Genomic DNA, 57372 nt, shown 5'->3' with positions numbered 1-57372 from the left:
CGAGGCCGGACACCTTCCCGGCCGCGGGTGCGACGACGGTGGCGAACGTCACCTTGGGCGGCAGCGCGGAGCCGTCCTCGGCGGTCGCGGTGGACGGCGTCTCGACGCGCAGGTCGAGGATCGGCGTACCCTGCTGCACGGCGGTCCCGTTCGCGACGAACACCCGGTTGACGGTGCCCTCGGCCGTGGCACGCACCGCGGTCGACGGGACGGACTCGACGGTCCCGGTCGCCTCGACGTCGTTGACGACGTCGCCGGTGGTCACGGCGACCGTCGGGTCCTCGAGCTGCGCGGTCGGCGTGGTCTCCTCGCCGTCGGGCTGGGCCGCGAAGAACGCGAGGCGGACGAGGGCCACCGCGATGGCGGCGAACACGAGGAACTTCAGGCCGGGCCACACCCAGCGTCGCAGGACGGTCACCTCTGGACGGTATTGGCTGACATACCGAGGGAGCATCATCCTGTGGGATGAACCAGGTTGGCCCGTGGGACGGGACCGCCGTCGGCCGACGGACCACGGACGGTGGACGGCCAGGAGGCGCGGTGCACGTTCCTGACGGACGTGCACCGCGCCTCCTGGCCGGCCCTGCGGCGCGCAGCGCGCCGTGCGCGCTACGCCTCGATGACCACCGGGACGATCATCGGGCGCCGACGGTGCTTCGTGTTCACCCAGCGGCCGACGGTGCGCCGGACGACCTGGCTGAAGGCGTGCGCGTCGCGCGTGCCGTTCGCCGCCGCCTCGGCGACGGCCTTGGTGATCTGCGGGCGGACGCTGTCGAAGACCGAGTCGTCCTCGGCGAAACCGCGCGACTGGATCTCCGGCCCGACCACGCACTGGCCCGTGGTGAAGTCGACGGCGCAGAAGACCGAGATGAACCCCTCCTCCGCGAGGACCCGGCGGTCCTTGAGGTCGGCGTCGGTGATCTCGCCCACGGTCGACCCGTCGACGTAGACGTAGCCGATGTCGAGCTGGCCGGCCACCGTGACGGCGCCGTCCTTGAGGTCGACGACGATGCCGTCCTGCCCGAGGATCACGTTGCGCGGCGGGACACCGGTCTGGATCGCCAGGTCGGCGTTCGCGTACAGGTGGCGGTGCTCGCCGTGCACGGGGAGGACGTTCTTCGGGCGGAGGATGTTGTAGCAGTAGAGCAGCTCGCCAGCCGATGCGTGGCCCGAGACGTGCACCTTCGCGTTGCCCTTGTGGACGACCTTCGCGCCGAGCTTCGTCAGCCCGTCGATGACGCGGTAGACGGCGTTCTCGTTGCCCGGGATGAGGCTCGACGCGAGGATGACGGTGTCGCCCTCGCCGATCTCGATCTGGTGCTCGAGGTTCGCCATGCGCGCGAGGACGGCCATCGGTTCGCCCTGCGAGCCGGTCGACATGTAGACGACCTGGTCGTCGGGGACGTTCTTGGCCTTCTTCGTGTCGATCAGCACGTCCTCCGGCACCCGCAGGTACCCGAGCTCGGCGGCGATCGTCATGTTGCGGATCATCGAGCGGCCCATGAACGCGACTTTGCGGTTCGCGGCGGCGGCGGCGTCGAGGACCTGCTGCACGCGGTGCACGTGCGACGAGAAGCTCGCGACGACGACCTTCTTGCGGGCCTTCGAGATGATGCTCTCGAGGACCGGGCCGATGTCGCGCTCCGGGGCGGTGAAGCCCGGGACGTCGGCGTTGGTCGAGTCGGGCAGGAACAGGTCGACGCCCTGCTCGCCGAGGCGCGCGAAGGCACGGAGGTCCGTGATCCGGTCGTCGAGCGGCAGCTGGTCCATCTTGAAGTCACCCGTGTGCAGCACGCGCCCCGCGGGGGTCGTGATCGCGACGGCGAGTGCGTCCGGGATGGAGTGGTTCACGGCGACGAACTCGAGGTGGAACGGGCCGAGCTGCTCGGTCTGGTCCTCGGCCACGACGAGCGTGTACGGCTTGATCCGGTGTTCCTTGAGCTTCGCCTCGACGAGCGCGAGGGTCAGCGTCGAGCCGATCAGCGGGATGTCGCCCTTGAGCTTGAGCAGGTACGGCACCGCGCCGATGTGGTCCTCGTGCCCGTGGGTGAGCACGACGCCGAGGACGTCGTCGAGGCGGTCCCGGATGAGCGAGAAGTCCGGGAGGATGAGGTCGACACCGGGCTGGTGCTCCTCGGGGAACAGCACGCCGGCGTCGACGACGAGGAGCTTGCCCTCGAACTCGTAGACGGTCATGTTGCGACCGATCTCGCCGAGACCCCCGACGGGGATCACGCGGAGGGTTCCGGGTTCGAGCGGCTGCGGTGTGGAGATCTGGGTGGGCATTCGGTCCTGACTGTCGTGCGACGCGCCACCAGCGCGCCGCGGTCTTCCTAACGTGTGGTGCCTGGCACCTTCGGCAGTGCGCCGCCCGCCGCTGCGTTGCGGTCCGGACGGAAGTTCGAGAAGTCGGCGCCGGGGACGTCCCGGACCGCTTCGAGCGAGGTCTCGATGGCGTACGCCTCGCTGTCCTCGGGGCCGACGAGCGGCAACCGCACGCGCGGGCTGCCGATCCGGCCGAGCCCGTGCAGCACGTACTTCGCGGCGACGGTCCCGGGGACGTGGGTCATGATCGCACGGACGAGGGGTTCGACGCGCTTGTGCTCGGCGGTCGCGGTCGCGAGGTCGCCGCGGTTCACGGCGTCGACGATGGTGCGGTACGGCGTGCTCGTGATGTTCGCGGTGACGCCGATGAGCCCCGTCGCACCGATCGACAGGTGCGGGAGGACGTTCGTGTCGTCGCCCGAGAAGTACATGAGGTCGGTGTTGTTGAGCACGCGCGAGACCTCGGCGAAGTCGCCCTTGGCGTCCTTCACGGCGAGGATGTTCGGGTGCTTCGACGCGCGCACGATGGTCTCGTACGTGATCGGGATGCCGGTGCGTCCGGGGATGTCGTACAGGATCACCGGCAGGTCGGTGGCGTCCGCGATCATCCGGAAGTGCGTGAGGACGCCGGCTTGCGTCGGCTTGTTGTAGTACGGCGTGACGATCATGACGCCGTCCGCGCCGGCCCGCTCGCTCTGCTTGTACAGGTGGATCGCGTGCGCGGTCTCGTTCGAGCCACCGCCCGTGATGATCTTCGCGCGGCCCGCGGCGACGGACTTGCCGACCTCGACCAGGCGGAGCTTCTCCGGGTCGGTCAGGGTGCTCGTCTCGCCGGTGGTGCCGGTCACGACGATGCCGTCCGCGCCGGCGGTGATGCAGTCGTCGATGTGCTGCTCGACGCCGGGCCAGTCGACCTCGCCGTCGGCCGTGAACGGCGTCACGAGGGCGACGAGGACCTGACCGAAGGGATTCTCACGCTGGGACACGCCGACCAGCGTACCGGCCCGGTGCGTCCGCTCCGCAGTCCGCCCGGACGGTCCAGGCCGGGAGGCGCGTGGTCACGCCCGGACGGTCCAGGCCGGGAGGCGCGTGGTCACGCCCGGACGGTCCAGGCCGGGAGGCGCGTGGTCACGCCCGGTGCTCGGCTCGCGACCGGGACTGGCGCCGTGCACAACCGGAAGCACGTCGCGCCGCGGGATCGCGTGGCGCGACGTGCTTCCGGTTGTGCGCGAGCACGTCGCGCCGCGACCGCGGCGTGCATCGGGCCCTAGGCGCGGCGCCACTCCCGGAAGCGGTAGCGGGTGCCGTCCACGCGGGACTCCTGCCACGGCCCGTCCTCGACGAGCGTCCACCCGTCGCCGAGGTCGGGCGCCCGGGTGTCGCCCGACACCTCGAGGTCGACGATCGTCTCGGACACCCGGTCGGCGAACGGCACGGCGTCGGCGTACACCGCTCCCCCGCCGATCACCCACACGGGCTCGTCGGTGTCGAGCGCGGTCGCCAGGTCGTGGACGACCTCCGCGCCGGGGGCCGACCAGATCGCGTCCCGGGTGAGCACGACGTTGCGGCGTCCGGGCAGCGGCCGGAACCGCGGCGGCAGCGAGTCCCAGGTGCGGCGCCCCATGACGACGACGCCGTCACCGGTGACCCGCCGGAAGTGCGCGAGGTCCTCGGGCACGTGCCACGGGATGCCGCCGTCGGCACCGATCACGCCGGCGGCCGTGCGTGCCCAGACGAGCCCGACGCCGCGCGCCGGCTCGGTCCACGTCGGGTCGGTCCGCAAGGGGTCGGTCGAGGGGGCCTCCGGCATCAGACCGCGACCGCGGCCGAGATCGCCGGGTGGTGCTCGTACCCGACGACCGTGATGTCCTCGTAGACGTAGTCGTCGATCGAGTCGCGCGGCGCGAGCTCGAGCCGGGGCATCGGGTACGCGGTCCGGGTGAGCTGCTCGCGGACCTGCTCGACGTGGTTGTCGTACACGTGGCAGTCGCCGCCGGTCCAGACGAAGTCGCCGACCTCGAGCCCGGTCTGCGCCGCGACCATGTGGGTCAGCAGCGCGTACGAGGCGATGTTGAACGGGACGCCGAGGAACATGTCCGCGCTCCGCTGGTACAGCTGGCACGAGAGCTTGCCGTCGTTGACGGAGAACTGGAAGAACGCGTGGCACGGGGCGAGCGCCATGTCCGGCACGTCGGCGACGTTCCACGCCGAGACGATGAGCCGTCGGCTGTCCGGGTTCGTGCGGATCTGCTCGATGACCTGGGCGATCTGGTCGACGTGCTCCCCGGACGGCGTCGGCCACGAGCGCCACTGCACGCCGTACACCGGGCCGAGGTCACCGTCCTCACCCGCCCACTCGTTCCAGATCCGGACGCCGTGCTCCTGCAGCCAGCGGGCGTTCCCGTCGCCGCGCAGGAACCAGAGCAGCTCGTACGCGACCGACTTGAAGTGCACCCGCTTCGTGCTGACCAGGGGGAAGCCCTGCGACAGGTCGTACCGCAGCTGCGCGCCGAACAGGCTGCGCGTGCCGGTCCCGGTGCGGTCGCCCTTCGGCGCGCCCTCCTCGAGCACCCGGCGCAACAGGTCCTCGTACGGGGTCGGGACGGTGGGGTCGGGCTGCACGGTCACGCTGTCGGTCACGCCAGCAGCCTAGACGCGCTCCGCCGCCACGGCGAGCCGAGCGCGGGACGCGCGCCGCCGCCACGGCGAGCCGACCACCGGACGCGCACCGGGCCTCCCGTCAGCTGGCTGAGTAACGTCGACGGCATGACGACAGAGCCGCTCTCGATCCTCGTCGCCGGTGCGTCCGGCTTCATCGGGACCCCCCTCGTCCGTGCCCTGCGCGAGGCCGGACACCACGTGACGACGCTCGTGCGACGCGAGCCGCGCACCGCGTCGGAGTTCCGCTGGTCGCCCGGCTCCCGCCCGCTCGACCCGGCCGTCCTCGACGGTGCCGACGTGGTCGTCAACCTGGCGGGCGCGAGCATCGGCAAGCTCCCGTGGACCGAGTCCTACAAGCGACAGATCCTGGACTCCCGCGTGCAGGCGACCGAGACGCTCGTCGCGGCCATGCGGAAGGCACCCACCCCGCCCGCGCTCTTCCTGTCCGGGTCCGCCTCGGGCGTGTACGGCGACCGCCCCGCGGACGTGCTCGACGACGACGCCCCCGCCGGCCGCGGCTTCCTCGCCGACGTCTGCACCGCGTGGGAGGCCGCCGCGACCGCCGCACCCGAGGGCGTCCGCGTCGTGCTGCTCCGCACCGGCGTCGTCGTCGGCCAGGGCGGCGGCGCGCTCGCACCGCTCGTCCCGCTCACGAAGGCCGGCCTCGGCGGCAAGCTCGGCACCGGCGGCCAGTGGTGGCCGTGGATCGGACTCGACGACGAGGTCGGCGCGATCGTGCACCTCGCGACCAGCCCGGACGCCGCCGAGGTCCGCGGCCCGGTCAACCTCGCCGGACCCGAGCCCGCCGTCGCCGACCGCATCACGAAGCGCGTCGCCGAGGACCTGCACCGCCCCTACCTCGTCAGCGTGCCCGCGTTCGCGCTCAAGGCGCTGCTGCGCGAGGCCGCCGACGAGATGCTCCTGTCGAACCAGCGGATGGTGCCGAGGAAGCTCCTCGACACCGGCTACCGGTTCCGGTACGAGCGCGCCGAGGACGCGGTCGACGCCGCGTTCTGACGCAGGTCGCGTCCCGACGCAGGCCGCGTCCCGACGCACGGCGCTGCGGACGGGAGGCGCGGGTCGGCCCCGCTGGTCCGTTCCTGACCGGCGCGGCGCCGGACGGGAGGCGCGGGCCGGGCCCGCCACGGGCCTCCCGTCAGCGCGTGCTCGCCTTGGCGAGCGCGGTCCGCATCGCCGCTCGGGCGCGCTTGCGGTCGCCGGCGGCGTCGTAGACGACGCCGAGGCGGAACCACGCCCGCCAGTCATCCGGGTCCGCCTCGACCGCGTCGCGGTGGGCGGGGAACAGCTCGTCGGCGGCCGCGCGGTCCGGGCGACCGCTCGGCAGGAGCGCGACGACCGCCTGCGGCGTCCCGCCCTCGCGTTCGAGGCGCGCGCCGAGGCGGGTGATCCGGATGCCGAAGCGGAACTCGAGGACGAGCAGGAGCGCGCCGATCACGGCGACGACGACGAGCGCGACCCCGATGCCGATCCCGATCGGCTGCCCGGTGGCGACGAACGCGACCGCGCGCTGCCCGACGAGCACGATGTACAGCGCGAGCAGGACGGCCATGAGCGCGGCGCCCCAGAACGGGGAGCGGACGGCCCGGAGGAACGGACGCTCGGTCACGCGATGCCCAGCACGCTGCCGAGGCCGACCGTGAGCCCGCGGGCTCCGACGGTGGCGGCCAGCGCGGCCCGGATGCCGGCGACGTAGGCGACGTCGTCGTTCGTGTCGTGCCGGATCGTGACGGTCTCGCCCGGCCCGCTCAGCACGACGTCCTGCACGGCCTTCACCCCGGGCAGACGGAGCGAGTGGACCGGCACGCTCGCGACCTGCTGCCCGCGGGCCCGCTGGTCGACGTGCGGGGCCTCGACCGGACCGACGTCGCGGCGGGCCTCGGCGATGAGCTCGGCCGTGCGCACCGCGGTGCCCGAGGGCGAGTCGACCTTGCCGGCGTGGTGCGTCTCGACGATCTCGGCGGAGGGGAACCAGGGCGCGGCGATCGTCGCGAGGTGGGTCGCCAGCACCGACCCGATCGAGAAGTTCGGCACCACGAGGACACCCTGCTCGGGGCGGTCCTCGAGCCCGGAGCGCAGCGTCGCGAGCCGTGCGGCGGACCAGCCGGACGTGCCGACGAGCACGTTCGCACCGCTCGCCAGGGCGTTGTCGACGATCGCGGGGCTCAGCGCGGGGACGGTCACGTCGACCACGAGCGCGGCACCGCCGAACACCGTCGGGGGTGCCTCGTGGGCGCCGTCCCGCGACGAGAGCGACGCGACGAGCGCGAAGCCCTCGAGCGACTCGACGACGGAGGACACCAGGCCTCCGAGACGACCGGTGGCGCCGACGACGGCGACGGGAGTGACCATGGCTCCCATCCTAGGATCGACGCATGACGCTCCAGGTCAGGACCGTGCCCGCGGACGCACCCGAGGTGGACGTGCTGCTCGACGCGTACCTCGACGAGCGCGAGGCGACCTTCCCGAGTGCGCAGGGGACGTACGCACGGAAGCGCACGCCGGCGGTCGAGTTCACGGCACCGCGCGGCACCTTCGTGGTCGCGTACGACGACGGCGTCCCGGTCGGCTGCGGTGGGCTCCGGCGGATCGCGGACGACGGCGACGACGTCCGCTTCGAGGTGAAGCACGTGTACGTCTCCCCCGCTGGTCGCGGACGGGGCGTCGCCACGGCCGTGATGGACGCCCTCGAGGCCGCGGCCCGCGACGCCGGGGCGACGGGCGTCGTGCTCGACACGAACGACTCGCTCGTCGCGGCCGGGGCGATGTACCGCGGTCGTGGCTACCGGCGGACGGAGCCGTTCAACGACAACCCGAACGCGACCGCCTGGTACCGGCTGCCGCTCGCGGACGGGAGCCGTTAGACGGGCTGGTCGACCGGCAGGCCCGTGCGCAGCTCGACCGGCAGGTGCGCGAGGTCGTTCAGCGTGACCACCTCGGCGGGCTTGGCGCTGCGGATGCGGATGATCGTCAGTGCCGTGTGCGCGACGTTCGTGCCCATCCACCGCCACTCGGGTGCCTGGAACGCCTCGCGGACGAACCACCCGATGACGGCGTTGTGGGTGATGAGCAGGTCGTGCCGGTCCTCGCGCGCGGGCGTGAACCACTCCGCGACGGCGTCGCCCATCTGGGCCTGACCGGCGACGATCTCCTCCTCGGTCACGCCGCCGTACCAGCCCTGGTAGGCGTGCGGCATGTCCGGGGTCGGTCCGGACGGGATGCAGTCGAACAGCAGGGTCGACGGCTGCGGCTGGATCGCGGGCAGGCGCTTCGCCAGGAACGACGCGGTCTCGCTCGGGGCGTCGAGCGGCGAGTGGTACACGCCGTCGAAGGGCACGCCGCCCAGGCGGTCGGCGACGAGCATCGACTGCCGCTTCCCGCGCTCGGAGAGCTTGCCGTCGCGGAGGCCGTGCTCGGCGTCCTGGTGTTCACCGTGGCGGACGAGGTACAGGTAGTGCGACACGTCCGTCACCCCTCGACGCCGAGGGCCGCGGCCAGCTCGGACTGCTGCACGGCACCGACCACCGAGGTGATCGTCGGACGGGTGAGCAGGTCGCGCGCCAGCTCGAGGACGTCGACCTGCGTGACCCGGTCGACGCGCTGCAGGGCGGTGCCGAGGTCGGTGAACTCCCCGGTGCCGAGCTCGGATCGGCCGAGCCGGGTCATCCGGGCGTCGGAGTCCTCGAGCGACAGGGTGAGCGCGCCCTCGATCTGGCCCTTGGCGCGGCGCAGTTCGTCCTCGGTGATGCCGTGGTCGACCATGCGGCGGAACTCGGCGTCGATGATCTCGACGACCCCGGCGACGTTGTCCGGCGCGCACCCGGCGTACACGCCGAACGCACCGTTGTCGAGGTAGGCCGGCGCGAACGACGACACGGCGTAGGCGAGGCCGCGACGCTCGCGGACCTCCTGGAACAGCCGCGAGCTCATACCGCCGCCGAGCACGGCGTTGAGCACGCTGAGCACCGGGCGGCGGTCGTCGCGGAGGTCGAGCCCCTGCGAGCCGCGCAGCATGCTGACCTGCTCGGTCGGCCGGTGCGTGACCGTGAGCTCGGAGACCGCGGGGTCGGCCGCCGCGCTCGGGGTCCGGCGGGCGAGCGGTGCGGCGTCCGGGGCGTCGCGGAAGACCTGCTCGACGAGCTCGCGGAAGCGGTCGTGGTCGACGGCACCGGCCGCGGTCACGACGATGCCGTTCGGCGCGTAGTGCTCGCGGTAGTGGGACAGGACCTCGTCGCGTCCGACCGCGCGGATGCTCTCGGGGGTGCCGCCGATCGGGCGACCGAGGGGGTGCCCGCCGAAGGCCGCGGCGAAGAACGCCTCGCCCGCGACGTCGGCGGGGTCGTCGGCCGCCATCGCGAGTTCCTCGAGGATGACGCCGCGCTCGACGTCGAACGCCTCGGCCTCGAGCACGGATCCGGTGACCATGTCACCGATCACCTCGACCGCCATGGGGACGTCGGTGTCCCGGACACGGGCGTAGTAGCAGGTGTACTCCTTCGCCGTCGCCGCGTTGTGCTCGCCGCCCACGGAGTCGAAGGAGATCGCGATGTCGAGCGCACTGCGACGCTCGGTGCCCTTGAAGAGCAGGTGCTCGAGGAAGTGCGTGGAGCCGTACTGCCCCTCGCGCTCGTCGCGGGACCCGACGCCCACCCAGAAGCCGAGGCTCGTCGAGCTGGCCCCCGGGACGGTCTCGGTGAGGACCCGCACACCGGACGGCAGCACGGTTCGACGGACGAATGCACCACCGGACGTCAGGAACGACGTGTCAGGGGCCTCGAGCGGCAACGGCACTGGTTGGTTCATCGCAGGAGAGCCTACTGATCCGCACGAGCGCGCCGCCCAGTTTCCCCAGCCACACGCCGCGTGCCTCGAACTGGGGTACATCCGTGGAGGATAGAAAGACTCGTCTGTCTGTCCTCACTGTGGTACAGTTCTTCTCATCGGGTCGGAAGCCCCCCTAGATTCCGACCCGGTGGCTCGGGACATCAGTCCTGCGCGGCGGAGTCCCCCCACTCCCCCGCGGAGCCGATGAGTCCGAGGAGCAACGCTGTGACGGTCGATTCCCCCCAACCGGCCGTCCAGCGTCTCCCCGGCCCGAGCACGAACCTCGCGTCGCCGGACGGGTCGAGCGTCCCCCCGACTCCCCGCTCCGGCGGCGCGAAGGTCCGCATCCTCGAGACCGCGTCGCGGCTCTTCTACGAGGAGGGCATCCAGTGCGTCGGCGTCGACCGGCTCATCTCGGCCGCGAGCGTCACGAAGGCCACCTTCTACAAGCACTACGGCTCGAAGGACAACCTGATCCTCGCCTACGTGCACGCCCAGCACGAGCGCGTCCGCGCCGGCTTCGAACAGCTCGTCGCCGACGCCGAGACCCCCACCGAGGCCGTCCGCGCCTGGGTCGCCGCCGTCTCCGGCGAGGTGAGCCGGGCCGAGTTCCGCGGGTGCGCGTTCCTCAACGCCGCCGCGGAGTACCACGACCCCCGGCACCCCGTGCGCGAGGTCGTCGCCAGCCACCGTGACTGGTACACGGAGGAACTGTTCGCCCTGCTGCAGCGCGCCGGCCACCCGCTGCCGGGCGACGGCGCCGACGAGCTCATGCTCGCGCGCGACGGGGCGATGTCCGGCGCCTACGCGGGCGACGCGATCGCCGCGACGGCGGCGCTCGGTCGCGTGGTCGACCGCGTCATCGCGGCCTGACCGACCGGTCCACGTCCCGGACGGGAGGCGCGTGGCGGGCCCGCCACGGGCCTCCCGTCCGTCCCGTCCCCGGGACAGGGCGCGGGTGTTGGCTGGTCCCATGGCCAACGACCCCAACTGGAACCTCCCCGAGGTCCCCACGTTCACCCTGACGAGTCCCGACTTCGCCGACGGCGGCGTCCTGCCCGACTGGGCACGCGGCGGCGACGCCGGTGGCGAGGACCGCTCCCCCGCACTCGAGTGGTCCGGGGCACCCGAGGGCACGCAGAGCTACGTGCTCACGGTGTACGACCCCGACGCCCCGACCGGCTCCGGCTTCTGGCACTGGAGCCTGACCGACCTCCCCGCGTCGACCACGTCGCTCGAGCGCGGCGCCGGCACGGACGACGCGCTGCTGCCCGCCGAGGCACTGCGTCGCCGCAACGAGTACGGCACCGACACCTTCCTCGGCGCCGCCCCGCCCGCCGGACACGGACCGCACCGCTACGTCTTCACGGTGAGCGCGCTCGACGTCCCCGTCCTCGAGGCACCCGCCGACGCCACGCCCGCGGTCGTCGGGTTCCTGCTGCGCGAGCACCTGCTCGGGCGCGCGCAGCTCACCGGCACGCAGGAGACCCCCGCCTCCTGACGGCGGGACCGGACCACGAACGACGGACGGCCGCCACTCCCGGCGGGGAGTGGCGGCCGTCCGTGTGTCAGCGCGCTGGGGTTCAGCCCTCGGCCGGAGCCTCGGCGTGCTTCTCGTGACCCTCGCGGCCTTCGGTGTCCACCTCGTCGGCGACGACCGGCGCGAGCGAGAGCTTGCCGCGGTCGTCCACCTTGGTGACCTCGACCAGGATCTTCTGGCCGACGCCGAGGACGTCCTCGACGTTCTCCACACGCTTGCCACCGGCGAGCTTGCGCACCTCGGAGACGTGGAGCAGACCGTCGCGGCCCGGCAGCAGCGACACGAAGGCACCGAAGGTCGCGATCTTGACGACCGTGCCGAGGAACTGGTCCCCGATCTCCGGGTTCGTCGGGTTCGCGATCGCGTTGACCTGGGCACGGGCGGCCTCGGCCGACGGGCCGTCGACGGCGCCGATGTAGACGGTGCCGTCGTCCTCGATGGAGATGTCGGCGCCGGTCTCGTCCTGGATCCCGTTGATCGTCTTGCCCTTCGGGCCGATCAGCTCGCCGATCTTGTCGACGGGGATCTGCACCGAGATCACACGCGGGGCGGTGTCGGCCATCTCGTCCGGTCCGTCGATGGCCTCGTTGAGGACACCGAGGATGGCCGAGCGGGCCTCCTTCGCCTGCTTGAGCGCGGCGTCGAGGACCGACGACGGGATGCCGTCGAGCTTCGTGTCGAGCTGGATCGCCGTGACGAAGTCCGCCGTGCCGGCGACCTTGAAGTCCATGTCGCCCAGTGCGTCCTCGGCACCGAGGATGTCGGTCAGCGCCGCGTAGCGGGTCTGACCGTCGACGGTGTCGGACACGAGGCCCATCGCGATGCCCGCGACCGGGGCCTTGAGCGGCACACCGGCGTTGAGGAGCGACAGGGTCGACGCGCAGACCGAGCCCATCGACGTCGAGCCGTTGGAGCTCAGCGCCTCGGACACCTGGCGGATGGCGTAGGGGAACTCGTCACGCGACGGCAGCACCGGCACGAGGGCGCGCTCGGCGAGGAAGCCGTGCCCGATCTCGCGACGCTTCGGCGACCCCACGCGACCGGTCTCACCGGTCGAGTACGGCGGGAAGTTGTAGTGGTGCAGGTAACGCTTCTTCGTGACGGGCGACAGCGAGTCGATCTGCTGCTCCATCTTGAGCATGTTCAGCGTGGTGACGCCGAGGATCTGCGTCTCGCCGCGCTGGAACACCGCCGAACCGTGGACGCGCGGGATCACGGCGACCTCGGCGTCGAGCGGACGGATGTCGGCGAGGCCGCGACCGTCCATGCGGACCTGCTCGGTCAGGATGCGGCCGCGGACGACCTTCTTCGTGACCGACTTGTAGGCGCCGCTGACCTGGCCGTTGGCGCTCTCGGGGAGCTCGCCGGCCGTCACCTTGGCGGCGATGGCCTCCTTGACGCGGGCCTTGAGGGCGTCGTCCTTGTCCTGACGCTCGATCTTGCCGGCGATCTGGTAGACGTCCTTGAGCTCGTCGAGGGCGATCGCCTCGACGGCGTCGTAGACCTCGGGGGCGTAGGGCGGGAAGACCGGGTAGTCCTGGATCTCCTTGGCCGACTGCGCGGCCATCTTCGCCTGCGCCTCGACGAGGACCTTGAGGAACGGCTTGGCCGCCTCGAGGCCCTGCGCGACGACGGCCTCGTCGGGCTTGGTCGCGCCGGCCTGGATGAGGTCCCAGCTGTGCTCGGTGGCCTCGGCCTCGACCATCATGATCGCGACGTCCTCGTTGCCGGCCTCGTCCGTGACGACACGGCCCGCGACGGTGAGGTCGAAGACGGCCTCGGCGAGCTGCGACGCCTTCGGGAACGCGACCCACTGGCCGTCGATGAGCGCGAGGCGCACACCGGCGATCGGGCCGGAGAACGGCAGACCGGAGATCTGCGTCGACGCCGACGCGGCGTTGATCGCGAGCGCGTCGTAGAACTCGTCCGGCGCGATGCTCAGGACGGTGATGACGATCTGGACCTCGTTGCGGAGACCGTCGACGAACGACGGGCGCAGCGGCCGGTCGATGAGACGGCAGACCAGGATCGCCTCGGTCGAGGGGCGGCCCTCGCGACGGAAGAACGAACCGGGGATCTTGCCGGCGGCGTACGAGCGCTCCTCGACGTCCACCGTCAGCGGGAAGAAGTCGAAGCCCTCACGCGGGTGCTTGCCGGCGCTGGTGGCCGAGAGGAGCATGGTCTCCTCGTCGAGGTACGCGGCGACCGCGCCCTGGGCCTGCTGTGCGAGCCGACCGGTCTCGAACCGGACGGTGCGCGTGCCGAAGCGGCCGTTGTCGATGACAGCCTCGGCGAACTTGATCTCGGGACCCTCCAAAAGGGTGCCTCCTTGACGTGTTCGGCAGACCTGGGCGACGGCACTCGTGGTGCGTGCGCGCCGATGTGTCGGGGCGCATGTCTGGCCAGCAGTAGAAGCACTCGGGACTCCGGACGGCCCGCGAACCACCACCGATGACCAGCTCCGTGCCCGGTCTGCGCGATGTTGTGGTGTCACAGCGTGTGTGACGTCCGGGGATCGGTCCCCGGACGATGAGGACTTTACCAGCCCTCGGGCGCCGGACGGCGAGGCTCGTGGCGAACGGGCGTGTCCCCGGTAACCTGCCGCCATGCGCTCCTCTCCCTCGCGGGCGGTGCTCGTCGCGGTGGCCCTGGTCGCCGGCGCGCTCGTCGCCCCGGTCGTCACCGCCGTCCCCGCCAGCGCCACCACCTACCCGTCGTGGCAGGACGTCGAGGCCGCGAAGGGCAACGAGCAGGCGAAGCAGGCCGAGGTCGCCACGATCCAGGACGCCCTGCACGCGGCACAGGCCGACGCCGCGACCAAGTCGCAGGCCGCGCTCGACGCGTCCGCGGCCGCCGACCGCGCCGAGGCGGACCTGACCGTGGCCACCCAGACCGCCACGAGCCTCCAGGCCCAGGCGACGGAGGCGCAGCAGACGGCCGACCGGGCGAAGACCCGCGCCGGCCAGCTGGCGGCGAGCCTGTACCGGGACGGCAACCAGGGGGCGATGACCAGCCGCATCGCGAGCGCCCACGACCCGGACGAGCTGCTCTACCAGCTCGGCGCACTCGACCAGCTCACCGGCACCTGGACCGACGTCCTCGACGACGCGTCCGTCGCGGCGCACACGGCGTCGTCCCTGCACGAGCAGGCCCTCCGCGCCGAGGACGAGCGGACCGCGCTGGCCGCGGCGGCGGAGCAGAAGTCCGACGCCGCGGCGTCCGCGTCGGACGCCGCGCAGCAGGCGGTCGACAGCACGCAGCAGCACAGCGACGAGCTGTACGCACAGCTCGCGGCGCTCAAGGACACGACCGCGGCGACCGAGCAGCAGTACGCCGTCGGCCAGGCGGTCGCGGCACAGGCCGCCGCACAGGCCCGCGCCGCGCAGGCGGCAGCCCTGGCGGAGCAGGCACGACAGGCGGCGGGGTCGTCGGGATCGTCGGCGTCGTCGGGCGGCGGGAACGCCTACCCGAGCACCGACGGCGTCGCGGTCGACCCGGCGGGCGCCAAGGCGTACGCGCAGAGCCGGCTCGGCAGCTACGGCTGGGGTTCCGATCAGTACTCGTGCCTCGTGTCGCTGTGGACGCAGGAGTCCGGGTGGCGCGCGAACGCCCTCAACGCGTCGAGCGGGGCCTACGGCATCCCGCAGGCACTCCCCGCGAACAAGATGTCGGTGGCCGGGGCCGACTGGCGCACGAACGCGGCGACGCAGGTCGACTGGGGCCTGGCGTACATCCGGGACGCCTACGGGTCGCCGTGCGGCGCGTGGCACCACGAGATGAGCGTCAACCCGCACTGGTACTGACGGGCCCACCGGACCGTCGGTCGGCCGGCCCCTCGGCTCAGTGGCCGAGGCCGCCGAGCAGGGACGCGAAGTCGACCGTCTCCGGGAGGGCGTCGGCCCGCTGCGGCGTCCGCCGGGAGGCGCGGATCGCCCAGGCCAGGTCGACCCCGGCCCGGCGGATGCGCGCGTCGAGCGCGGCCGAGTCGGCGGCGCTCCCCCAGTCGTCGGTCGCGGCGAAGACGCCCGTCGGGACGACCGCCGCACGGAGGTAGGCGAAGACCGGCCGCAGCGCGTGGTCGATCGCGAGCGAGTGCCGCGCGGTCCCGCCCGTGGCCGCCAGGAGCACGGGCACGTCGACGAGCGCGTCCTTGTCGAGCACGTCGAGGAAGCTCTTCGCCAGGCCGCTCACCCCGGCCGTGAAGACCGGCGTGACGAACACGACCGCGTCGGCCTCGAGGACGGTCGCCTGCGCGGCGGCGAGCGCGGGCGCGGCGAACCCGGTGAGCATCGCGTCGACGATCTCGTGCGCGATCGGACGCAGCTCGACGTGGCGGACCTGCACCGCGCCTCCCCGGCCGTCACCCGTCGTCCGGTCGGCCGTCGTCGGGCCGGCCGATGCCTGGTCGGCCGCGACGGCGGCGACCGTGGCCTCGGCGAGGCGGTCGGCGAGCAGGCGCGTGGAGCTGGGCTCGGAGAGCCCGGCGGAGACGACGGCGATGGTGGTCATGGTGCGTCCTGTCTTTCGATGCGTTTGCATGAACATCCTACCGAACCGGGAGGCGGACGCAACCATTCCCGGTGCGGACGAGGAGCACCTCCGTCCGCGCCGGGTGGGAACGAGGAACGCCCCGGTCCTCACGAGGAGGACCGGGGCGTCCGGTCGAGCAGTGTCTGCGAGACGACTAGCGGCGCAGGCCGAGGCGCTCGATGAGCGCACGGTAGCGGCTGATGTCGACGTCGGAGAGGTACCCGAGGAGACGGCGACGCTGACCGACCATGAGCAGCAGACCACGACGCGAGTGGTGGTCGTGCTTGTGCTCCTTGAGGTGCTCGTTCAGGTCGTTGATGCGACGCGTCAGAACGGCGACCTGGACCTCGGGGGATCCGGTGTCGCCCGGGTGGGTCGCGTACTCTTCGATGATCTCCTGCTTGACCTTCGCGTCAAGTGCCATGGTGATCCCCTCTCTGTCCGTTGCGCGGTGCCCGTGCCTGATGCACGAGCGCTCTTTGTCCGCGGCCGTTCGACGGCAACCGGACGAGACTACCAGAGATCGGGCACGCCGACGCCGCCGGTCACACCGTGCGGACGCGGAGCCGGCGGCGGCGCGGCGCCGGCAGCAGGCTCCGGACGAGGCCGACGAGCGTCGCCCCGAGCAGTCCGCCGAGACCGTTCGACAGCACGTCGCGGGGGTCGGCGACGCGGAACGGCAGGAAGGCGGCCTGCGCCAGCTCGATGCCGGTCGACAGGCCGACCGCGACGACGGCGCCGAGGACCCACCAGCGCCGCGGCAGCCAGAGGGCCGCGAGCACGCCGACGGGGACGAACATCGCGATGTTCGCGAGGAACTCGACCCGGTCGTAGGTGAACCACGTGCCGTGCGGCAGCTGCTGCACCCAGGCGATCGCCCGGAGGACCAGCGCGTCCTGGGCGTGCGAGAAGACCCGCGGGGTCAGCGTCATCCGCCAGATCACCCAGCCGTAGCCGACGGTGGTGGCGAGGAGCAGGGCCTTCCGGAACATCCGGCAAGTATCGGGGTGCACGCCTGGCAGGACCCGGCGTCCGGGCTGTGCGGACGCCCGGCGACCCTGAACGGACCGACCGCCGAGCCTGTGACCCGACGTCGTGCAGTGGTCCCCCGGCGCTCGACCTGCCAGCATGGACGCATGCCGCAGCAAGGGGACCACGGCCGGGGCGACACCGGACGTCCGGGCGGGCGCACGCGCGGTGCCCGTCGGGACAGCGGGCGCCGACAGTGGGCGTGGATCGGCGCCGTCGCGCTCCTCGTCGTCGCGGTCGTCACCGCCGTCGTGCTGGTCCGACCGCCCGACCACCACGACGACCGCACGATCACCGCGCGGCGCACCGCGGCGGCCGCCTTCCCGGGTGGGCTCGCACAGCAGCCCGTGCAGGACAACCAGGCAGGCCGGCGCGAGGCCGACGCCCGCGCCGCCGGCGACACGAGCACCGCCGGGCGGCTCGCGGTGATCGCCGACCAGCCCGTCGCGACCTGGCTCACCGACCCCGACGAGACCGCGACGCGCCAGGTCGTGCGCCGGGTCGTCCGGGACGCCCGGCAGCAGGGCCGCACCCCGGTGTTCGTCCTGTACGCGATCCCCGACCGGGACTGCGGGAGCTTCTCGAAGGGCGGGACGGCCGAGCGCGACTACCTGCCGTGGGTCCGGTCGGCGGTGCGGGCGATGGCCGGTTCGCACGCCGTGGTCCTGGTCGAGCCGGACTCGATCGCGCAGATCCACGTGTGCGAGCGGCTCGGCGCCGACCGACTGCACCTGCTGCGCCAGGCCGTCGACGAGCTGACCGGGCGGGGCCTGACGGTGTACCTCGACGGCGGCAACGAGGACCGGGTCCCCGTGGCGACGATGGCCCGCTGGCTGCGACAGGCCGGGGTCGACCGGGTGCAGGGCTTCGCGACGAACGTGTCGAACTTCTACCGCGTCGACCAGGAGCGCGCCTACGCCGACCGGCTGGCCGACGCGATCGGCGGCGACCCGCACTTCGTCGTCGATGTCTCCCGCAACGGACAGGGCTGGCGCGGCACGTGGTGCAACCCCGAGGGCGCGGGGCTCGGGCAGCCGCCGCACGTGACCCGGGGCACGACCCGGCTCGACGCGCTGCTGTGGGTGAAGACCCCGGGGCTGAGCGACGGCACCTGCAACGGCGGCCCGGCGGCCGGGCAGTGGTGGGAGTCCTACGCGCTCGACCTGGTGGCGAACCGCCGCCAGGACTGAGCCGCGCCGCCCGCCGTTCCCCGCACGGGCCACGCGACCGTCGGCGGTCGGTGGTTGCATGACGCCATGACCGCACACGACCGGTTCCGTTCCGTCGTCCCGCCCTACCTGCTGCAGGCCGTGGCCCGGGCGGCCGAACACCCCCGTGCCGCCGCGGCCGCCCGCACCGCCCTCGCCGAGATGTCCGCGGTCAGCGCGCCCAAGCACGAGCACCGCGTCCGACCGCGACAGCTCGCCGCGACGCCCGACCGGTCACCGCAGCGCACGATCGCCGACGCCGCAGGCACGACCACGCTCCCCGGCACCGTCGTCCGGCGCGAGGGCGAGCCCGCCACCGGCGACGCCGCGGTCGACGAGGCGTACGCGGGCCTCGGCGCGACGCACGCGTTCTGGCTCGAGGTGTTCGGCCGCGTGTCGATCGACGGCGCCGGACTCCCCCTCGACGCGACGGTCCACTACGGCCAGGACTACGACAATGCCTACTGGGACGGGCAGCGGATGGTGTTCGGCGACGGGGACGACGAGGTGTTCCGCCGCTTCACGGTCGCGCTCGACGTGATCGGCCACGAACTCGCGCACGGGGTCACGCAGTACACCGCCGACCTGACGTACGAGGGGCAGTCGGGTGCGCTGAACGAGTCGGTGAGCGACGTCTTCGGCTCGCTCGTCGCGCAGTACGCCGCGGGCCAGACCGCCGAGCAGGCGACGTGGCTCATCGGCGAGGGCCTCTTCACGGACGCGGTGCACGGCGTCGCGCTGCGGTCGATGCGTGCGCCGGGGACCGCCTACGACGACCCGGTCCTCGGCAAGGACCCGCAGCCCTCCACGATGGCCGGGTACGTGCAGACCACCGAGGACTCGGGCGGGGTGCACCTGAACTCCGGCATCCCGAACCACGCCTTCTTCCTGGCGGCCACGGCCATCGGCGGGAACGCGTGGGAGGGCGCCGGTGCCGTGTGGTGGGACGCCCTGACCTCCGACGCGACCACGGAGTCGATCGACTTCGCGGGCTTCGCGCGGGTCACGGTCGACGCGGCGGCCCGACGGTTCGGCCGGGGCTCGGCCGAGGCCACCGCGGTCGCCGACGCCTGGCGGACGGTCGGGGTGCTCGGGGCGACGGCAGCCGGCACCACGGACGGCGTCACGGACACGGACGGTGACGTGGGCACGGACGGCGACGCCGTCACGGACGGCAGCGGGGACGGCAGCGGGGACGGCCCGCGCCACGGGGCGTAGCCTCCGGCCATGCAGATCGTCGTCCGCCGCTCGGGTGGGTTCGCCGGCACCTCGCGGGGCTGGCGGATCGACACCGACACGTGCGACGACCCGGAGACCTGGCACGAGTTGGTCGGTGCCCTGCCGCGCGAGGCCCCCGTCCGCCACCGGACACCGCCCGACGACTTCACGTGGACCGTCACGGTCGCGCGGACCACGGTCACGATCCCGGGCAGTCAGCTCGACGGGCCGTGGGCGACCCTGGTCGCGCGGGTGCGCGACCAGGGCGACCCGGACTGATGGCCGCACGCAGCGGCCGTCCACGACGTCGACGACGGCGGGGCGGTGGCGGGCAGGTCCGGCCGGCGCACCGCCCGCCGCGTCAGTCCTCGACGTCGACGACGACCAACCGGCGGGTCGGTCGCGTCATCGCGACGTAGACCGCCGCCGCCGGACGTGCCGCGTCGGCACCGACCCGCTCCGGGTCCACCAGCAGGACCCCGTCGAACTCCAACCCCTTCGCGTCGGCACCGGTGAGCACCGTGACCGACCCCGGACGCGGTGACCCGAGCCCGCGGACGTCGGCCTGCGTCGCCGCGAGCCGCTCCCGCACCGCGGTGACGAGCACCTCCGGGGTGATGACGCCGATCGTGCCCGACCCGATGCGCTCCCGCTCGGCGGCGACGTGGTCGGCCACGGTGTCGAGCAGGTCGGCACGACGCACGGTCACGCGGTCGACCGGGTCGCCGTCGCGCACGGCCTCGTTGCGCGTCACGGTGAGCCCGGCGGCGTCGGCGTACTCCCCGGCGGCCTGCACGATCGAGCGCGGGGTGCGGTAGTTCACCGTGAGCTCGGCGATGCGGTGGTCGATCGGCACGAGCGGTGCGCGACCGCGACGCCGGCGGGCGAGGGCACCGACCACGTCGTCCCAGGTCCGCGCGGCACCCGGCGAGGAACCCTGCGCCATGTCCCCGACGATCGTGAACGACCGGAGCGGGTTGCGCCGGGCGAGCACACGCCACTGCATCGGCGAGAGCTCCTGGGCCTCGTCGACGACGATGTGCCCGTACGTCCACTCACGGTCGGCCGCAGCGCGCTCGGCCGTGGTCCGGCCGTCCCCGCCCTCGGCGAAGGACCCGGCGACCTGCTCGGCGGTGACGATCCCCTCGACGCCCATGTTCTCGATGGCCTGGCGGGCGTTCTCGACGTCGCGGTCCCGGCTCGCCTTGGCCTGCCGCTTGGCCGCGCCGCCGGTCGGGTCGAACGGACCGAGGAGCTCGGCCGCCTCGTCCAGGAGCGGGACGTCCTCGACCGTGAAGCCGGCGCCGCGCGGACGGGCGAGGAGCGCACGCCGCTCGGGCGTCCAGTCCGGGGTCAGCGAGGCGAGCCAGTTCGGCCGGGCGTAGAGGTCCTCGAGGAACTTCTCGGGCGGCAGCGGCAGCCACGCGGTGTTGAGCAGCACCCGGGCGTCGTACGAGCTGCGGATGTCCTCGCGCAGGACCTTCTCGTCGGCCTCGTCGACCGTCGTGCCGCGCTCCCGCAGCTGGTCGGCCAGCAGCCGTGTCATGGCGTCGAGGGCGATCTTGTTGAAGGTCACGCGCGCGACGTTGTGCGGCTTGCCCCGGTCCTGCGCCCGCTTCACCGCGTCGGCGACGAGCTGCGCGGGGACGGCCAGGCGCTCGCCCTCGACGTCGAGCACGACCGACTCGGTGGGCACGACCTGCCGCGAGCGCACCGCACGGCGGAGCAGGGCGGCCATCTGCCCGGAGCCCTTCACGGCGGCGACGTCCCGGGAGTCGTGCACGGTGGCGTGGACGCCCGGGTACAGCGAGCCGAGCGAGGCCATCACGACGCCGGTCTCGCCGAGCGACGGCAGCACCTGCTCGATGTAGGTCAGGAACGCCGAGGACGGCCCGACCATGAGCACGCCGGACCCGCGGAGCCGGTCACGGTGCGTGTAGAGCAGGTAGGCCGCACGGTGCAGCGCGACCGCGGTCTTGCCGGTGCCGGGGCCGCCCTGCACGATGAGGACGCCCTCGAGCGGGGAGCGGATCACACGGTCCTGCTCGCCCTGGATCGTCGCGACGATGTCGGTCATCCGGCCGGTGCGCTCGGCGGTCACGGCCGCGAGGAGCGCCCCCTCGCCCTGCAGGTGGGTGCGCTCGTCGTCGTAGAGCGTCGCGTCGAACACCTCGTCCTCGACGCCGACCACCCGGCGGCCCTCGAGCGTCAGGTGCCGCCGCGCCCGCATCCCCATCGGGTGGGCCGCGGTGGCCTGGTAGAACGCGCTCGCCCCGGGCACGCGCCAGTCGAGCAGGAGCGGCCGGTGCTCGTCGTCGCGGAGGCCGACGCGGCCGATGTAGCGGAAGGCGTCCTCGTCGTCGGCGGGCTCGGACACCTCGAGCCGACCGAACACCAGCCGGTCGCCGACGCGCTCGAGCGTCGCGATGGTGTCCTCGTACAGGCGGGCGTACGCGTCGCGTTCGCTGCGGCTCTGGTGGTTGCCGCCGACCGCCTGGCGGCGGGTCTCGGCGAGTCGCTGCTCGGCCTCGGCCGTCAGGTCGTCGAGACGGGCGAAGAGCCCGTCCACGTAGCCGCGCTCGCGGTCGGTCTCGGTCGGTTCGGACACACGCCACCCTTCGGGAAACAGGGGTGTCCAGTGTAGTCCCGGCGCACCGACACCCAGGACGCAGGTGCGGGCTCGGGACGCAACCGCGGACGGACGGGAGGCGCGGTGCCTGCTGGCACCGCGCCTCCCGTCCGCAGCGGGTCGGTGCGGGACGCACCGACCGTCGGGGCGTCAGCCCCTACATCTCCTCGTGGGTGTCCGGGTCGCCGTCCCACAGGCGGCCGCGCTCGAGCGCGGAGATCGCGTGCACCTCGTCGTCGGTGAGCGCGAAGCCGAACACGTCGAGGTTCTCGCGCTGGCGGTCCGGGTCGCCCGACTTCGGCACCGGCACCGCGCCGAGCTGCACGTGCCAGCGCAGCACGACCTGGCCGGGGGTGACCCCGTGCGCGGACGCCGCGTCCAGCACGGGCTGTTCGGTGAGCAGCTGGGACTGCTTCGCGAGCGGGCTCCAGCTCTCGGTCACGATCCCGTACTGCGCGTGCACCTTGCGGAGCTCGGCCTGCGGGAAGTACGGGTGCAGCTCGACCTGGTTCACCGCCGGCGCGACACCGGTGGCGTCGATGATCCGCTCCAGGTGCGCCGGCGTGAAGTTCGAGACGCCGATCGAGCGGACGGTGCCGCTGTCACGCAGGTCGACGAGCGCCTTCCACGTGTCGACGAACCGGTCCACGGACGGGTTCGGCCAGTGGATGAGGTACAGGTCCACGCGGTCGAGGCCGAGGTTGCCCAGGGTCTCCTCGACCGAGCGGTGCGCCTCGTCGTAGCCGTGGTGCCGGCCGGGCAGCTTCGACGTGACGACGAGGTCCTCGCGGTCCACCTCGGACTCCCGCACGGCACGACCGACGGCGTCCTCGTTGCCGTAGTTCAGCGCGGTGTCGAGCAGCCGGTAGCCGCTCGTGATCGCCGCGCCGACCGCCGCGGCGCCCTCGTCGCCGTTCAGCCCGTACGTGCCGAGCCCGAGCTCCGGGAACCGGTGGCCGTCGTTCAGCTCGATCGTCGGGGCGCCGACGCGCATCAGCGGACCCCGAGCAGGTCGATCACGAAGATCAGGGTCTTGCCGGACAGGAAGTGGCCGCCGCCGGCCGGGCCGTAGGCGAGCTCCGGCGGGACGACGAGCTTGCGGCGTCCGCCGACCTTCATGCCGGGGATGCCCTCCTGCCAGCCGCGCACGAGCGCCGCGAGCGGGAAGTCGATCGGCTCGCCGCGGTTCCACGAGCTGTCGAACTCCTCGCCGGTCTCGTACTCGACGCCGGCGTAGTGCACCTTGACCGTCGAACCCGCGGAGGCCTCGGGGCCGTCGCCCTCGACGATGTCGGTGATCACGAGCTCGGTGGGGGCCGGACCCACGGGGGCGTCGAACTCGGGCTTGCTGTTGAGGTCAGTCATGCGCGCCAGTCAACCAGGTCGTCAGTCTGGGCGATCCCGGGCCGCGCAGGGTCTCGCTCCCCGCGAACGCGCGGACGCGCGAACGCGCGAACGCGCGGACGCGCGAACGCGCGAACGCGCGAACGCGCGGACGCGCGGACGGACGCGCCAGGCACCAGAATGGTTCCACCGTGACACCACCTGACACCGCGCCCCGCCGCCGCCTGCTCGCCGACCTCACCCCGCTCCGCCGCTCCCCCGCGTTCGCGCGGCTCTGGGCGGGCACCGCGATCGCCGGGATCGGCACGCAGATGACCACCGTCGCGGTCGGCCTCGAGGTGTACGAGATCACCCACTCGACCTTCGCGGTGGCGCTCGTCGGGGTGATCGCACTCCTCCCGATGATCGTCGCGGGGCTGTACGGCGGCATGCTCGCCGACGCCTTCGACCGGCGGCTCGTCGCCCTGGTGTCCTCGATCGTCGCCTGGGCCGCGGTGGCCCTCATCGCCACGCACGCCTGGCTCGGGCTGCAGAGCGTCGCACTCCTCTACGTGCTCGCGACCGTGAACGCCGTCGCCGCCACCGTGAGCAACGCCTCCCGGTCGGCCATCGTGCCGCGGCTCGTCGGCACCGACCTGCTCCCCGCGGCGAGCGCCCTCGGCGGCATCGCGTCCGGGTTCCAGGTCACGGTGGGCCCGGCGATCGCGGGCGTGCTCATCGCGAGCGTCGGGTTCGCGCCGACGTACACGATCGACGTCGTCCTGTTCACGTTCGCGTTCCTCGGGGTGTTCACGCTGCCGCGGATGGCGGCCGACCGCGACGCGCTGAAGCCCGGGCTGAGCTCGCTCGTCGAGGGTGCGCGCTTCCTCCGGCGCTCCCGCAACATCACGATGACCTTCGTGCTCGACATCGTCGCGATGACCTTCGGCCAGCCGCGCGTGCTCTTCCCCGCGATCGGCGCGCTCGTCATCGGCGGCGGATCGATCACGGTCGGCACGCTCACCGCCGCGTACGCGATCGGTGCCCTGCTGTCGAGCGTGTTCTCCGGCCCGCTCGGGCACGTGCGCCGCCAGGGCGAGGCCGTCGGCTGGGCGATCACCGCGTACGGCGGGGCGATCGCGGCGTTCGGCGTGGTCATCGCACTCGCGCACGCGCTCGGCGGCCGGTCCGGCGAGGCGTTCGGCGTCGAGATCCTGCCCGGCCTCGGGCTCGCCGCACTGTTCCTCGCGATGGCGGGCGGCGCGGACAACGTCAGCTCGGTGTTCCGGAACACGATCCTGCAGGCCGCCTCGCCGGACGGCATGCGCGGCCGACTCCAGGGCATCTTCATCGTGGTCGTCACCGGCGGTCCGCGCCTCGGTGACCTGTACGCCGGGCTCGTGGTCGCCGCCGGGATCGCGTACCCACCGGTGATCGGCGGCGTGCTCATCATCGGGCTCGTCGCGCTGCTGCTCCGGCTGGTGCCGTCGTTCCGCCGCTACGACGCGCTGCACCCGCACGCGAACTGACGCACTGCGCCTCCGGTCCGCACCGCGGCAGCCGGGAGGCGCGTGGCGGCCCGGCACCGCGCCTCCGGTCCGCACCGCGGCAGCGGGAGGCGCGTGGCGGCCCGGCACCGCGCCTCCCGTCCGTCCCGGGGTCGGGTACCGTTCTCGGCATGCCCGACAGCGCTTCGCGCGACCTGCAGCGGACCGGCCTCCGCGCGGTCGTCCGGCGCACCTACCACTCCGTCATCCGGCACCGGGTGGTGGACGCGGCAGCTTCGCTGACGTTCTTCGCCCTGCTCACCGTGTTCCCGAGCGCCCTCGCCGTGGTGTCCGCGCTGTCGGTCGTCGACCGGCAGGGCGACAGCCTCACCGACGTGGTGCAGGTGCTCGGCTTCATCGTCCGGCCGGAGACCGCGCAGCACCTCGAGGGGCCGCTGCGCCAGCTGCTCTCCCTGGACAACCCGTGGGCCGGCTTCACGATCGGCCTGGTGCTGACGCTGTGGTCGCTGTCCGGGTACGCGACCGCGTTCGGCCGCGCGATGAACACCGCCTACGAGGTCGAGGAGGGCCGGCGGATCTGGAAGTTCCGCGCGATGATGCTCCTCGTCACCCTGCTCGTGATGGTCGGCGGTGCGATCGCGATCGTCATCCTGCTCGTCACCCCGACGATCTCGGCCGCGGTGATCACGCAGCTGGGCTGGCCGTCCTGGGTCGACGACCTCTGGAACGTGGCGAAGTGGCCCGTCCTCGCGGTGGACCTCGTCGTGATGGTGGCGGTGCTGTACTACGCGACGCCGAACGTGAAGACGCCGCAGCTACGGTGGGTCTCGGCGGGTGCCGCGTTCGCGATCGGGACCTGGGCCGTCGCCACGGTCGGCTTCGCCCTCTACGTCGAGACGATCGGCGGCAGCAACAAGGCGTACGGGTGGCTCGGCGGCGCGATCCTGCTGCTCGTCTACCTGTACATCTCGAACTTCGTGCTCGTGGTCGGCGGGGAGCTCGACTCCGAGGTGATCCGGATGCGGCAGCTGCTCGCCGGGATCGAGGCCGACGAGTCGATCCGGCTGCCGCTGCGCGACGTCACGCGGAACTTCGTGCTGGCCCGGTGGCGGGACCAGGACATCGCGACCGCGCACCACGTCCGGCTGGCGGCTGCCGAGCAGGCGGCGGCGGACGAGTCGACCGATGAGGAGCCGGACCCGACGGCCGAGCACCTGCGGGCGCTGTCCCGGCAGGTGCGCGTCGGCGAACCCCCGATGCCCTGACGCGCCCGCGTCAGCCCTGACTACTGCTCGCGCTCCCGCGCCACCCGTGCCGCCTCGGCGTCGAGCATCTCCTCGGTCACGACCGGGATCGCCCCGGTCGCGAGCTCGATGCCGGACAGCCGTGCCGGGGAGAGCACCCGGGTCACCTGGTCCTCGTCCATCAGCCCCGCGGCCGTGACGAGCGTCGCGATCGGCGTCGAGGTCGTCAGCGCCGTGTGCGCGATCGACGCCGCCGCCGCGTACCCGATGTACGGCGTCAGTGCCGTGACGACGCCCACGTTCGTGTCCACCTGGGCGGCGAGCTTCGCCTCGTTCGCCTCGATCCCGGTGACGCAGTTCACCCGGAGCGTCGCGCACCCGCTCGCCATCCACTGCAGAGACTGCAGGATCGAGTGCGCGATGATCGGCTCGAAGGCGTTGAGCTGCAGCTGTCCGCCCTCGGCCGCCATCGTCACCGTGGTGTCGGCACCCGCGACGGCGAACGCGATCTGGTTGACCACCTCGGGGATCACCGGGTTGACCTTGCCGGGCATGATCGACGACCCGGCCTGGCGAGCCGGCAGCGTGATCTCCCCGAGCCCGGCCTGCGGACCGGAGGCGAGCAACCGGAGGTCGTTGCAGATCTTCGAGAGCTTGGCGGCGCTGCGCTTGACGGCGCCGGACAGGGTCATGAACGCACCCGCGTCGCTCGTCGCCTCGATGAGGTCGGGCGCCGTCACGATGTCGAGCCCGCTCGCGACCTGGAGCTGCCGGCGGACCTCGTCGCGGTAGAGCGGGTCGGCGGTGATGCCGGTCCCGATGGCCGTCGCGCCGAGGTTCGTCTCGGCGAGCAGCGGCGTCACCGTGCGGAGCAGGAGGACGTCCTCCTGGATGGTGTGCGAGAAGCCGGTGAACTCCTGCCCGAGGGTCATCGGGACGGCGTCCTGCAGCTGCGTGCGGCCGACCTTGAGGACGTCCTGGAACGCGCGGCCCCGCTCGGCGAAGGCCTCCGACAGCAGCTCGAGCTGCTCGGTCAGCCGGTGCACGCCGAGGATCATCGCGAGCTTGACGCTCGTCGGGTACGTGTCGTTGGTCGACTGGCTGCGGTTGACGTGGTCGATCGGGTGGAGGTACCCGTAGTCGCCCTTCTCGCGGCCGAGCAGCTCGAGGGCGCGGTTCGCGAGCACCTCGTTCGTGTTCATGTTCGTGCTCGTCCCGGCACCGCCCTGCACGACGTCCACGACGAACTGCTCCCGCAGCGCGCCGTCGCGCACCTCCTGCGCGGCACGGTCGATCGCGTCGGCACGTTCGGCGTCGAGCACCCCGATCGCCTTGTTCGCACGGGCGGCGGCCTGCTTGACCGTCGCGAGCGCCACGATCAGGTCCGGGTAGACCGCGATCGGCACCGAGGTGATCGGGAAGTTCTCGAGCGCCCGCAGGGTGTTGATCCCCCAGTAGGCGTCCACGGGGACCTCCAGGGATCCCAGGGAGTCGGTCTCGGTGCGGGTGCGTGCTGCTTCGTTGCCGGTCACCCCACGAGGCTAGCCCGTCCGGTCGGTCCGGTCCGGCAGCGCGCACGGCGCTGCGTGGCGTCGGACCGAACGACGGGCGGGCGGCCGCACCGGGCGCGCGGCACCGCGGGACGTGACGGTCCGACGGGCGGCCGCCGGCCGGTGACCAGCGGACGGTCGGGAGGCCCGTGGCGGCGTCGCCACGGGCCTCCCGACCGTCACGCGGTCGCGTCCCGCGACCGGCGCGTACGGGACTCCGGGATCAGTGGAACTGCGGGACGATCAGGGAGATCCCGTACAGCACGGCGGCGCCGGTGACCGCGAAGCACGCGATCGACAGCGCGCGGAACGCGCGCACGGCGGGCTGCACCGCCCCCGGCTGCGGGAAGCCGGCCGTTGCCGGGCCGATCGTGCCGTCGTCCTTCACGGTGTACTTGCCCGCACGGGTGTCGGCCTCGCTCCACAGGCGCAGCCCGATCGAGTACACGAGGACGACGAAGCACGCGGAGACGACCGCGACCACGGCGACGGTGAGGAAGGCCAACCAGTCGATGCTCATCAGCGGCGTCCTCCGTTGCGTCCGGCCATGCGGCGCAGCGTGCGCTCGCGGCTGAGTTCGGCGCGACGCTCCGCGACCCGGGCGGCACGCTTCTTGCGCTGCATGTCGCGGAGCTCCTTGCGGGTGAACACGGCGTTCGCGGCCACGTCGACCTCGATCGCGGCGGCCTGGTCGTGCGGCTTGCGGAGCGACCAGAGGTACAGGCCGAGGATCACGGCCGCGCCCACGACCGCGTCGATCACCAGGCCGGGGACGCCGAGCAGGGCGATGGCCGAGGCGATCGCACCGACCGCGGCGGCGGCGGGGAGCGTGATGAACCAGGCGATCACGATCTTGCCCGCGGTCGACCACTGGATCTTCGACCCGCGACGGCCGAGACCGGCACCGATGATCGAGCCCGAGGAGACCTGCGTGGTGGAGAGGGCGAAGCCGAGGTGGCTCGACGCCAGGATCGTCGCGGCGGTCGACGCCTCGGCCGCGAAGCCCTGCGTCGCGCGGATCTCGGTGAGGCCCGAGCCGAGCGTGCGGATGATCCGCCAGCCGCCCGTGTACGTGCCGAGGGCGATCGCGAGCGCACAGGCGACGATCACCCAGAACTGGACGCCCGAGTCCGCCGACTGCGAGCCGGAGGCGATCAGGGTCAGCGTGATGACGCCCATGGTCTTCTGCGCGTCGTTCGTGCCGTGCGCGAGCGACACCATCGAGCTCGTGAACACCTGGCCGATCCGGAAGCCGCCGCGCTCGTTCGGGAACACCGGACGGCGGGTGACGCGGTAGGCGATGCGGGTCGCGAGCAGCGAGACGAGCGCCGCGATGACCGGCGACAGGAACGCCGGGATGATCACGACCGTCAGCAGCGCGGCGTAGTTCACCGAGCCGAACCCGGCACCGACGATCGCGGCACCGATGAGCCCGCCGAACAGCGCGTGCGAGGACGACGACGGCAGGCCGCGCAGCCACGTGATCATGTTCCAGACCACCGCGCCGATGAGCCCGGCGAAGATCATCTCGGGGGTGATGGCGACGCCACCGGGCCCCTCGTTGATGAGTCCGTGCGAGATCGACGTCGCCACGGCGGTGCTGAGGAACGCACCGATGAGGTTGAGCACCGCGGCGACCGTGACCGCCACCTTGGGCTTCATGGCGCCCGTGGCGATCGGTGTCGCCATCGCGTTGGCGGTGTCGTGAAAACCGTTTGTGAAGTCGAAGAAGAGGGCCAACGCGATGACCAGGACGACTATGAGTGTGATGTCCACCGCGGACGAGTGTCCCAGGCCTGCCCGCTGAGCACAAACCCTGTCGTTCATCCCGCGTCCACCCGGCCTTCGGGGTCGTTCAGGATCGGAACCACCGGATGGGAGGATGGAGGCCATGGACATCGTCGAGCTCCTCATCCTGCTGGTCGGCTCGCTCGCGGTGACCGGCTTCGCCCGCGCCAAGGGACTACCAGCGCCCCTGCTCGTGACGGCGGTCGCGCTCGCGGTGTCGTTCGTCCCGGGGCTGCCCGAGATCAAGATCGACTCCGAGGTCATCCTCACGGTGGTCCTGCCGCCGCTGCTGTACTCGGCGGCACTCGACGTGTCGTGGCAGAGCTTCCGGCAGTCGATCAAGCAGATCCGACGACTCGGCGTCTTCCTCGTGATCATCACCGCGCTGGCCGTCGGCCTCGCGGCCTACCTGATCATCCCGGACATGGACTGGCCCGCGGCGATCCTGCTCGGTGCCGTCGTCGCCCCGCCGGATGCGGTGTCCGCGGCGTCGATCGGCCGCAAGCTCGGGCTCCCCCGTCGGGTGATGACCGTGCTGTCGGGCGAGAGCCTCATCAACGACGCCGCCTCGCTGACGCTCGTGCGCGTGTTCACCCTCATCGCGGCGGGCACCTCGCTGACGATCTGGCAGGACCTCGGGATCTTCGCGCTCGCGATCGGCGTCGGCTTCGCGGTCGGCATCGTGCTCGGCGTCGCGGTGCACTGGATCCGGATGCGCATCAACGACCCGGTCGTCGAGACGATCATGAGCATCCTGCTGCCGTTCGTCGCCTACGTCCTCGCCGAGCACCTGTCCGGTTCCGGCGTCATCGCGGTCGTCACCGCGGGCCTGTACATCGGCTACAACTCGCCGAAGGAGGGCTACGCGACCCGCCTGCAGGAGCGCCCGCTGTGGACGAGCATGGACGTCATCCTCGAGGGCTTCGTGTTCGCGCTCATCGGCCTGCAGTTGAACACCGTCGTGCAGGACCTCGTCGAGAGCGACCGCAGCCTCGGCCAGACCCTGACCGCCGCGGCCGTCGTGCTCGTCGTCGTGGTCCTGGTCCGGCCGCTGTTCGTCTTCGAGTCGTACGTGCGGAACCGCTTCCACGGGCGGTGGGTCCGGCCCCTGCGCATCCGGCTGTCCCGCGGTCACCCCTCCCTGCGCTGGATCCGCGGCTCGGCGGAGCCGAAGCTCAACTGGCGCGAGCTCACCGTCGTCTCGTGGACCGGCATGCGCGGCGTGGTGACGCTCGCCGCAGCGGTCGCGGTCGTGGCGGACCCGGTCGAGATCAAGGCCCAGGACACGATCTTCATCATCGCGTTCGTCGTGACCGTCGGCACGCTCCTGCTGCAGGGGCTCACGCTCCCCTTCGTCATCCGCGCGCTCAAGGTGCAGGACCCGCGCGAGGGCGAGGAGGACGTCCGCAGCGAGATGCGGCTCAACCAGCGCACGACCGAGGCCGCGATCGCGCTCCTCGAACGCCGCCGCTCGGCCTGGTCGGAGCAGTACGGCCCGCAGGCGGTGGACTCCGTCGTGAACCGGCTCAAGGCGCGCCTCGAGCGGCAGGCCGAGACCTTCCGCCGCGACGCCGAGGAAGAGGAGGACGAAGAACGCAACGCCCCGATGCGCCTCCGCGGTGCGCAGATCCAGGACATCCGGCGCGAGCTGCTCGACCGTCGGCGCGAGATCGTGCTCGAGGAGCGCGAGAAGGGCAACCTCGACGAGGAGGTCATGCGCCGCGTGCTCGTGACGCTCGACGCCGAGGAGCTCGCGATGGACTCGGCACAGGCGTCGCGCAGCCGGTCCTGAACCGTCCCGCGCGGGACGGCGGTCGCGCCCGCTCACGGCACGCGGGGAGCAACCCGGGCGTATCGTGACGCTCCGACCAGGAGAAGGAGCACAGCGCCGAGTGAGCGAGCCGCGGAACGACGTCCCCAGGAACACCGACCTCCCTGACCGAGACGGAGCGCCGCGCACCACCGCGCCGAAGCCCGCACCGAAGTCCCGGCAGACCCGACCGTCCACGCGCGGCGGATCGAAGCCCCGCCGCGGTGCCCCGGTCGCCGGCAGCCGCTCGGTCTCCCGGACGTCCCAGGTCCGGCAGGCGCCCGTCCCCGCACCGCAGAAGGTCAGCCGGTACCGCCGCTGGTACGGCACGCTGCACCCCTCCCTGCAGCTCATCGGCCTGCAGCTCTGGATGCCGCTGTTCTTCATCGTCGGCTTCTGCCTCTGCTACGTCTTCGCGTTCCACGCCCCGCACCCGCACGACGTCCCGGTCGCCCTGGTCGGCAGCGACCCGACGCTCGTCGCCGCGGTCGACAAGGCCCTGCCGGGCGAGTACGTCTTCCACGTCTACGACTCCCTCGCACAGGCGAAGCGCGACGTGCTCGCGGGCACGATGGCCGTCGCGGTCGACCCGTCGGCGAACGAGGTCTTCAAGGCCAGCGCGCACCAGTTCCAGGTCGCGTCGCTCGTGCCCGCGACGCTCTCGAGCGTGATCGAGGCCACCGGTGGCCCGGCCCCCACCGTCACCGAGCTCGCGCCGCTGCCCGCCTACGACGAGTACGGCACCGTCGCGATGTACGTCATGCTCGCGTGGTGCATCGGCGGCTACATGGTCGCGATGTTCATCGGCATCATGGGCGGCCCGCTGCGGCACCGCACCCGGATGGCGGTCATCGTCGTCGGCGGCCTCGTCATCTCGCTCATCACGAACACCCTCGCCGGTCCGGTGGTCGGCGCGATCCACGGGCACTGGATCGAACTCGTCCTCATCGCCTGGGGCTGGATCGTCGCGATCGGCCTCGCGGTCAACGGCCTGAGCTACTTCGTCGGGCGGTTCATCGCCGCCCCCGCGATGATCTGCTTCGTCTTCCTGTCGATGCCGTCGTCCGGTGGCGCCTACCCGAAGTGGTTCATGCCCGAGCCGTTCGCGTGGCTGAACCACGTGGTGGTCGGCTCGAGCATGGTCGACATGATCAAGCACGAGGTCTACGGCGTCGGCCCCGGCTTCGGCCGCGGGTTGCTGACGATGGGCTGCTACGCCGCCGCCGGGCTCGTCCTGATGTTCTTCGGCAAGCAGTGGTGGGAGCGCCGCCGCATCTCGGCGATCGTGAACAACCGCACCACGATGTTCCAGGACGCCCAGAACGCGAACCGCGAGTTCCTCGGCAAGCAGCGCGACGCCGAGCTCGAACGGCACGGCCTCACCTCGACCGAGACGGGCACGCTCAGTGTCCTCCGCGACGACGACTGGGAGGACGAGCGCGTCTCCGGGGACGTCTTCACCGGGGGTCGGGACGGCCTCGAGACGGAGACCACCCCGACCGGACGCATCCCCGTGGTGCGGCAGGCGGACCGCTCCGGTCCGACCCGGACGGGAGGCGCGGGGAACGGTCCGCGCACCCGTCCCGTCCCGCGGGTGGACGGGTCCAGGACGTCGGCCCGGCCCGACGGACCGGCCCGGTCCGGCGCGACGGGGCGCGCGGACGCGACGGCCCGGCCCGACACGGCGGACCGCTCCCGCACCCACGGGCGGCACGCGGAGCGCTGATGGCCCGGGCGACCCGCGGCGCGTCGGGCTCGCGGGCAGGACGCGGAACCGCCCGGCGCCGGGCGTATCCTGGGCCGATGACCTCCCGCACCGCCTGGCACCGCGCCCTCGTCACCGTCGTCGTCGTGTTCCTCGTGGTCGCGGCTGGGCTGTACGCCGCGAGCGTGCTGCTCGCCCCGGCCGACGGGCGCAACGTCGCCGGGCTGTTCGTGGGCTGGGCGATCTTCGCGGTGCTCGCCGCGATCGCCGCGGGCGTGGTCGACTTCTTCGTCCGGCCGCTCGGTGGGCGCAGCGGCGACGCCGACGTGCTCGCCGCGGCCGAGGAGGCCCGCACCGGCAGCACCCGCACGCAGCCCCAGCGCTGAGCTGCCCCCAGGACGCAAGCCCGGCGCTGACCTGACCGACGACGAGCGCCGAGCGACTACCGGGACGGGCGGCCCTCCGCCCGCACCCCCGTGCCGGTGAACCCGGCGACCGTCGCGTCGTCCTCGGCGAAGGTGAACCGCGCGTCCACCGTCCCGCCCGCGAGCACGCCGGGCAGCCAGTAGCGGGCGTCGTCCCACATCGCGTCGTACGGCACGGCGTCGACCGGGATCCAGCGCGGCACCAGCTCGTCGCTGCCCGTCGGGCTCCCCTGCCAGCGGCGACAGACGAACACGTCCGAGACCTGGGACCAGGACGGGCGGTACGGGAACCGGTAGTCCAACGTGCCACGCGCCTCCAGGTCGGCGGGGTCGAGCCGCAGGCCGACCTCCTCGGCGACCTCTCGGACGGCGGCCGCCACCGGCGGCTCCCCCGGCTCGACCTTGCCGCCCGGACCGACGAGGCGCCCCGCGCCGAGGCCGCGTCGCTTCTCGCCGAGCAGCACCTCGGGGCCGTCCGTGCCGTCGCGCAGCAGGTACACGACGACGACCGGTGGGTGCTGGGACTTCGTCTGGTCGCGCGGGGTCACGCGTCCAGTGTGGCCGATCCGCTGACGTAGGCTTGGCGCATGGCAGGCGTGCTGTGGGGGCACCGTGGCTGAGTCCCGCAGGACCGGGCGCAGCCTCGAAGTGCTGCGCGCCGAGGCCGCCGAGGAGATCTCGGTGATCGTCGAGCACCGCAGCCGCGCCGGCGAGGACCCGTGGGAGTTCATGCCCACCCTGCCGTCCGTCGACGAGCAGGTCGTGCTCATCCTCCGTGCCGACGCCGTCGAGCTCGACGCGGCGATCAGCCAGCGCAGCGCGCACTGGTCGGGGCACCCGGCCTCCGGGCAGGGCACCGCCCTCGGCGAGGAGTACCACCGGCTGCGCCGCATCGCCCTGCAACACCCCGAGCTGACCCCGGCGGTGTGGAAGCTCCTCGGGTCGCTGCCCCGCGCCGACTGACCTGCGGTTGGATGGGGGCCATGACCGACACCGTCCTCGCCGTCCTCAACCAGCCCTCGCGCGACGCCGCGCCGCACGACCCCGCGGCCGACGCGTACACGTGGGCGAAGCCGCTCGAGGAGCACCTGCAGGTGCAGGACCTCGGTGCGGTCCGGGGCGACGGCGTGTTCGAGACGATCACGGTCGTCGACGGCCGTCCGCAGGCCCTCGAACCGCACCTGGCGCGGTTCGTCCGGTCCGCGGCGATGCTCGACCTGCCCACACCCGACCTCGACGCCTGGCGCCGGGCGATCGAGGCGGTGTGCGCACGGCTCGACCCCGTGCACGAGGCCTTCGCGAAGACCGTGATGACCCGTGGGGTCGAAGGCAGCGGTCGCCCCACCGGGTGGGTGTACGCCGCGCCGTCCGGCGACCAGAGCGCGGCCCGCACCGAGGGCATCGCGGTCGTGACGCTCGACCGCGGCTACCGGCACGACGTCGAGCGGACCTCGCCGTGGCTGCTGCAGGGCGCGAAGACGCTCTCGTACGCGGTGAACATGGCCGCGCTGCGCGAAGCCGAGCGCCGCGGTGCCGACGACGCCCTGTTCGTCTCGACGGACGGCTACGTGCTCGAGGGCACGCGCGCCAACCTCGTCATGGCGGTCGGCGGGCGCTTCGTGACGCCGCGGACCGACATCGGCATCCTCGCCGGCACGACGCAGGCCGACGTCTTCCGGTTCGCCGAGGGCGAGGGCATCGCGACGTCGTACGAGCTCGTGACGCTCGCCGACCTCGAGGCAGCCGACGCGCTCTGGCTGCTGTCGAGCGTCCGCCAGGCGGCGCCGATCCGCTCGGTGAACGGAGTCGCGCGCGCGGTGGACCTGGACATGACCGAGCGCATCAACGACTTCCTGCTGTCGCGCGAGCAGTAGCCCGCCGGGGCCGGGGAGGGCGGACGGGAGGCGCGGGGCGGGGCCGCCACGCGCCTACCGTCGTCAGCCGGTCACCAGCGCGGGGTGGTGACGCCCGTCCCGTCGGCCCACGCGTAGACGGACGCGCCCTCGATCCAGACGCGCGTCGCACGGCTGGTCGCGGCGAGCGGGTCGCCGTCCCAGAGCACGAGGTCCGCGTCGAAGCCGGGCTCGATGCGGCCGACGCGGTGCCCGAAGCCGAGGAAGTCGGCGGGGTTCGTGGTGAGCGCCTCGAGCGCGGTCTGCCACGGCAGCCCCTCCTTGACCGCGGCGGTGGCCTGGTCGACGAGCATGTTGATCGGCACGACCGGGGCGTCCGTCGTGATCGCCACCCGGACGCCTGCAGCGGCGAGCGTCGCGAGGTTCCGGATGCCGCGGTCGCGGAGCTCGACCTTCGAGCGGCTCGTGAACAGTGGGCCGTAGATCACCGGCACGTCCCGCTCGGCGAGCACGTCGGCGATCTTGTGCGCCTCGGTGCCGTGGTTCACGACGAGTCGGTACCCGAACTCGTCGGCGAGCCGCAGGGCCGTCGCGATGTCGTCGTGCCGGTGCACGTGCTGGTCCCACGCGAGCTCGCCGTCGAGCACGCGGACGAGGGTCTCCTTCGTCAGGTCCCGCGTGAACGGCTCGCCCTTCGCTGCCGCGGCCTCGCGTGCGGCGCGGTAGTCCTGCGCGGCGACGAACGCCTCGCGGATGACCTTCGCGACGCCCAGGCGGGTCGAGGGCGTCTGCCCCTTGTCGCCGTACACGCGCTTCGGGTTCTCGCCGAGGGCGCTCTTGACGCTGACGGCGTCGGAGATGAGCTGCTCGTCGATCGTCCGGCCGCCCCAGGTCTTGATCGCCACGGTCTGCCCGCCGATCGGGTTCCCGGAGCCGGGCTTCACGACGATGCTCGTGATGCCGCCGGACAGTGCGTCGCGGAAGCCCTCGTCGTCGATGTCGACGGCGTCGATCGCCCGGACGGCGGCCGTGTTCGGGTCGGTCATCTCGTTCGTGTCGTTCCCCGCCCAGCCGTTCGCCTCCTCGTGGATGCCGACGTGGCCGTGCGCCTCGACGAAGCCGGGGACGAGCCAGGCGCCGGCGACGTCCACGACGGGCAGGCCGGGCGGCGGGGTGACATCGGGGCCGACCGCGGTGATGCGGCCGTCCTCGACGACGACGGCACCGCCGTCGAAGGCGGGTGCGGAGACGGGGACGACGTGGGCGCCGGTGACGACGAAGGAGGAGGAACGCATGCGTCCACGCTACGGCGGTCGGGGTCCGGGGCCGCGCGGTCGTGCATGCGACATGTGCATTCCTTGGCGGGCGCGTCCGCCCGGTCCTACCGTCGTTGGACGGTGGCCGTCCGGCGCCGCCGGCGTCCCTGCTCGTCCGACCCACGACCGCCCGAGGAGGCCCGTGCCCGACCCCACCAGCACGACCCCCCTGACGACCACGCCGGTGTGGCCGTCGCACCGCACCGAGGAACGCCCGTGGCGGAGCGCCGTGCGGGGCCCGCGCGCCGACCGGCTCCTGCGCTCGGTCCGGGTGTCGCTGCCGCCGCCCGTGGCCGGGGCGGTCTGGTCCCCCGACGACGGCACGGCCGTGCTGCTCGCGCGTGCGGCGCTCGCCCTCCGTGCGCTGGACGACGCGCAGGGCACCGGTCCCCTGCAGCACGTGCTCGCGCGGACCGAGGCGGTCTCCTCGTCGCGGATCGAGCACGAGCACGCCACGACCGAGGACGTCGCCCGTGCCCTCTCCGGCTCGCGGGCGAACGCGGGTGCCACGGCGACCGCACGCGCGGCCGAGGCGATCGTCGGTCTCGTCGAGGCGGCGTCGGGCGGGACCGTCGACGAGCCCGCGCTGCTGCGGGCACACCACCACCTCATGCGCGACGACCCGCTCGACGGGCCGTACGCCGGTCGGTACCGGGACGTGCAGAACTGGATCGGCGGCGGCGCCACCCCGCGGACGGCCCGGTACGTCCCACCGCCGCCGGAGCACGTCCCGGCGCTCATGGCCGACCTGTTCGCGTTCCTCCGGCGCGACGACCTGCACCCCGTCGCCCAGGCCGCGATCGCGCACGCGCAGTTCGAGTCGATCCACCCGTTCACCGACGGCAACGGCCGCATCGGTCGGGCACTGGTCGCCGCGGTCCTGCGCGCCCGCGGGGCCGCGCGGTCGGCCGTCGTCCCGCTCGCCGTCGTGCTCGACGCCGAACGCGACCGGTACTTCGCGCACCTCGAGCGGTACCGGCAGGGAGCGGTCGACGACTGGGTGCGGGACCTGGCGATCGCGGTGGGTGCCGCAGCCGACGAGCCCCTGGTCACCTCCCTGCTGCTCGCCGAGGTGGGGGTCGACCGTGCCGCGGGCGTCTGCCGGTCCGGGGTGCACGCGGTGCTGGGGCGGGCGCTCGAGCAGGACGCCGTGCTCACCGAGGACCACGCCGAGCGGCTCGTCCGCCGCGCCGCTGGTGGGACCGGTCCGGGGGTGGGCCGCGACGTCGGGGCCGTGGTCGACCGGACGACCGACGACCTCTGTCGAGCGGGCGTCCTGCGACCAGTCACCACGCGTCGGCGGAACCGGGCGTGGGTGGCGCCCGCGGTCGTCGCCGAGCTCGACGCGTTCATCGAGCGGATCCGGGACGGGGTCGACGCCCGGGCGCGCGGATGCCCTGCGGCGACGAGCGCTCGGGACGGAGCCGGCACCGCGTCGGTGGGCGGCCGCTCGGACCCGCCGAATAGGGTGGGACGGTGAGCAGCGAGCACGCCCAGGCCACCACCCCGCCGTCCGCCGCCAAGCGGCCCGTGACGCGGACCCACCACGGCATCGACTTCGTCGACGACTACGAGTGGTTGCGCGACAAGGAGTCACCGGACACGATCGCCTACCTCGAGGCCGAGAACGCGTACACCGACGCCGCCACCGAGCACCTCGCCCCGCTGCGCGACCGCGTCTTCGCGGAGGTGAAGAGCCGCGTGCAGGAGACCGACCTCTCGGTGCCGGTCCGCATGGGCGACTGGTGGTACTTCACGCGCACCGCCGAGGGCAGCCAGTACGGCACCCACTGCCGCGCGCCGATCACCGGCCCCGACGACTGGACCCCGCCCGCGGTCGCCGAGGGTGCGGGGACGCTCCCCGGTGAGCAGGTCGTCCTGGACGGCAACGCCCTGGCCGAGGGACACGACTTCTTCTCGCTCGGCAGCTACGACATCAGCGACGACGGCACCCGCCTGGTCTACGGCGTGGACGTCGAGGGCGACGAGCGCTACACCCTGCACGTGCGCGACCTGACGACCGGCGAGGACCTCGGCGACGAGATCCCCGACACCGGTTCGGGTGCGACCTTCGACCCCTCCGGCCGGTACCTGTTCTACCCGACCGTCGACGAGTCCTGGCGGCCCGACCGCATCTGGCGGCACCGGGTCGGCACGGCGGCGTCCGAGGACGTCGTGGTCTTCGAGGAGCCGGACGACCGGTACTGGGTCGGTGTCGGGGTCACCCGGTCGTCGCAGTACATCGTCATCGAGCTCGGGTCGAAGATCACCTCGGAGGCGCTCGTCCTCGACGCGTCGGACCCGACCGGCGAGTTCACCGTCGTGTGGCCCCGGCGCGAGGGCGTCGAGTACGAGATCGAGCACGCCATCGTCGGCGGGAGCGACCGCTTCCTCGTCCTGCACAACGACGGCGCCGAGAACTTCGAGCTCGTCGACGTGCCCGCCGACGACCCGACCTCCGAGCGGGACCGCCGGGTCGTCGTCGCGCACCACCCGGAGCGACGCATCGAGTCTGTGGACGCCTTCGCCGGGCACCTCGCGCTCGAGTACCGGTCCGAGGCGCTCCCCCGCGTCGCCGTCATCCCGATCGAGGGCGACGGCTACGGCGACGCGCACGAAGTCCCCTTCGACGAGGCGCTGTTCTCGGCGGGACTCGGCGGCAACCCGGAGTGGCACCAGCCGACCCTGCGCATCGGGTACACGTCGTTCGTCACCCCGTCCGAGGTGAGCGACCTCGACCTGGCCACCGGCGAGGTCACCGTGCTGAAGCGCCAACCCGTCCTCGGCGGCTACGACCCGGCGGACTACGTGCAGGAGCGCGACTGGGCGACCGCCCCCGACGGCACGGAGGTCCCGGTGTCGCTCGTCTGGCGACGCGACGCCGTCGACGCCGACCGGCCGGCACCGCTCCACCTGTACGGCTACGGTTCGTACGAGCACTCGATCGACCCGGGCTTCAGCGTCATGCGGCTGTCGATGCTCGACCGCGGCGTCGTCTTCGCGGTCGCGCACGTCCGCGGTGGCGGCGAGATGGGCCGGCACTGGTACGAGGACGGCAAGACCCTCACCAAGAAGCACACCTTCACCGACTTCGTCGCGGTCGCCGAGCACCTGATCGCGTCCGGGCGGACCAGCGCCGACCGGCTCGTCGCCGAGGGCGGCAGCGCGGGCGGCCTGCTCATGGGTGCGGTCGCGAACCTCGCACCCGAGCGCTTCGCCGGCATCCTGGCAGCCGTGCCCTTCGTCGACGCGCTCACGAGCATCCTCGACCCCGACCTGCCGCTCACGGTCATCGAGTGGGACGAGTGGGGCGACCCGCTGCACGACCCCGAGGTGTACCGCTACATGAGCGAGTACTCGCCGTACGAGAACGTCCGCGACGACGTGCAGTACCCGCGGATCCTCGCGGTGACGTCGATCAACGACACCCGCGTGCTCTACGTCGAGCCGGCGAAGTGGACCGCGAAGCTCCGCGAGGTCGGCGCCCCGGTGCTGCTGAAGACCGAGATGGCAGCCGGGCACGGTGGCGTGAGCGGCCGGTACGACTCGTGGAAGGAGCGGGCGTTCGAGATCGCCTGGCTGCTCGACGTGCTCGGGCTCGCCGACGTGAACCCGGCAGCCGCTGCGGAGCCGATCGCCGCCGGCTGACCCGAACGGGCGCGGCCCCCGGGTCGCGCCCGCGCCCGGGGTGGACGCGGGCCAGCGGCGGACGCGGCAGCCCGCGCCCGCCCGTCACACGCGGTTGAGCGCGTGCACCGCCTGGTCGTAGGAGTCCTCGGCCAACCGCACCCGGTCGCCCGCGAGCACGCCGTACCCGAACGTGCCCTCGCCACCGCGCTCGGCGATGCCGGAGTGCACCCGCAGCACGTCGAGCGCGTGCAGCGACCGCACCCGCTCGGTCAGCACGTCCGCGGCGTCGCCGATCCGCTTCCACAGCGCGTGCGGGAACGCATCGTCACCGAGCACGTCCATCGCCGCGCGGGCCCGGGTGGCGGCACGCCAGGCCTCCTCGGTCGCGGCGCGCTCGGTCGCCTCGCGGTCGAGCAGGCCGAGGGAGTCGTCCTCCTCGCCGACCGCGGTCTGCACGAGTCGGCGCACCCGGGGCTTCTCGACGGCCGAGACGTCCTGCGCGACGCGCTTCGGCGACCGGAGTGCCCAGTCGGTCGGGGCCGGACGCTCCACGCCGTCGTCGAGGGCGTCGAGCAGCTCGAGGTACGGCTCACCGTGCAGGAACGCGAGGACCTCGGCCACCGCGACCGCCCGGCGCTCCCGGGTCGCCGCCAGCACCCGCTCGCGGGTCATCGTGTCGACCAGGAGGTCCTGCGCCGGGGAGGACGCGTACGGCAGCCGCTCCACCAGGTAGTCGGCGAGCGCGGCCCGCGCGGTCACCGCGGCAAGGCCGTCGGCGGCCTCGGCCGCGCGGTCGGCCGCGGCCGTCCCGGCGAACGCCGGGCGGTACGACCCGAGCACGGCGGCGATGCCGAGGGCGGTCCGGGCCGTCTCGCGGAGGTCGGCCGGCCCGCCGGACCGGAGCTGCGCCTCCTGGGCGAGCAGCGCGGCGCGCAGCTTCTTCAGCTGCTTGGCGAGCGCGCGGGCGGCGGTGCCCTTCTCGGGCTTGTCGGCGGTCTGGAGGCGCGGTGCCGGTGCGCCTGCCAGCCCGCGTGCCAGCTTGGACGCGACGGCCGCAGGGGCGGCCCCCACGGCCGCGAAGCGCCCGTCCAGCGCCGCGAACAGCTCGTGCGCGACCTGCTCGTCGACGCCGGCGACGGCCTCCACCTCGACCTCACGCCAGGTGCGGGGCGTGGCCGGGGCGTCGGCGTCCAGACGCTGCGCGGTGACCAGGTCGTCGGCGAGCTCGGCGACCTGCTCGTCGTCCTCGTCGAGCAGGCGCGTGACCGTACGGGTGGTCGCGATGTGCACGACCGGTCGGAGCGCGCGGCCCCGGCGCTCGGTGAACAGGGCGGCGAGGACCTCGTCGGGCACGGCGTCGGCGTCCTCGGTGAGGGGGAAGTGCTGCTCGTGCCGGACGGTGTCGGAGGCCGAGCGCTTGATGTGCCAGCCGGCGTCGGGGCCACCCGTGCGTCGGCGGACGGTGACGCGGGACGCCACCAGGTCGTAGCGCTCGGTGTCCCAGTAGGTCGCGTCGAGGGCGAACGGCTCCTGGTGGTCCGTGGCGGTGATGCTGCCGACGCCGATCAGGTCCGGGAGGGCCCCGCCCTCGGGCAGGTCGTAGGTGCGCTCGATCTCGAGGTGCGTGTCCGTCACGTGCTCCTGTCTACCAGGACGGTGTCGTGCACCACGAACTCGCGGGGCACGTCCACCCGGGCGATCTAGGCTCGCGGCATGAGCGACACCATCACCCGTGACGCGTTCGTGCCGGAGGCCGGCGGCGTCACCATGTTCACGACCACCTGGTGCGGGTACTGCGCGCGCCTGAAGAACCAGATGACCAAGGCGGGCGTCCCCTTCCGCGAGGTCGACATCGAGCAGACGCCCGGCACGGCCGAGCTCGTCGCCGAGGTCAACGGCGGCAACCAGACGGTGCCGACGCTCGTGTTCCCGGACGGCAGCACCGCGACGAACCCCTCGCTCGCCGAGGTGCAGTCCCGCATCTGACCCGCGGCGGGGCGCGCTGGCCGGAGCAACCCCGCGGCGCGACGTGCTGACCGGAGCCACCCCGCGGCGCGACGTGCTCCTGCACAACGAGAAGCGGCTCGAACCACGGAATTCCGTGGTTCGAGCCGCTTCTCGTTGTGCGAACGCACGCGGGCCCCCGTCGCAGCCCGCGGCGGGCCCGCGGCGGGCCTGCCGCGGCCTGCCGCCCGCGCGAGCGGCGGCGGGGCCGCAGCCCCGCCGCGCTCAGCGCGAGAGCGCGTCCGTCAGCAGTGCGACCATCGCGTCGAGCTGGATGTCGCCGGAGTCGACGACCTCCTCGTCCGAGCCGTCGAGCGCGCGGGCGGCCAGGGACGCCTTCGAGTCGATGAGCTCGGCGATCTTGGTGTCGATCGTCTGCGCGGCGATGATGCGCCACGCGGTGACCGGCTCCTCCTGCCCGATGCGGTGCACGCGGTCGATCGCCTGGGTCTGCTCGGCGCTCGTCCACGACAGCTCCGCGAGCACGACGTTGGACGCCACCTGCAGGTTCAGGCCGACGCCGGCCGCCGACAACGAGCAGACGATCACGGCGACGTCGGGGTCGTTCACGAACGCGTCGATCTCGGCCGTGCGCTGCACCGGGGTCTGGTCGCCGCGGACGGTCGCGGTCTTCAGGCCACGACGGGCGAAGACCTCCTCGGCCTGGTCCATCACGTCGAGGTGCTTCGCGAAGAACACGACCTTGCCGACGTTCGACGCCAGCTGCGCCGCGTAGTCCGCCGCGAGCTGGGCCTTCGCACGGCCGATGCGACGCACCATCGAGAACACGTTCTCGCCGGTCGACGAGGCGTCCTGGTCCTCGAGCTCCCAGCGGGCGACCTGCCGCACGAGCTTGTGGTCGATGCCGACCACCGGGTCCTGCCCGGTCCGGGCCGCGAGGGCCTGGTGGTACCGGCGGACGAGCTTCGCGGTGAGCTCGCGCTCGGCGTCGCGGATCGAGCGACCCTCCTCGCCGTCGAGCTCGACCGGGATGTCGGCGATGCGACGGGCCGGGATGTCCGCCGCGACGTCGACCTTGCGGCGCCGCACGATGCCCTGGTCGATGACGGCCTTGCGCGCCTCGACGAAGAAGCCCGGGTCGGCGGGGGTGAGCCCGATGTCCTCGAGCTCGTTCATGAGCTTCGCGCGGGGCTTCTTGTCGTCGATCCAGCCGAGGTACTCCCAGATGGTGCGGAAGTCCTCGACCGAGTTGATCAGCGGGGTCCCGGTGAGCGCCATGAGGAGCGGCGCGGCCGTGCGCTCGCGGATCTTCTCGGCGAGCTGCAGCACGAACCGGGAGCGCTGCGACTCCTTGTTCTTGATGAAGTGCGCCTCGTCGACGACCATGCCCTTGAACCCGAACGAGCCGAGCCAGCCGACGTGCCGGTCGAGGATCTCGTAGTTCACGATGACGATGTCGGCGAACCCGTCGAGGTCGTCCCCGTCACCGTGGATGACGGTCGCGCGGCGGTTCGGCACCCAGCGCTCGGCCTCGCGTGCCCAGTTCGTCTTGACGACGTTCGGCACGACGACGAGCAGCGGGAAGGCGTTCGCGGCGTCGGCGGCGAGCAGCGACTGCGCCGTCTTGCCGAGACCCGGCTCGTCGGCGAGCAGGAACGTGCGGTGTCCCTGCGACGCGGCGGCGACGAGCTCCGCCTGGTGCTTCATGAGCGTGGTGCCCGAGCGCGTGTGCAGGTTCGCGGGTTCGGGCAGCGGCATCGACGCCGCTCCCCCGCCCGCGCCGTACTCGAACGACTTGAACAGCGGGCCGAACAGCTCCCAGTTCGCCAGGCGACGCGGGTGCGCGACGGGCTGGTCGGCGAGCGCGAAGTCCGGCGGCATGAACGGGTTCGCGAGCTGCCGCTGCACGACGGCCTGCGGGAGCACCGACCGCACCGGGGTCTCGACGACCGGGGACGGCTCGGCGGCGATGACGAGGTCCTCCGGCTGCAGCTCCATCCCGCCGGCGATCATCATGTCGCGCTTGACCGTGCGGGTGGCCTCGCTGACCGAGGCCTCCTCGGTCAGCAGCTGGATCACGCTGGTGTCGCGTGCCGCCGTCTTCGCGAGGATCGTCGCCACGCCGTCGAGGCGCTTCAGCTGCTCGGCGCGCTGCGCGTCGGTGAGCTCGGTGTCCGCCTTGACGCGGGCACGCTCCTCACGCATGAGCAGTGCGACCGCCTGGAACTTCGTCCGGTTGGTGGCCTTGAGCGGACCGCGCTGCGCCGCGGCCTCGACCTCGCGCACGGCGCGGGCGAGGACGGGGATGACGCCGTCGTTGTCGAGCGGCCTGGTGCGGCGCGACGCGGTCCGCGTCCCGCCGGCTGCACGCCGGGTGCCTGATCGAGCCAACGCTCCTCCTTGTTCCGCCCGTCTGCACGGGCGAGCCGCCGTCGGTGGCGGGAAGTCCTCGACCGGTGCCGGCACGGCTCCGGTCCCGCGGGCCACCCTGGCCCGCTGGTGCGCCGGTCCCGTTGCGGAACTCCGGTGGAGCCCTGCGGACCGTGCCGTCGTGCACCGCTCGGTACGCGACACGTCGGTCCGCGCCGGGGTCCGGCGCCGTCGCACGCACGTGGCGCCCCACTGGACGCTCACGGCCCGGCCCCCGCGTCGGTCAACCGACCGACCGCCGCATCCGGAATCGACGCGGCACGCGAGCACACGGTGCGTGCTCCGGGCAGTTTACTCCCCGACCCCCGACGGCGGCGACTCCCGCGTCCCCGCGCGCGTCGCGCGCACGGGACGGGAGGCGCGGCGCCGGACCGCCTGGCATCTCCGGACCGCGCACGGGACGGACGGGAGGCACGGTGCCGGGCCGCCACGCGCCTCCCGACCGACCGCCGGACCGACCGGAGGCACGGTGCCGGGCCGCCACGGGCCTCCCGACCGGCGCGGAGGGTCGTCGTCTCAGACCTGCGGTGCGGACCGCGGACGCACCAGACCGTCGGACGGCAGCACGGGTGCAGCGTCGGCGAGCGCCGCACGTGTCGCCGCGAGCAGGTGCTGCGCGGTCTGCACGCCGTTGGCGGACCCCGTCGTCGCCTGCCCGCCGGCGTGGGCGAGGAGCTGGGCACCGATCGCGGGGCCGATGCGCTCGGCCTCGCCGGGGTTCCGCGCGACCCAGTCGCGCGCCACGGCGTCGGCGAGCCGCTCCGCCGCTGCACCCCGTTCGGCGTCGCCACGTGAGCGGTGCCAGAGCGCCGTGACGACGAGGTGCGCGACGACCGCACCGATGTCGCGGACCGGGAAGCCCCAGCCGGCGGTGTCGATGTCGAGCAGCCCCGATATGCGCCAGGGCTCGTCCTCGTCGACGAACACCTGCTCGAGGTGCAGGTCGCCGTGCACGACCTGGCGGGTCCCGCTCCCCCAGCTCACCGAGCGCCGCCCGATCTCGTCGTACAGGGCGTCGATCTCCTCGGCGTCCTGCGGCAGCGCGGCGACGAGCGTCCGGCGGTGCCAGTCGGCGTGGTCCATGGCGTCCGCTCGGGCCTGCTGCGTCATCGGCACGGTCGCGATGCGGCCGGTCAGCGCGGCGAGCGAGGCGACGAAGCGCGGGTCGTCGGCGATCTCGGTGATGCGGCTGCCGGCGGGGACCCCGCGGATCCGCTCGAGCACGAGCAGGCCGTCCCCGCGGCTCGAGAGCACGCGCGGGACCGGGAGCCCGGCCGCGACGAACTGCTCGTGGGACTCCACGATCGGGGCCACCCGGTGCGGGCGGACGATCTTGAGGAAGAGGGTGCGTTCCGGGGCGTCGACCCGGACCACGGCACGCTTGCCCGGACGGTAGGCCGCCACGGACAGCACCGGGTCGGTGACCGGCATGCCGATCCCGCCGAGCAGGTCGGTCACGGCGTCGCGGTACGTCACCTGCGGGAGCACCGGCAGCCCGGGGTCGTTCGGGTACGCCCACACCGACACCGGGTCACCCGTGACCGGGTCGGTGACGATCGCGCTGTTCTGGTCGTGCGTGCCGCCGGTGTCGACGTACGTCAGGACCGTGGCGCGCTGGCCGGCGCGGTCGACCGTGTCGACCTCGTAGCCGTAGAGGTACCCGTTGCCGGAGGGTTCGACCGAGTGGGCGCGCGCTGCGACGACGGAGGTCCCGGAGCCGGCGAAGGCCTGCGGGATGACGCGCTCGTGGTTGGGCCACACGGGACCAGTCAACCGTGCCCGTGCGGATTCGTCGCCATCGTGCACGGCTCGGCGTGCGGCTCGTGGCTACCGTGGTGGTCGTGAACCCGGTCGCGCGCCTCCGCAGTTCCGCCCGCACGCCCTTCCTGCAGGTCGTGAAGACGGCGGTGGCCGTGGTGGCCGCGGTCCTGCTCTGCCGGGTCCTCATCGACGGACCGTTCCCGACGTTCGCCGCGATCGCCGCGCTGCTCGTCGTGCAGCCGAGCATCACCCAGTCGTTCGTCAAGGGGCTCGAACGCAGCGCCGGGGTCGTGCTCGGCGTCGTGCTCGCGACGGGGTTCCACCTGTGGCTCGGCGACGGCGTGTGGGTCGTGCTCGTCGTGATCGTGCTCGCGATCCTGCTCAGCTGGGCCCTCCGGCTCACCCCGACCTCGGCGACCCAGGTCGGCATCAGCGGCATGCTCGTGCTGACCGCCGGGGTCGTCACCCCGAACTACTCCGCCGACCGGATCCTGGAGACCGTCGTCGGTGCACTGGTCGCGCTCGTGGTGAACGCGCTCATCGTCCCGCCGGTGCTGCTCGAACCGGCGCACCTCGCCGTCGCCCGGCTGGCCCGCGACACCGCCGCCGCGTTCGAGCGGATCGCGATCGGCCTGACCGAGGGGTGGGACGAGGCCCGGTGGCACGAGGCCCTGCTGCAGGCCCGGGCGCTCCGCCAGCAGCACGCGCGCACCGAGGCCTCGCTGACCGCGGCGGGCGAGTCGCTCACGATGAACCCGCGCGGCGGCCGGCACCGCACGATCCTGGAACGGGACGTCGCCGTCACCGAGCACCTCCGCGTGCTCGTGACCCGCGTCACGGGCATGACCCGCGCGATCCGGGACAACACCGCCGAGGACCTGCGCGCGGACCCTGTGGTGGGGAGCATCGCCACCGAGGTCGCCCGCATCGGGGCAGACGTCCGGTCGCTGAGCGCACGGGTGGAGGCCACGCGGCTCGACGCCCGGGACGAGGGAGCGCGGCCGGACGGGGTCGACGGTCTCCGTGGTGCGGGTGGGGTGTCGGACGGCACCGACGCGGCGGGCGACGGCGACAGTGGTGCGGGCGAGGCCGTCGGCGGTACCGGTGCGCGCGACGGCGGCGGTGCGGTCGCCGGGTTCGGTGTCGCGGAGCCCGCGCTGACCAGGCCGATCCGGGTGGTCCGGCCGAACTCACGGCACTGGGTGCTCATCGGGGCGCTGCTCGAGGACATCCGACGGGTGCGCGAGGAGCTGCTCGGCGAGGACGACTGAGGCGCGGGGCGCGGGCCGTGCCGCCGTCAGGTTTGCGCGTGCACCGCGGCGGCCGCCGTCAGGCCCGCGCGTGCACCGCGGTGGCCGCCGTCAGGCCTGCGCACGCACCGCGGTGGCCGCCGTCAGGCCTGCGCGTGCACCGCTGTGGCCGCCTCGACCGCCGCCTGTGCGATGTCGTCCCACACCGCCGGCGCCCCACCCGGATCGGAGGCGGCACCGTCGACCGACGCGAACCGCTGCACCTCGGCCACCACGACCTCGGCACCGGCGACCCGCGCCGCTCGGCTGGCGGCGTCGGAGACGCTCGTCAGCAGGTCGGCGAGGACGCGGTCACGCCGCGAGCCCTCCAGCTCGCCGAGCACCCCCAGGCCGGAGCGGGCCGCGACGAGTTCGGCACGCAGTCGGACGAGGGCCGGGTGGGCCGGCTGGTCGTTCATCGTTCCCCCAAGAACCACATGAGGGCCCGTCGGGTACGGGTCCTCGCGGGGAACCCTAGCAACGAGCTGTGACATGCTCCCGCCCCAGTCCGTGGGACGCACGTCCTACCCCTGTCCACGGGTCGCCCGGACCGCAGACGCACAGAAGTCACTGTGACGAGATTCAGCGACTTCGGAGCCGCCACTGCCCCCGGGGCCCGGTTCGATGCCACGATGGGGTCCGAGGAGGTCGATCATGCGCCTGTTGGTGGTCGAGGACGACGACGAGATGCGCGCGCTCATGGAGCGCGGGCTCGCTGCGGAGGGGTACCGCGTCACTGCGGTCGAGAACGGTGTGGAAGCGCTCATCGCGCTCGGCGAGCAGGGGTTCGACCTCGCGATCGTCGACGTGATGATGCCCGGCATGTCCGGGTTCGAGCTCGCCCGACGCATCCGCGAACGCGAGGACCCGGTGCGCATCCTGCTCGTCACCGCGCGCGACGCCGTGGACGACCGGGTGTTCGGCCTCGACGCCGGAGCCGACGACTACCTCACCAAGCCGTTCGCCTTCGCGGAACTCACCGCCCGCCTGCGCGCCCTCGGCCGGCGTGAGTCCGCCGGTGCCCCGCGCACCATCGAGGTCGGCGACGTCGCGATCGACTCCGAGGCCCGCCGGGTCTCGATCAAGGGCCAGCGCGTCGCGGTGAGCCCGACCGAGTTCGCCCTCCTCCGCCTGCTCGCCCGCTCGGTCGGCACCGTGGTCGACCGGCCGAAGATCCTCGAGGAGGTCTGGGACGGCTCGCAGCACGTCGACCCGAACGTCGTCGAGCAGTACATCTCGTACCTCCGCAAGAAGCTGACCTCGCACGAGGCGACGGTCGCCATCGCCACGGTCCGCGGTCGCGGGTACCGGCTCGACCTGCTCGGGGCGTGACCGACCCCGCGCCCAGGGCCGGGACCGACCGCGTCCGCAGCGGTCTGCCCCGGCCGCTGCGCGTGCTCTCCCTGCGGGCGCGGATCACGATCGGCTCGACCGCGATAGCCGCCGTGGTGATCCTGCTGCTCGTGCTCGTCATGCGGTTCCAGGTCGTGAGCGTCGTCGCGAGTGCGACCCGGACGCTGCTCGACGCCGACGTCGACCCGTACGTGGCGACGCTCGAGGTCGACAGCGACCCGGACCTGTCCGCGCCGGGCAACGCGCAGCTCGTCGCGGTCGTCGACCCGTCCGGCAAGATCCGGCTGTCGACCATGCCGCCCCGGGTCGAACGCGCGCTCGGCAGCCTCACCTCGACCAAGGCCGGCACCTCGCTCATCGACGTCTCCGACTCCGAGTACCGGGTCGTCATCGAGCACCCCGTGAACCAGGCCGGGCGGTGGACCGTCGTCGCAGCACGCAACTCCCAGGCCGAGGCGATCGTCGTCGACGACCTCACCACGACGCTGTCGCTCACCGGGCTCGCGATCCTCATCGCGTTCGGGGTCGCCTCGTGGGCCCTCGCCACCGCCGCCCTGCGCCCGGTGAACCGGATGCGCCGTGAGGCCGAGCGGCTCTCGGTCGCCCCCGAACGCGCCGAGCTGCCGGTCGGCCCGGCGCAGGACGAACTGGCCTCGCTCGCCACCACCCTCAACGCGTTCCTCGCCCGCACCCGCCAGGTCACCGAGCGCGAGCGCCAGATGGTGTCGGACGCGAGCCACGAGCTCCGGACGCCCCTGGCGATCCTCACCACCCAGCTCGACCTGGCCTCGCTCGACGGGGACGACGCCGCTGCGCTCGCCGCCCACATCGACCGCGCCAAGCGGAGCGTCGCCCGGCTCTCGCGTCTGGCGAACGACCTGCTCACGCTCTCCCGCATCGAGGAGTCGGAGCGCCGCGAGGAGGACGGCGTCCAGCAGACGACGACCGCGTGGTCCGACCTCGGCGACGAGGTGATGGCCGCGGTGGACCGCGTCCGCATGATCGCGTCGGCGAAGGACGTCACGGTCGACTTCGACCTCGAGCCGCCGACCCTCCCGTCGGGCAGCTCGTCCGGGGCCACCGGCGCGGGCACGAGCGACACTGCGTCCGCCGAACCGCGGTACCGCCTGGACACCGGCGGCATGGCGCAGCTGGTCACCAACACCGCCAGCAACGCGGTCGCGGCGTTGCCCCGCGGCGGCGGCGTGTACGTGTCGTGGCGCAGCGACGGCACCGACGGCGTCCTGCAGATCACCGACGACGGACCGGGCGTGCCCGAGTCGTTCATCCCGGTCGCGTTCGACCGGTTCACCCGTCCCGACGAGGCCAGGACCTCGCGCCGGGACCCGGACCCGGCGACGGGCGGGGTCCCGATGCCGGGCGGCTCCGGCCTCGGGCTCGCGATCGTCCGTGCGATCGCAGAACGGGCGGGAGGCACGGCGTCCCTCCGCAACGTGCGTTCGGGTGGTCTCGAGGTCACCATCCGGGTGCCGGCGGTGCCCGCCGAGGGCTGAAGCCCGTCGCACGCGCGAGGCGGCCGCCGGGGCCGACCGCGGTCACTGGAAGTCCCGCGACCGTGTCCGGACGGCGAGCGGCAGGTGTTCGATCCGGTCCGCGACGACGTTGACCACACCGTCCGGGGACCGCTCGAGGATGCCCCGCACGATCACCGCGGGTGACTCACGCGCCACCCGTCGGTAGCGTCCCCACACCCCGACGCTGCAGATCACGTTCACCAACCCGGTCTCGTCCTCGACGTTGAGGAACGTGATCCCCGACGCCGTCGCGGGCCGCTGCCGGTGGGTGACGATCCCGCCGACCTCGATGCGACGCCCGGACTCGGCCGTCGCGGTGTCCTGCACGCTGAGCACGCCGCGGGCGAGGAGCCGGTCGCGGAGGTGCCCCACCGGGTGGTCGTCGGTCGTCATCCCCGTCGACCACATGTCCGCGATGAGCACGTCGCCGCTCGTCATCTGCCCGAACAGCGGCGGCTGCACGGTCACCTGGGTGTCCGGGAGCTGGTCGGGGCGCTCGGCGGCGGCCTGGGCAGCGGACCACATGCCGCTCCGGCGGTCGATCCCGAGGCCCGCGAAGGCGTCTGCGGCCGCGAGGGCCTCGAGCTGCGCGGTGCTCAGCCGGACCCGTCGGGCGAGGTCGGACATGTCCGTGAACGGTCCGTGCGCCGTGCGTTCGGCGACGATGGCCTCGGCGCTCCGCCGCCCGAGCGACGCCACCTCGGCCAGCCCGAGCCGGACCGCGAACGCACCGTCGCGTCGGTGCTGCGCGGTGTCGTCGGGTGCCGAACCGTCGAACGGCAGCACCGGGGGCTGCTCCTCGGCCGTGCAGGCGTCGAGCCCGGTCGGCGCGGTGTCCGCCGTCCCGTCGAGGGGCTCCAGCGTCGCGTCGACCCCCGACTGCAGGACGTCGGGACGCAGCACCTGCACGCCGTGTCGACGCGCGTCGGCGACGAGCGTCTGGGGTGAGTAGAACCCCATCGGCTGCGCCCGGAGCAGTGCCGCCAGGAACGCTCCCGGGTAGTGCAACCGCATCCACGCGCTCGCGTACACGATGAGCGCGAAGCTGATCGAGTGGCTCTCGGCGAAGCCGAAGTTCGCGAAGGCCTGGATCTTCGCGTAGATCGCGTCGGCGTCGTCCCCGTGGATGTCGTTCGCCGCCATGCCGAGGTAGAGCTTCTCGCGCAGCCGCTCGATCTTCTCGAGTCCGCGCTTCGACCCCATCGCCCGCCGCAGCAGGTCGGCGTCGTCGCCCGAGCACCCGCCCACGGCGATCGCCATCTGCATCAGCTGCTCCTGGAACAGCGGCACCCCGAGCGTCCGCTCCAGCACGGGCTCGAGCGCCGGGTGGATGTAGGTGATCGGTTCCTCACCGGTACGTCGTCGGATGTAGGGGTGCACCGCGCCGCCCTGGATCGGCCCGGGGCGCACCAGGGCCACCTCGATGACCAGGTCGTAGAAGCGCCGGGGCAGCAGCCGCGGGAGCGTGCCCATCTGCGCCCGGGACTCCACCTGGAACACCCCGATCGTGTCGGCACGGCAGAGCTGGTCGTAGACGCCCTGCTCCTCCTTCGGGATGGAGTGCATGTCCCAGCGCTCCCCGCAGTGCTCGTCGGCCAGGTCGAACGCGTACTGCAGCGCCGCGAGCATGCCGAGACCGAGCATGTCGAACTTCACGAGCCCCATGTAGGCGCAGTCGTCCTTGTCCCACTGCAGGACCGTGCGGCCGTCCATCCGGGCGTGCTCGATCGGCACGACCTCGCCCACCGGCCGGTCCGTCAGCACCATGCCACCGGAGTGGATGCCGAGGTGCCGCGGGAACCCGAGCACCTGCTGCGCCATGTCCACCACGGTGTCGGGGATGTCGTGGTCCTGGCTCTCGGTCACCGAACCCCAGCGCTCGACCTGCTTCGACCACGCGTCCTGCTGCCCGGGACTGTGCCCGAGTGCCTTCGCCATGTCGCGGACGGCGCCCTTCGGCCGGTAGGTGATGACGTTCGCCACCTGCGCGGCGTTGAACCGGCCGTACTTGTCGTAGACGTACTGGATGACCTCTTCGCGCCGGTCGGAGTCGAAGTCGACGTCGATGTCGGGCTCCTCGTCGCGCATCGCCGACAGGAACCGCTCGAACGGCAGCCCGTACCGGATCGAGTCGACGGCGGTGATCTCGAGCAGGTAGCAGACCGCCGAGTTCGCCGCGGAGCCGCGCCCCTGGCAGAGGATCCCGCGGTCGCGGGCGAACTGCACCATGTCGCGCACGATCAGGAAGTAGCCCGGGAAGTCCTTCTCCTCGATCACCGAGAGCTCGCGTTCGATGCGTTCGCGCTTGAGCGGGTCGACGCCGTCCGCGCTGCCCGGGTAGAACCGACGGGCGCCGCGCCAGGTGAGCTCGCGGAGCCACGACATCGTCGTGTGCCCCGCCGGGACGTCGACGTCGGGCAACCCCGGCTTGGCGGCCCGCAGCCGGAAGCCGAGCGCGTCGGCGAGGTCGACGGTGGTCGCCACCGCGCCGGGGTACCGGGCGAAGCGACGGGCCATCTCGGCCCCGGACCGCAGGTGTGCGGTCGGGGCGGCGGGCAGCCAGCCGTCGGCCTCGTCGAGGCTGCGCCGCGCCCGCACCGCGGCGAGTGCGGTCGCCACGGGGAAGCGGTCCGGGGTCGCGTAGTGCACGTTCCCGGTCGCCACGACGGGCAACGCGTGCCGGGCAGCGAGGTCGGACAGGGCGTCGTTGCGGGCCGAGTCGAGCGGGTCGCCGTGGTCGGTCAGCTCGACGACGACCCCGGCGGTGCCGAACCGGTCGAGCAGCGTGCGCAGGGCCTCGTCGGCCGCCGACTCGCCCCCGCGCTCGAGCGCCTGCCGGACGGCCCCCTTCCGGCAGCCGGTGAGGACCCGCCAGTGCCCGTCCGCCCGGGCCGCGAGGTCGTCGAGGTCGTACTGCGGGCGCCCCTTCTCGGCCCCGGGTGCGAGGTGTGCCCGCGTCACCGCGGCGGCGAGCCGGTGGTAACCCTCCTGGCCGTCGGCGAGCAGCAGCAGGTGCGTGCCCTCGGGATCGGGCACCCCGTTCTGCGGCTCGGTGAGTCCCAGGGACAGCTCGGTGCCGTAGACGGTCGCCACCGTCGGGTACGCCTCGGCGACCTCGGCCATCCGAGCGGCACCGTAGAAGCCGTCGTGGTCGGTGAGCGCCAGCCCGTGCAGGTGCAGCCGTGCGGCCTCCTCGACCAGGTGCTCGGGACCGCTCGCGCCGTCGAGGAAGCTGAACGTCGAGTGCGCGTGCAGCTCGGCGTACGGGACGACCGGTTCGGCGTCCTCGGAGGGCGCGGGCGGCGGGACGTACCGGGACCGCTTGCGCGACCAAGCGGGACTGTCCCCGCCGTCGCCGGCGTGTGTGCTCTCGGGACGCTTGTCCGACAGTGCCCGCTCGAACTGCGACCACGGGATCGGGGGGTTGCTGTAGCCCATCAGCACTCCTCGTCGTCGGGACGGGGGCCCACGTCACGGCCGCGGTTCACGTCGCGACCGCCTCGGCCCACCAGCGATGGTCGGCCAGTACCAGGTACCAGGCACGACCGTCGCCGTCGACGAGCTGCAACCGGTGCAGCCGCCGCCCGCCCGACTCCCACCAGCGCACGACGAGCGGCCAGGGCCCGGCCCACGCGGTGACGGGGGCGAACCGTCCGCCCCGCTCCCCCTCGGCCCGGAACCGTTCGGGCGCGCCGGTCAGGACGCCGCGCTCGTCGACGTCCACGGAGCCGCCGTCGGTCGTGACGACGTCCACCGGGCGGGGGCGTTCGAGCACCGTCGCCGGCGGGGGGCCGGGCAGCTTGCCGGGCCACGGGCGGTCCCTGACGGTCGCCAGGGCACGCTCACCGCCCACGGGGGCGTCGCCCCACGGCACGAGCACGACACGCTCCGCCAGGGTGCGTCCGCCACCGACCCGCGGGGTGACGACGCCCTCGTGCCCGACGAGCCCCTGCACCCGGGCCAGGGCGTGGTGCACGCGCTCGTCGGGTCCCGTGCCCCACAGCCCGCGTTCGTGGTTCGCGGCGTCGTCCACCGCGACCGGCTCCAGCACGACCTGGACGACGGGCGCCTCGAGCCCCGAGGGGTCCACCCCGCCGGCCAACTGCCAGCGCACCCGGTCGACCACGTCGGCGGCGTCGAACCACCGCGGGTGGACCCAGGTGCGTTCGAGCAGCAGGTCCCGTTCGTCGACGATGCCCACGCGGATGGTCGTCGCGACGAGCCCCGCGGAGCGGAGCCGGGCGGCGAAGTCGTCGGCCGACCGGCGGAACGCGAACGCGATCTGGTCGGCACGGTCGAGCGGCGGCTCGAACGACGCCTCGACACGGAACTCGGGCGGCACCTCGCGCGCAGCGACCTCGCGTGGGTCACGGCCCCCCGCGAGGCGGTGCAGGAACGCCCCGGGGACGCCGAACCGGTCACGCACCTGCTCGTCGCCGAGCGCGGCGAAGTCCCCCAGGGTGCTGATCCCCAGTCGGCCGAGCAGCATCGCCAGGTCGACGTCGCCGAGCACGCCCAGCGGCAGGTCGGCGAGGAACGCAGCGGACCCGCCCACGGGCACGATCCGCACGCGCTCCCCCGGTCGCACCGGACGTGCCCGGGCGGCCTGCTCGGCGGCGAACGGGGTGTCGGCCACCCCGGCGCGGACACCGGGGGCACCATGGTCGGCCGCGATGCCCGCGAGGGTCGCCGCAGCCGCACGCTCGCCGCCGTAGTAGCGCGCGGGACCGCGGGAGCGCAGCGCGACGGTGCCGGGCCGCAGGACCTCGACCCCGGGGACCGCGGTCTCGATCGCCCGGATGACCGGTTCGAACGCCCGGTGGTCGAGTGCGTCGTCGTACGGCTGCACCACGAGTCCCGGGCAGCGCGCCTGGGCCTCGCGCACGCGGAGCCCGCGGACGACCCCCTGCTGGCGGGCGCTGGCGGAACTCGCGTAGACCTCGCCCTTGGCGACGAGCGCGAACGGCTGGTCGGGCGGTGTCCCCGCTGCCCGGGCAGCGGCGATCACCGGCCAGTCCGGGCACCAGAGCACGATCGTGCGGGTGGGCGGGGGTTCGGGCAGCGCTCCGCCCCGGGCGACGGCGTCGGCTCGGACCGTCGCCGGTCCGGGGACACCCGTCCCGGTGCTGCGGGGCGACGCGGCCCGCGTGCGGGTGCCCCGGGGCCGACCGCCGCCGCGCGGGGTCACGACGCCACCGCCACGGGACGCAGGACGCGGGACGCGCCGCCGACCGAGCCGGCGGTGGTCACGGGCTCGACCGGGCGCACCGCGCCGTCGGCGGCGGGCAGGAGCAGTTCGGCGTGCACCGGACGTCCGGCGCCGGCGCGGCCCGAGGCGGTCACGGTCGCGCGACGCTCGACCAGGTGTCCGTACCCGTCACCGATGCCGCTCCACACCGAGTCCGTCACCTGCAGCGTGACGTCGGCACCCGGCCACGAGCCCAGGGCCACGAGCGCTCCGCCACGCTGCCGCAGGCGCGCCGACAGCCGGGACACGTCCCCCGGCACCACGCGGCCGAGCGGTCGCGTGAGCACGATCTGGGCGACGTCGGCGAGTGCCGCCGTCACGGTCAGCCACTGGTCGCCCGGGTCCGGGACGAGCACGAGCCGCTCGAGGTCGATCCCCATCGCCGCTGCAGCCTCGACCCCGAAGGAGGGCACCCCCACCACCGCGCACCAGGCGCCCTCGGCCGAGGCCGCCTGCAACATGGTCATCGCGAGCAGCACCGACTCCTGCACCGCGTAGGCACCACCGACCCGGATCGCCCCACCCGGCAGCAACGGTTGCAGTGCCGGGGCCGTCGGGAGCCCCTGTACGTCGACCCGCGTGGCCTCCATCTCGGCGACCCGGGACCGGAGCGCCGTGATGCGGTCGAGCGCGGCACGGGCGTCTCCGAGGTGGTCGACACGGCGCACGGGACGGGCCGGGTCCGAGCGCACCTGTTCGGTGCGCGTCGGCTCCGGACGCACCTGGTCGGGGTCCGACAGGTCCGTGTGGATCCGGTCCGGATCGGGGCGGGCAGGTCTGCTGCGTCCGGACGTCTCGCGCCCGGACGACAGGAGTGCCGCCGCCGTCTGCATGCCCTCATGTTCGAACATGTGTTCGATCATGTCAACCGGGTCCGACATCCTGTGGACAGTCAGCCCGAACGCACGTTCGACACGCCGGTGATCCGCGGATCGCGCAACGCGAGTACACGCGCGCACGAGCCCGAACCCGAGCACCCAGGCCCGCGCCCGTCACCAGCGCCCGACGACCCCCAGCCCGCCGAACACCGACCGCGTCTTCGTCTCGACCTCGTCCGCCTCGTCCGCCGCCACCGAGGACCACGTCACCGCTCCCCCGGCCCCGAAGGACCGGGACCGGACCGCGCCCGCGTCGTCGAGGACCGTCACCAGTGTCCGGATCGCCACCGACAGGTCGACGGTGCCGTCCGTCGAGAAGTACCCGACCGCGCCCGAGTACACCCCGCGCGGCGCACCCTCGAGCCGGTCGGCGATCGCGGTCGCGCTGCGCTTCGGCGCGCCCGTCATCGACCCCGGCGGGAACGCGGCACGGACCACCTCGGCCCGCGACGCGCCCGGGGGCAGCTGCGCCGACACCGTCGACACGAGCTGGTGCACGCTCGCGTAGGTCTCGACCGCGCAGAGCCGCTCGACGTGCACCGAGCCGGGCACCGCCGAGCGCAGCAGGTCGTTGCGCAGCAGGTCGACGATCATGACGTTCTCGGCGCGGTCCTTGCCGCTCGTCGCCAGGTCGGCCCGCACCACGGCGTCCCGGCCCGGGTCCGGGTCGCGACGACGGGTGCCCTTGATGGGTTCGGCGAGGACCCGCCCGCCGGCGTCGATGCGCAGGAACCGTTCCGGCGAGCGGCTCGCGACCCGGAGCGGTCCGAGCCGCAGGT

50 protein-coding genes (2 of these 50 only partly in view) are annotated in these 57372 nt (G+C 73.2%); 21 read left to right on the top strand and 29 right to left on the bottom strand.

Going from position 1 to position 57372, the window contains the following annotated elements; genetic code table 11:
- From QOL16_RS05915 to QOL16_RS05895, 5 genes are all read right to left on the bottom strand, one after another.
- On the bottom strand, positions 1-418 hold the beginning of the coding sequence (locus QOL16_RS05915) for an efflux RND transporter periplasmic adaptor subunit (RefSeq protein WP_071285020.1). The gene continues 620 nt to the left of window position 1, outside the view; the window shows 418 of its 1038 coding nt (coding positions 1-418); it begins with the start codon at positions 416-418; its stop codon lies beyond the left edge, outside the window.
- 191 nt (positions 419-609) lie between these two features.
- Positions 610-2286 (bottom strand): ribonuclease J, encoded by a 1677-nt coding sequence (locus tag QOL16_RS05910; protein WP_071285021.1) that lies wholly within the window; start codon positions 2284-2286, stop codon positions 610-612.
- A 47-nt stretch (positions 2287-2333) separates the two neighbouring features.
- Complete coding sequence (gene dapA / locus QOL16_RS05905) at positions 2334-3311, bottom strand: 4-hydroxy-tetrahydrodipicolinate synthase (RefSeq protein ID WP_065959825.1); 978 nt, start codon at positions 3309-3311, stop codon at positions 2334-2336.
- Between the two features lie 281 nt (positions 3312-3592).
- A complete protein-coding gene (locus QOL16_RS05900) occupies positions 3593-4135 on the bottom strand; it encodes a dihydrofolate reductase (RefSeq protein ID WP_083395096.1) in 543 nt (180 codons plus the stop codon).
- Positions 4135-4965 (bottom strand): thymidylate synthase, encoded by an 831-nt coding sequence (locus QOL16_RS05895; protein WP_065959823.1) that lies wholly within the window; start codon positions 4963-4965, stop codon positions 4135-4137. The genes QOL16_RS05900 and QOL16_RS05895 overlap by 1 nt, the downstream gene beginning before the upstream one ends.
- Positions 4966-5091: 126 nt before the next feature.
- On the opposite strand from QOL16_RS05895, the gene QOL16_RS05890 reads away from it, so the two are divergent.
- On the top strand, positions 5092-6003 hold the full coding sequence (locus tag QOL16_RS05890) for a TIGR01777 family oxidoreductase (RefSeq protein WP_071285022.1): 912 nt from the start codon (positions 5092-5094) through the stop codon (positions 6001-6003).
- 139 nt (positions 6004-6142) lie between these two features.
- On the opposite strand, the gene QOL16_RS05885 is transcribed toward QOL16_RS05890, so the two are convergent.
- Together QOL16_RS05885 and QOL16_RS05880 are read right to left on the bottom strand one after the other, a co-directional pair.
- A complete protein-coding gene (locus QOL16_RS05885; protein ID WP_071285058.1) occupies positions 6143-6556 on the bottom strand; it encodes a tetratricopeptide repeat protein in 414 nt (137 codons plus the stop codon).
- Positions 6557-6609: 53 nt separating this feature from the next.
- Complete coding sequence (locus QOL16_RS05880; RefSeq protein WP_071285023.1) at positions 6610-7356, bottom strand: 4-hydroxy-tetrahydrodipicolinate reductase; 747 nt, start codon at positions 7354-7356, stop codon at positions 6610-6612.
- Between the two features lie 23 nt (positions 7357-7379).
- Between QOL16_RS05880 and QOL16_RS05875 the strand changes: the two genes are divergently transcribed.
- The gene (locus QOL16_RS05875; RefSeq protein ID WP_071245879.1) at positions 7380-7868 is read left to right on the top strand and encodes a GNAT family N-acetyltransferase; all 489 of its coding nucleotides are present in this window, start codon (positions 7380-7382) and stop codon (positions 7866-7868) included.
- Here QOL16_RS05875 and QOL16_RS05870 read toward each other — a convergent pair.
- Positions 7865-8467 (bottom strand): histidine phosphatase family protein, encoded by a 603-nt coding sequence (locus QOL16_RS05870; protein WP_065959919.1) that lies wholly within the window; start codon positions 8465-8467, stop codon positions 7865-7867. The genes QOL16_RS05875 and QOL16_RS05870 overlap by 4 nt on opposite strands.
- Before the next feature lie 5 nt (positions 8468-8472).
- Positions 8473-9807, bottom strand: coding sequence for a pitrilysin family protein (locus QOL16_RS05865; RefSeq protein ID WP_065959814.1), 1335 nt, complete (start codon positions 9805-9807; stop codon positions 8473-8475).
- Between the two features lie 246 nt (positions 9808-10053).
- On the opposite strand from QOL16_RS05865, the gene QOL16_RS05860 reads away from it, so the two are divergent.
- Positions 10054-10701, top strand: coding sequence for a TetR/AcrR family transcriptional regulator (locus QOL16_RS05860; RefSeq protein WP_175473118.1), 648 nt, complete (start codon positions 10054-10056; stop codon positions 10699-10701).
- 100 nt (positions 10702-10801) lie between these two features.
- Positions 10802-11329, top strand: coding sequence for a YbhB/YbcL family Raf kinase inhibitor-like protein (locus QOL16_RS05855; protein WP_065959811.1), 528 nt, complete (start codon positions 10802-10804; stop codon positions 11327-11329).
- A gap of 82 nt (positions 11330-11411) precedes the next feature.
- On the opposite strand, the gene QOL16_RS05850 is transcribed toward QOL16_RS05855, so the two are convergent.
- Positions 11412-13685, bottom strand: coding sequence for a polyribonucleotide nucleotidyltransferase (locus QOL16_RS05850; protein WP_065959809.1), 2274 nt, complete (start codon positions 13683-13685; stop codon positions 11412-11414).
- 289 nt (positions 13686-13974) lie between these two features.
- On the opposite strand from QOL16_RS05850, the gene QOL16_RS05845 reads away from it, so the two are divergent.
- Complete coding sequence (locus QOL16_RS05845; protein ID WP_071285024.1) at positions 13975-15171, top strand: lytic transglycosylase domain-containing protein; 1197 nt, start codon at positions 13975-13977, stop codon at positions 15169-15171.
- Between the two features lie 37 nt (positions 15172-15208).
- Here QOL16_RS05845 and QOL16_RS05840 read toward each other — a convergent pair whose 3' ends face one another.
- The 3 genes from QOL16_RS05840 to QOL16_RS05830 all read right to left on the bottom strand — a co-directional run bounded on the left by QOL16_RS05840 (position 15209) and on the right by QOL16_RS05830 (position 16890).
- The gene (locus tag QOL16_RS05840; RefSeq protein WP_071245874.1) at positions 15209-15877 is read right to left on the bottom strand and encodes a CE1759 family FMN reductase; all 669 of its coding nucleotides are present in this window, start codon (positions 15875-15877) and stop codon (positions 15209-15211) included.
- A gap of 175 nt (positions 15878-16052) precedes the next feature.
- Positions 16053-16322 (bottom strand): 30S ribosomal protein S15, encoded by a 270-nt coding sequence (gene rpsO / locus QOL16_RS05835; RefSeq protein WP_058742593.1) that lies wholly within the window; start codon positions 16320-16322, stop codon positions 16053-16055.
- Between the two features lie 121 nt (positions 16323-16443).
- A complete protein-coding gene (locus QOL16_RS05830) occupies positions 16444-16890 on the bottom strand; it encodes a VanZ family protein (RefSeq protein WP_139266467.1) in 447 nt (148 codons plus the stop codon).
- A gap of 144 nt (positions 16891-17034) precedes the next feature.
- On the opposite strand from QOL16_RS05830, the gene QOL16_RS05825 reads away from it, so the two are divergent.
- From QOL16_RS05825 to QOL16_RS05815, 3 genes are all read left to right on the top strand, one after another.
- On the top strand, positions 17035-18117 hold the full coding sequence (locus tag QOL16_RS05825; RefSeq protein ID WP_071285025.1) for a glycoside hydrolase family 6 protein: 1083 nt from the start codon (positions 17035-17037) through the stop codon (positions 18115-18117).
- A 66-nt stretch (positions 18118-18183) separates the two neighbouring features.
- Positions 18184-19353, top strand: coding sequence for a M4 family metallopeptidase (locus QOL16_RS05820; protein ID WP_083395100.1), 1170 nt, complete (start codon positions 18184-18186; stop codon positions 19351-19353).
- Between the two features lie 9 nt (positions 19354-19362).
- Entirely contained in the window at positions 19363-19632 is a 270-nt protein-coding gene (locus tag QOL16_RS05815) for a protealysin inhibitor emfourin (RefSeq protein WP_065959802.1), read from the top strand.
- 82 nt (positions 19633-19714) lie between these two features.
- On the opposite strand, the gene QOL16_RS05810 is transcribed toward QOL16_RS05815, so the two are convergent.
- From QOL16_RS05810 to QOL16_RS05800, 3 genes are all read right to left on the bottom strand, one after another.
- Positions 19715-21961 (bottom strand): AAA family ATPase, encoded by a 2247-nt coding sequence (locus tag QOL16_RS05810; protein ID WP_065959800.1) that lies wholly within the window; start codon positions 21959-21961, stop codon positions 19715-19717.
- A 178-nt stretch (positions 21962-22139) separates the two neighbouring features.
- A complete protein-coding gene (locus QOL16_RS05805; RefSeq protein ID WP_065959797.1) occupies positions 22140-22976 on the bottom strand; it encodes an aldo/keto reductase in 837 nt (278 codons plus the stop codon).
- Positions 22976-23347, bottom strand: coding sequence for an FKBP-type peptidyl-prolyl cis-trans isomerase (locus tag QOL16_RS05800; protein ID WP_071285026.1), 372 nt, complete (start codon positions 23345-23347; stop codon positions 22976-22978). Before QOL16_RS05800 ends, QOL16_RS05805 begins: the two co-directional genes overlap by 1 nt.
- 170 nt (positions 23348-23517) lie before the next feature.
- On the opposite strand from QOL16_RS05800, the gene QOL16_RS05795 reads away from it, so the two are divergent.
- The gene (locus QOL16_RS05795) at positions 23518-24834 is read left to right on the top strand and encodes an MFS transporter (RefSeq protein ID WP_083395102.1); all 1317 of its coding nucleotides are present in this window, start codon (positions 23518-23520) and stop codon (positions 24832-24834) included.
- A gap of 149 nt (positions 24835-24983) precedes the next feature.
- On the top strand, positions 24984-26078 hold the full coding sequence (locus tag QOL16_RS05790) for a YihY/virulence factor BrkB family protein (protein ID WP_071285027.1): 1095 nt from the start codon (positions 24984-24986) through the stop codon (positions 26076-26078).
- Between the two features lie 20 nt (positions 26079-26098).
- Here QOL16_RS05790 and QOL16_RS05785 read toward each other — a convergent pair whose 3' ends face one another.
- The 3 genes from QOL16_RS05785 to QOL16_RS05775 all read right to left on the bottom strand — a co-directional run bounded on the left by QOL16_RS05785 (position 26099) and on the right by QOL16_RS05775 (position 29383).
- Entirely contained in the window at positions 26099-27589 is a 1491-nt protein-coding gene (locus QOL16_RS05785) for an aspartate ammonia-lyase (RefSeq protein WP_071245863.1), read from the bottom strand.
- Between the two features lie 241 nt (positions 27590-27830).
- Positions 27831-28127, bottom strand: a complete 297-nt coding sequence (locus QOL16_RS05780) for a hypothetical protein (protein ID WP_065959787.1) — start codon at positions 28125-28127, stop codon at positions 27831-27833.
- On the bottom strand, positions 28127-29383 hold the full coding sequence (locus QOL16_RS05775; RefSeq protein ID WP_065959785.1) for an inorganic phosphate transporter: 1257 nt from the start codon (positions 29381-29383) through the stop codon (positions 28127-28129). The genes QOL16_RS05780 and QOL16_RS05775 overlap by 1 nt, the downstream gene beginning before the upstream one ends.
- A gap of 115 nt (positions 29384-29498) precedes the next feature.
- Here QOL16_RS05775 and QOL16_RS05770 point away from each other — a divergent pair, with 115 nt between their 5' ends.
- The 3 genes from QOL16_RS05770 to QOL16_RS05760 all read left to right on the top strand — a co-directional run bounded on the left by QOL16_RS05770 (position 29499) and on the right by QOL16_RS05760 (position 33296).
- Positions 29499-31187, top strand: a complete 1689-nt coding sequence (locus tag QOL16_RS05770; protein ID WP_065959909.1) for a sodium:proton antiporter — start codon at positions 29499-29501, stop codon at positions 31185-31187.
- Between the two features lie 100 nt (positions 31188-31287).
- On the top strand, positions 31288-32931 hold the full coding sequence (locus QOL16_RS05765) for an ABC transporter permease (RefSeq protein ID WP_071245857.1): 1644 nt from the start codon (positions 31288-31290) through the stop codon (positions 32929-32931).
- Positions 32932-33008: 77 nt separating this feature from the next.
- Positions 33009-33296, top strand: coding sequence for a hypothetical protein (locus QOL16_RS05760; RefSeq protein WP_065959780.1), 288 nt, complete (start codon positions 33009-33011; stop codon positions 33294-33296).
- A 56-nt stretch (positions 33297-33352) separates the two neighbouring features.
- Here the strand turns inward: QOL16_RS05760 and QOL16_RS05755 are convergent, their stop codons facing one another.
- Entirely contained in the window at positions 33353-33883 is a 531-nt protein-coding gene (locus tag QOL16_RS05755) for an 8-oxo-dGTP diphosphatase (protein WP_071245855.1), read from the bottom strand.
- Positions 33884-33947: 64 nt separating this feature from the next.
- Here QOL16_RS05755 and QOL16_RS05750 point away from each other — a divergent pair, with 64 nt between their 5' ends.
- Together QOL16_RS05750 and QOL16_RS05745 are read left to right on the top strand one after the other, a co-directional pair.
- Positions 33948-34298, top strand: coding sequence for a tryptophan synthase subunit alpha (locus QOL16_RS05750; RefSeq protein ID WP_065959777.1), 351 nt, complete (start codon positions 33948-33950; stop codon positions 34296-34298).
- A gap of 20 nt (positions 34299-34318) precedes the next feature.
- Positions 34319-35209: an aminodeoxychorismate lyase gene (locus QOL16_RS05745; protein ID WP_071285028.1), complete on the top strand. Its 891-nt coding sequence runs from the start codon at positions 34319-34321 to the stop codon at positions 35207-35209.
- Between the two features lie 71 nt (positions 35210-35280).
- Here QOL16_RS05745 and QOL16_RS05740 read toward each other — a convergent pair whose 3' ends face one another.
- Positions 35281-36483 (bottom strand): amidohydrolase, encoded by a 1203-nt coding sequence (locus QOL16_RS05740; RefSeq protein ID WP_071285029.1) that lies wholly within the window; start codon positions 36481-36483, stop codon positions 35281-35283.
- A 163-nt stretch (positions 36484-36646) separates the two neighbouring features.
- Between QOL16_RS05740 and QOL16_RS05735 the strand changes: the two genes are divergently transcribed.
- The gene (locus QOL16_RS05735; protein ID WP_071285030.1) at positions 36647-37984 is read left to right on the top strand and encodes a Fic family protein; all 1338 of its coding nucleotides are present in this window, start codon (positions 36647-36649) and stop codon (positions 37982-37984) included.
- Positions 37981-40152: a S9 family peptidase gene (locus QOL16_RS05730; protein ID WP_071285031.1), complete on the top strand. Its 2172-nt coding sequence runs from the start codon at positions 37981-37983 to the stop codon at positions 40150-40152. Before QOL16_RS05735 ends, QOL16_RS05730 begins: the two co-directional genes overlap by 4 nt.
- 84 nt (positions 40153-40236) lie before the next feature.
- On the opposite strand, the gene QOL16_RS05725 is transcribed toward QOL16_RS05730, so the two are convergent.
- Positions 40237-41769: a CYTH domain-containing protein gene (locus tag QOL16_RS05725; protein ID WP_071285032.1), complete on the bottom strand. Its 1533-nt coding sequence runs from the start codon at positions 41767-41769 to the stop codon at positions 40237-40239.
- 78 nt (positions 41770-41847) lie between these two features.
- On the opposite strand from QOL16_RS05725, the gene QOL16_RS05720 reads away from it, so the two are divergent.
- A complete protein-coding gene (locus tag QOL16_RS05720; protein WP_065963863.1) occupies positions 41848-42120 on the top strand; it encodes a mycoredoxin in 273 nt (90 codons plus the stop codon).
- 243 nt (positions 42121-42363) lie between these two features.
- On the opposite strand, the gene QOL16_RS05715 is transcribed toward QOL16_RS05720, so the two are convergent.
- Positions 42364-44490: a DEAD/DEAH box helicase gene (locus QOL16_RS05715; RefSeq protein WP_071285033.1), complete on the bottom strand. Its 2127-nt coding sequence runs from the start codon at positions 44488-44490 to the stop codon at positions 42364-42366.
- A 555-nt stretch (positions 44491-45045) separates the two neighbouring features.
- On the bottom strand, positions 45046-46290 hold the full coding sequence (locus QOL16_RS05710; protein ID WP_065963860.1) for a phosphotransferase enzyme family protein: 1245 nt from the start codon (positions 46288-46290) through the stop codon (positions 45046-45048).
- Positions 46291-46370: 80 nt separating this feature from the next.
- Between QOL16_RS05710 and QOL16_RS05705 the strand changes: the two genes are divergently transcribed.
- Complete coding sequence (locus QOL16_RS05705; protein WP_175473119.1) at positions 46371-47561, top strand: aromatic acid exporter family protein; 1191 nt, start codon at positions 46371-46373, stop codon at positions 47559-47561.
- 122 nt (positions 47562-47683) lie between these two features.
- Here QOL16_RS05705 and QOL16_RS05700 read toward each other — a convergent pair whose 3' ends face one another.
- Entirely contained in the window at positions 47684-47998 is a 315-nt protein-coding gene (locus QOL16_RS05700) for a hypothetical protein (protein WP_071285035.1), read from the bottom strand.
- Between the two features lie 235 nt (positions 47999-48233).
- Here QOL16_RS05700 and QOL16_RS05695 point away from each other — a divergent pair, with 235 nt between their 5' ends.
- Positions 48234-48911, top strand: a complete 678-nt coding sequence (locus QOL16_RS05695; protein ID WP_065963855.1) for a response regulator transcription factor — start codon at positions 48234-48236, stop codon at positions 48909-48911.
- Positions 48908-50446 carry a cell wall metabolism sensor histidine kinase WalK gene (locus QOL16_RS05690; protein WP_083395106.1) on the top strand — a complete coding sequence of 513 codons (1539 nt, stop codon included), beginning with the start codon at positions 48908-48910 and terminating at the stop codon, positions 50444-50446. The genes QOL16_RS05695 and QOL16_RS05690 overlap by 4 nt, the downstream gene beginning before the upstream one ends.
- Positions 50447-50488: 42 nt before the next feature.
- On the opposite strand, the gene QOL16_RS05685 is transcribed toward QOL16_RS05690, so the two are convergent.
- The 4 genes from QOL16_RS05685 to QOL16_RS05670 form a co-directional block, all read right to left on the bottom strand.
- Positions 50489-53905 carry an error-prone DNA polymerase gene (locus QOL16_RS05685; RefSeq protein WP_071285036.1) on the bottom strand — a complete coding sequence of 1139 codons (3417 nt, stop codon included), beginning with the start codon at positions 53903-53905 and terminating at the stop codon, positions 50489-50491.
- 46 nt (positions 53906-53951) lie between these two features.
- Positions 53952-55529, bottom strand: a complete 1578-nt coding sequence (locus QOL16_RS05680) for a DNA polymerase Y family protein (RefSeq protein ID WP_071285063.1) — start codon at positions 55527-55529, stop codon at positions 53952-53954.
- Between the two features lie 122 nt (positions 55530-55651).
- A complete protein-coding gene (locus QOL16_RS05675) occupies positions 55652-56566 on the bottom strand; it encodes a hypothetical protein (protein ID WP_217637640.1) in 915 nt (304 codons plus the stop codon).
- 141 nt (positions 56567-56707) lie between these two features.
- Positions 56708-57372, bottom strand: partial view of an anthranilate synthase component I family protein gene (locus tag QOL16_RS05670; RefSeq protein ID WP_071285037.1) — the end only. Its footprint extends 949 nt past the window's final position; only the last 665 of its 1614 coding nucleotides appear in the window; the start codon falls outside the window, past its right edge — the gene reads right to left on this strand; it ends in the stop codon at positions 56708-56710.

This window comes from Curtobacterium sp. MCBA15_004, from assembly GCF_001865055.2.
Lineage (GTDB): Bacteria > Actinomycetota > Actinomycetes > Actinomycetales > Microbacteriaceae > Curtobacterium.
The sequence above is the reverse complement of the archived record's forward strand: the minus strand, read 5'-3'. Positions and strand labels throughout refer to the sequence as shown.

What these genes read in the sequence shown, in the direction of transcription:
- QOL16_RS05825 (WP_071285025.1), top strand. Translation starts at nt 17,035, where the DNA reads ATGCCGCAGCAAGGGGACCACGGCCGGGGCGACACCGGACGTCCGGGC.
- QOL16_RS05745 (WP_071285028.1), top strand. Translation starts at nt 34,319, where the DNA reads ATGACCGACACCGTCCTCGCCGTCCTCAACCAGCCCTCGCGCGACGCC.
- QOL16_RS05740 (WP_071285029.1), bottom strand. Translation starts at nt 36,483, where the DNA reads ATGCGTTCCTCCTCCTTCGTCGTCACCGGCGCCCACGTCGTCCCCGTC.
- QOL16_RS05695 (WP_065963855.1), top strand. Translation starts at nt 48,234, where the DNA reads ATGCGCCTGTTGGTGGTCGAGGACGACGACGAGATGCGCGCGCTCATG.
- QOL16_RS05805 (WP_065959797.1), bottom strand. Translation starts at nt 22,976, where the DNA reads ATGCGCGTCGGCGCCCCGACGATCGAGCTGAACGACGGCCACCGGTTC.
- QOL16_RS05760 (WP_065959780.1), top strand. Translation starts at nt 33,009, where the DNA reads ATGACCTCCCGCACCGCCTGGCACCGCGCCCTCGTCACCGTCGTCGTC.
- QOL16_RS05875 (WP_071245879.1), top strand. Translation starts at nt 7,380, where the DNA reads ATGACGCTCCAGGTCAGGACCGTGCCCGCGGACGCACCCGAGGTGGAC.
- QOL16_RS05900 (WP_083395096.1), bottom strand. Translation starts at nt 4,135, where the DNA reads ATGCCGGAGGCCCCCTCGACCGACCCCTTGCGGACCGACCCGACGTGG.
- QOL16_RS05675 (WP_217637640.1), bottom strand. Translation starts at nt 56,566, where the DNA reads ATGTTCGAACATGAGGGCATGCAGACGGCGGCGGCACTCCTGTCGTCC.
- QOL16_RS05885 (WP_071285058.1), bottom strand. Translation starts at nt 6,556, where the DNA reads ATGGCCGTCCTGCTCGCGCTGTACATCGTGCTCGTCGGGCAGCGCGCG.
- QOL16_RS05845 (WP_071285024.1), top strand. Translation starts at nt 13,975, where the DNA reads ATGCGCTCCTCTCCCTCGCGGGCGGTGCTCGTCGCGGTGGCCCTGGTC.
- rpsO (WP_058742593.1), bottom strand. Translation starts at nt 16,322, where the DNA reads ATGGCACTTGACGCGAAGGTCAAGCAGGAGATCATCGAAGAGTACGCG.
- QOL16_RS05855 (WP_065959811.1), top strand. Translation starts at nt 10,802, where the DNA reads ATGGCCAACGACCCCAACTGGAACCTCCCCGAGGTCCCCACGTTCACC.
- QOL16_RS05720 (WP_065963863.1), top strand. Translation starts at nt 41,848, where the DNA reads ATGAGCGACACCATCACCCGTGACGCGTTCGTGCCGGAGGCCGGCGGC.
- QOL16_RS05830 (WP_139266467.1), bottom strand. Translation starts at nt 16,890, where the DNA reads ATGTTCCGGAAGGCCCTGCTCCTCGCCACCACCGTCGGCTACGGCTGG.
- QOL16_RS05820 (WP_083395100.1), top strand. Translation starts at nt 18,184, where the DNA reads ATGACCGCACACGACCGGTTCCGTTCCGTCGTCCCGCCCTACCTGCTG.
- QOL16_RS05910 (WP_071285021.1), bottom strand. Translation starts at nt 2,286, where the DNA reads ATGCCCACCCAGATCTCCACACCGCAGCCGCTCGAACCCGGAACCCTC.
- QOL16_RS05700 (WP_071285035.1), bottom strand. Translation starts at nt 47,998, where the DNA reads ATGAACGACCAGCCGGCCCACCCGGCCCTCGTCCGACTGCGTGCCGAA.
- QOL16_RS05800 (WP_071285026.1), bottom strand. Translation starts at nt 23,347, where the DNA reads ATGACTGACCTCAACAGCAAGCCCGAGTTCGACGCCCCCGTGGGTCCG.
- QOL16_RS05815 (WP_065959802.1), top strand. Translation starts at nt 19,363, where the DNA reads ATGCAGATCGTCGTCCGCCGCTCGGGTGGGTTCGCCGGCACCTCGCGG.
- QOL16_RS05865 (WP_065959814.1), bottom strand. Translation starts at nt 9,807, where the DNA reads ATGAACCAACCAGTGCCGTTGCCGCTCGAGGCCCCTGACACGTCGTTC.
- QOL16_RS05890 (WP_071285022.1), top strand. Translation starts at nt 5,092, where the DNA reads ATGACGACAGAGCCGCTCTCGATCCTCGTCGCCGGTGCGTCCGGCTTC.
- QOL16_RS05840 (WP_071245874.1), bottom strand. Translation starts at nt 15,877, where the DNA reads ATGACCACCATCGCCGTCGTCTCCGCCGGGCTCTCCGAGCCCAGCTCC.
- QOL16_RS05880 (WP_071285023.1), bottom strand. Translation starts at nt 7,356, where the DNA reads ATGGTCACTCCCGTCGCCGTCGTCGGCGCCACCGGTCGTCTCGGAGGC.
- QOL16_RS05685 (WP_071285036.1), bottom strand. Translation starts at nt 53,905, where the DNA reads ATGGGCTACAGCAACCCCCCGATCCCGTGGTCGCAGTTCGAGCGGGCA.
- QOL16_RS05770 (WP_065959909.1), top strand. Translation starts at nt 29,499, where the DNA reads ATGGACATCGTCGAGCTCCTCATCCTGCTGGTCGGCTCGCTCGCGGTG.
- QOL16_RS05780 (WP_065959787.1), bottom strand. Translation starts at nt 28,127, where the DNA reads ATGAGCATCGACTGGTTGGCCTTCCTCACCGTCGCCGTGGTCGCGGTC.
- QOL16_RS05790 (WP_071285027.1), top strand. Translation starts at nt 24,984, where the DNA reads ATGCCCGACAGCGCTTCGCGCGACCTGCAGCGGACCGGCCTCCGCGCG.